Origin of the sequence: Streptacidiphilus rugosus AM-16, from assembly GCF_000744655.1 — a bacterium.
In the GTDB taxonomy this organism is placed as follows: domain Bacteria; phylum Actinomycetota; class Actinomycetes; order Streptomycetales; family Streptomycetaceae; genus Streptacidiphilus; species Streptacidiphilus rugosus.
Genome location: NZ_JQMJ01000001.1, coordinates 113663 through 171333, shown reverse-complemented (window position 1 = coordinate 171333; position 57671 = coordinate 113663). Strand labels below are relative to the sequence as shown.

44 protein-coding genes and 10 pseudogenes (2 of these 54 running past the window's edge) are annotated in these 57671 nt (G+C 68.4%); 32 read left to right on the top strand and 22 right to left on the bottom strand.

All coding sequences use genetic code 11. The annotated features are described in order from the left end of the window. The 4 genes from BS83_RS00805 to BS83_RS00790 form a co-directional block, all read left to right on the top strand. Positions 1 to 189 carry the final stretch of an ABC transporter substrate-binding protein gene (locus BS83_RS00805; RefSeq protein WP_037599661.1) on the top strand. The gene continues 1095 nt to the left of window position 1, outside the view, so the window shows 189 of its 1284 coding nt (coding positions 1096-1284); its start codon lies off the left edge, out of view; the stop codon is at positions 187 to 189. A gap of 166 nt (positions 190 to 355) precedes the next feature. Beyond that, positions 356 to 1546: an ABC transporter substrate-binding protein gene (locus BS83_RS00800; RefSeq protein ID WP_232247981.1), complete on the top strand. Its 1191-nt coding sequence runs from the start codon at positions 356 to 358 to the stop codon at positions 1544 to 1546. A gap of 178 nt (positions 1547 to 1724) precedes the next feature. Further along, positions 1725 to 5234: a hybrid sensor histidine kinase/response regulator gene (locus tag BS83_RS41115; protein ID WP_051942282.1), complete on the top strand. Its 3510-nt coding sequence runs from the start codon at positions 1725 to 1727 to the stop codon at positions 5232 to 5234. A gap of 137 nt (positions 5235 to 5371) precedes the next feature. Beyond that, positions 5372 to 5827: a hypothetical protein gene (locus tag BS83_RS00790; protein WP_232247980.1), complete on the top strand. Its 456-nt coding sequence runs from the start codon at positions 5372 to 5374 to the stop codon at positions 5825 to 5827. A gap of 22 nt (positions 5828 to 5849) precedes the next feature. On the opposite strand, the gene BS83_RS00785 is transcribed toward BS83_RS00790, so the two are convergent. From BS83_RS00785 to BS83_RS00755, 6 genes and pseudogenes are all read right to left on the bottom strand, one after another. Then, positions 5850 to 7154: a transposase gene (locus BS83_RS00785; protein ID WP_084713074.1), complete on the bottom strand. Its 1305-nt coding sequence runs from the start codon at positions 7152 to 7154 to the stop codon at positions 5850 to 5852. Between the two features lie 115 nt (positions 7155 to 7269). Next, positions 7270 to 7968, bottom strand: a pseudogene (locus BS83_RS00780) (IS110 family transposase); the annotation flags it as partial. 15 nt (positions 7969 to 7983) lie between these two features. Continuing rightward, entirely contained in the window at positions 7984 to 9375 is a 1392-nt protein-coding gene (locus BS83_RS00775) for an IS4 family transposase (RefSeq protein ID WP_198035074.1), read from the bottom strand. Positions 9376 to 9546: 171 nt separating this feature from the next. Further along, positions 9547 to 9856, bottom strand: a pseudogene (locus BS83_RS00770) (IS110 family transposase); the annotation flags it as partial. Continuing rightward, positions 9857 to 10540 carry a DedA family protein gene (locus tag BS83_RS00765; protein WP_232247979.1) on the bottom strand — a complete coding sequence of 228 codons (684 nt, stop codon included), beginning with the start codon at positions 10538 to 10540 and terminating at the stop codon, positions 9857 to 9859. A 961-nt stretch (positions 10541 to 11501) separates the two neighbouring features. Then, positions 11502 to 12254 carry a hypothetical protein gene (locus BS83_RS00755; protein WP_037599646.1) on the bottom strand — a complete coding sequence of 251 codons (753 nt, stop codon included), beginning with the start codon at positions 12252 to 12254 and terminating at the stop codon, positions 11502 to 11504. 142 nt (positions 12255 to 12396) lie between these two features. On the opposite strand from BS83_RS00755, the gene BS83_RS44760 reads away from it, so the two are divergent. The 3 genes and pseudogenes from BS83_RS44760 to BS83_RS00745 all read left to right on the top strand — a co-directional run. Then, on the top strand, positions 12397 to 13143 hold the full coding sequence (locus BS83_RS44760; protein ID WP_157596673.1) for a hypothetical protein: 747 nt from the start codon (positions 12397 to 12399) through the stop codon (positions 13141 to 13143). 248 nt (positions 13144 to 13391) lie between these two features. Continuing rightward, a pseudogene (locus tag BS83_RS00750) lies at positions 13392 to 14219 on the top strand (IS701 family transposase); the annotation flags it as partial. Positions 14220 to 14501: 282 nt separating this feature from the next. Then, positions 14502 to 15418: pseudogene (locus BS83_RS00745) on the top strand (ISAzo13 family transposase); the annotation flags it as partial. Positions 15419 to 15443: 25 nt separating this feature from the next. On the opposite strand, the gene BS83_RS00740 reads toward BS83_RS00745, so the two are convergent. Beyond that, positions 15444 to 16793: an IS4 family transposase gene (locus BS83_RS00740; protein ID WP_269664822.1), complete on the bottom strand. Its 1350-nt coding sequence runs from the start codon at positions 16791 to 16793 to the stop codon at positions 15444 to 15446. Between the two features lie 177 nt (positions 16794 to 16970). On the opposite strand from BS83_RS00740, the gene BS83_RS00730 reads away from it, so the two are divergent. Both BS83_RS00730 and BS83_RS00725 read left to right on the top strand, forming a co-directional pair. Further along, positions 16971 to 18151 (top strand): IS3 family transposase gene (locus tag BS83_RS00730; RefSeq protein WP_157596645.1). Its coding sequence is split into 2 segments (ribosomal slippage): positions 16971 to 17241 and positions 17241 to 18151, totalling 1182 coding nucleotides; the frame shifts between segments, so codons are not numbered across the junction. A gap of 27 nt (positions 18152 to 18178) precedes the next feature. Next, positions 18179 to 18898 (top strand): annotated as a pseudogene (locus BS83_RS00725) (ISAzo13-like element transposase-related protein); the annotation flags it as partial. Positions 18899 to 18929: 31 nt separating this feature from the next. On the opposite strand, the gene BS83_RS00720 reads toward BS83_RS00725, so the two are convergent. The 3 genes from BS83_RS00720 to BS83_RS00710 form a co-directional block, all read right to left on the bottom strand. Then, complete coding sequence (locus tag BS83_RS00720; protein ID WP_037599643.1) at positions 18930 to 20618, bottom strand: ISAzo13 family transposase; 1689 nt, start codon at positions 20616 to 20618, stop codon at positions 18930 to 18932. 335 nt (positions 20619 to 20953) lie between these two features. Then, positions 20954 to 21607 carry a TetR/AcrR family transcriptional regulator gene (locus BS83_RS00715; RefSeq protein ID WP_063774062.1) on the bottom strand — a complete coding sequence of 218 codons (654 nt, stop codon included), beginning with the start codon at positions 21605 to 21607 and terminating at the stop codon, positions 20954 to 20956. Between the two features lie 84 nt (positions 21608 to 21691). After that, positions 21692 to 23116 carry an amidase gene (locus BS83_RS00710; protein WP_037599641.1) on the bottom strand — a complete coding sequence of 475 codons (1425 nt, stop codon included), beginning with the start codon at positions 23114 to 23116 and terminating at the stop codon, positions 21692 to 21694. A 72-nt stretch (positions 23117 to 23188) separates the two neighbouring features. Between BS83_RS00710 and BS83_RS00705 the strand changes: the two genes are divergently transcribed. The 3 genes from BS83_RS00705 (at position 23189) to BS83_RS43135 (ending at position 24912) form a co-directional block, all read left to right on the top strand. After that, positions 23189 to 23980, top strand: coding sequence for an SDR family NAD(P)-dependent oxidoreductase (locus tag BS83_RS00705; protein ID WP_037600230.1), 792 nt, complete (start codon positions 23189 to 23191; stop codon positions 23978 to 23980). Positions 23981 to 24165: 185 nt separating this feature from the next. After that, positions 24166 to 24381, top strand: coding sequence for a hypothetical protein (locus tag BS83_RS00700; RefSeq protein ID WP_037599639.1), 216 nt, complete (start codon positions 24166 to 24168; stop codon positions 24379 to 24381). A gap of 60 nt (positions 24382 to 24441) precedes the next feature. Further along, positions 24442 to 24912, top strand: a complete 471-nt coding sequence (locus tag BS83_RS43135) for a cytidine/deoxycytidylate deaminase family protein (protein ID WP_157596671.1) — start codon at positions 24442 to 24444, stop codon at positions 24910 to 24912. 258 nt (positions 24913 to 25170) lie between these two features. Here BS83_RS43135 and BS83_RS46985 read toward each other — a convergent pair. The 5 genes and pseudogenes from BS83_RS46985 to BS83_RS43110 all read right to left on the bottom strand — a co-directional run. Next, positions 25171 to 25467: pseudogene (locus BS83_RS46985) on the bottom strand (transposase); the annotation flags it as partial. Between the two features lie 673 nt (positions 25468 to 26140). Beyond that, positions 26141 to 27229: pseudogene (locus BS83_RS46980) on the bottom strand (recombinase family protein); the annotation flags it as partial. Continuing rightward, the gene (locus BS83_RS00690) at positions 27226 to 27561 is read right to left on the bottom strand and encodes a hypothetical protein (RefSeq protein ID WP_037599637.1); all 336 of its coding nucleotides are present in this window, start codon (positions 27559 to 27561) and stop codon (positions 27226 to 27228) included. The gene BS83_RS00690 and the pseudogene BS83_RS46980, both read right to left, overlap by 4 nt. Further along, on the bottom strand, positions 27558 to 27986 hold the full coding sequence (locus BS83_RS00685) for a helix-turn-helix domain-containing protein (protein ID WP_037599635.1): 429 nt from the start codon (positions 27984 to 27986) through the stop codon (positions 27558 to 27560). Before BS83_RS00685 ends, BS83_RS00690 begins: the two co-directional genes overlap by 4 nt. 286 nt (positions 27987 to 28272) lie before the next feature. Further along, a pseudogene (locus BS83_RS43110) lies at positions 28273 to 28460 on the bottom strand (ATP-binding protein). Positions 28461 to 28619: 159 nt separating this feature from the next. On the opposite strand from BS83_RS43110, the gene BS83_RS00680 reads away from it, so the two are divergent. After that, the gene (locus BS83_RS00680; protein WP_037599633.1) at positions 28620 to 29117 is read left to right on the top strand and encodes a SigE family RNA polymerase sigma factor; all 498 of its coding nucleotides are present in this window, start codon (positions 28620 to 28622) and stop codon (positions 29115 to 29117) included. A gap of 15 nt (positions 29118 to 29132) precedes the next feature. Further along, positions 29133 to 29891 (top strand): hypothetical protein, encoded by a 759-nt coding sequence (locus BS83_RS41105; RefSeq protein ID WP_051942276.1) that lies wholly within the window; start codon positions 29133 to 29135, stop codon positions 29889 to 29891. A gap of 1269 nt (positions 29892 to 31160) precedes the next feature. Here the strand turns inward: BS83_RS41105 and BS83_RS00670 are convergent. Then, entirely contained in the window at positions 31161 to 31361 is a 201-nt protein-coding gene (locus tag BS83_RS00670; RefSeq protein WP_157596667.1) for a hypothetical protein, read from the bottom strand. A gap of 540 nt (positions 31362 to 31901) precedes the next feature. Here BS83_RS00670 and BS83_RS00665 point away from each other — a divergent pair. The 3 genes from BS83_RS00665 to BS83_RS00655 are packed head-to-tail and all read left to right on the top strand — an operon-like array spanning position 31902 to position 33906. Next, on the top strand, positions 31902 to 32771 hold the full coding sequence (locus BS83_RS00665) for a hypothetical protein (RefSeq protein ID WP_063774061.1): 870 nt from the start codon (positions 31902 to 31904) through the stop codon (positions 32769 to 32771). After that, on the top strand, positions 32710 to 33270 hold the full coding sequence (gene cyaB, locus BS83_RS00660; protein ID WP_037599629.1) for a class IV adenylate cyclase: 561 nt from the start codon (positions 32710 to 32712) through the stop codon (positions 33268 to 33270). Before BS83_RS00665 ends, cyaB begins: the two co-directional genes overlap by 62 nt. 18 nt (positions 33271 to 33288) lie before the next feature. Next, the gene (locus BS83_RS00655) at positions 33289 to 33906 is read left to right on the top strand and encodes a class I SAM-dependent methyltransferase (RefSeq protein ID WP_232247978.1); all 618 of its coding nucleotides are present in this window, start codon (positions 33289 to 33291) and stop codon (positions 33904 to 33906) included. A gap of 58 nt (positions 33907 to 33964) precedes the next feature. On the opposite strand, the gene BS83_RS00650 is transcribed toward BS83_RS00655, so the two are convergent. After that, positions 33965 to 35128: a hypothetical protein gene (locus tag BS83_RS00650; RefSeq protein WP_157596665.1), complete on the bottom strand. Its 1164-nt coding sequence runs from the start codon at positions 35126 to 35128 to the stop codon at positions 33965 to 33967. A 372-nt stretch (positions 35129 to 35500) separates the two neighbouring features. Here BS83_RS00650 and BS83_RS00645 point away from each other — a divergent pair, with 372 nt between their 5' ends. Both BS83_RS00645 and BS83_RS41100 read left to right on the top strand, forming a co-directional pair. Continuing rightward, complete coding sequence (locus BS83_RS00645) at positions 35501 to 36700, top strand: ParA family protein (RefSeq protein ID WP_037599626.1); 1200 nt, start codon at positions 35501 to 35503, stop codon at positions 36698 to 36700. Further along, entirely contained in the window at positions 36697 to 37935 is a 1239-nt protein-coding gene (locus BS83_RS41100) for a ParB/RepB/Spo0J family partition protein (protein ID WP_051942274.1), read from the top strand. Before BS83_RS00645 ends, BS83_RS41100 begins: the two co-directional genes overlap by 4 nt. Positions 37936 to 38113: 178 nt before the next feature. Here BS83_RS41100 and BS83_RS00635 read toward each other — a convergent pair whose 3' ends face one another. Next, positions 38114 to 38356, bottom strand: coding sequence for a CHC2 zinc finger domain-containing protein (locus tag BS83_RS00635; protein WP_037599625.1), 243 nt, complete (start codon positions 38354 to 38356; stop codon positions 38114 to 38116). A gap of 873 nt (positions 38357 to 39229) precedes the next feature. Between BS83_RS00635 and BS83_RS00630 the strand changes: the two genes are divergently transcribed. The 4 genes and pseudogenes from BS83_RS00630 (at position 39230) to BS83_RS00615 (ending at position 44444) form a co-directional block, all read left to right on the top strand. After that, a complete protein-coding gene (locus BS83_RS00630) occupies positions 39230 to 40621 on the top strand; it encodes an IS4 family transposase (RefSeq protein WP_198035074.1) in 1392 nt (463 codons plus the stop codon). An 86-nt stretch (positions 40622 to 40707) separates the two neighbouring features. Further along, the gene (locus BS83_RS00625; RefSeq protein ID WP_037599624.1) at positions 40708 to 41937 is read left to right on the top strand and encodes an IS110 family RNA-guided transposase; all 1230 of its coding nucleotides are present in this window, start codon (positions 40708 to 40710) and stop codon (positions 41935 to 41937) included. A 476-nt stretch (positions 41938 to 42413) separates the two neighbouring features. After that, positions 42414 to 43129 (top strand): annotated as a pseudogene (locus BS83_RS00620) (IS6 family transposase). A gap of 301 nt (positions 43130 to 43430) precedes the next feature. Continuing rightward, entirely contained in the window at positions 43431 to 44444 is a 1014-nt protein-coding gene (locus BS83_RS00615; protein WP_084712983.1) for a D-alanine--D-alanine ligase family protein, read from the top strand. 414 nt (positions 44445 to 44858) lie between these two features. Here the strand turns inward: BS83_RS00615 and BS83_RS00610 are convergent, their stop codons facing one another. The 3 genes from BS83_RS00610 to BS83_RS00600 form a co-directional block, all read right to left on the bottom strand. Beyond that, a complete protein-coding gene (locus BS83_RS00610; protein ID WP_037599622.1) occupies positions 44859 to 45164 on the bottom strand; it encodes a helix-turn-helix domain-containing protein in 306 nt (101 codons plus the stop codon). Continuing rightward, entirely contained in the window at positions 45161 to 45598 is a 438-nt protein-coding gene (locus tag BS83_RS00605; protein ID WP_232247977.1) for a MarR family transcriptional regulator, read from the bottom strand. The genes BS83_RS00610 and BS83_RS00605 overlap by 4 nt, the downstream gene beginning before the upstream one ends. A gap of 1150 nt (positions 45599 to 46748) precedes the next feature. Then, positions 46749 to 47468 carry a protein phosphatase 2C domain-containing protein gene (locus BS83_RS00600; protein WP_037599620.1) on the bottom strand — a complete coding sequence of 240 codons (720 nt, stop codon included), beginning with the start codon at positions 47466 to 47468 and terminating at the stop codon, positions 46749 to 46751. A gap of 1884 nt (positions 47469 to 49352) precedes the next feature. Here BS83_RS00600 and BS83_RS00595 point away from each other — a divergent pair. The 9 genes and pseudogenes from BS83_RS00595 to BS83_RS00560 all read left to right on the top strand — a co-directional run bounded on the left by BS83_RS00595 (position 49353) and on the right by BS83_RS00560 (position 57055). Further along, positions 49353 to 50240: a ParA family protein gene (locus BS83_RS00595; RefSeq protein WP_051942267.1), complete on the top strand. Its 888-nt coding sequence runs from the start codon at positions 49353 to 49355 to the stop codon at positions 50238 to 50240. Next, entirely contained in the window at positions 50233 to 51270 is a 1038-nt protein-coding gene (locus BS83_RS46975) for a hypothetical protein (RefSeq protein WP_232247976.1), read from the top strand. The genes BS83_RS00595 and BS83_RS46975 overlap by 8 nt, the downstream gene beginning before the upstream one ends. 360 nt (positions 51271 to 51630) lie before the next feature. Further along, a complete protein-coding gene (locus BS83_RS00585) occupies positions 51631 to 52098 on the top strand; it encodes a hypothetical protein (RefSeq protein WP_037599618.1) in 468 nt (155 codons plus the stop codon). 389 nt (positions 52099 to 52487) lie between these two features. Beyond that, positions 52488 to 53672, top strand: a complete 1185-nt coding sequence (locus BS83_RS41095; protein ID WP_157596663.1) for a helix-turn-helix domain-containing protein — start codon at positions 52488 to 52490, stop codon at positions 53670 to 53672. A gap of 288 nt (positions 53673 to 53960) precedes the next feature. Next, a pseudogene (locus BS83_RS43105) lies at positions 53961 to 54809 on the top strand (maleylpyruvate isomerase family mycothiol-dependent enzyme); the annotation flags it as partial. A 434-nt stretch (positions 54810 to 55243) separates the two neighbouring features. After that, positions 55244 to 55528: a hypothetical protein gene (locus BS83_RS00570; RefSeq protein WP_037599617.1), complete on the top strand. Its 285-nt coding sequence runs from the start codon at positions 55244 to 55246 to the stop codon at positions 55526 to 55528. Further along, complete coding sequence (locus BS83_RS00565) at positions 55525 to 55917, top strand: hypothetical protein (protein ID WP_037599615.1); 393 nt, start codon at positions 55525 to 55527, stop codon at positions 55915 to 55917. Before BS83_RS00570 ends, BS83_RS00565 begins: the two co-directional genes overlap by 4 nt. Positions 55918 to 56003: 86 nt before the next feature. Continuing rightward, positions 56004 to 56168: a hypothetical protein gene (locus BS83_RS44750; protein ID WP_157596661.1), complete on the top strand. Its 165-nt coding sequence runs from the start codon at positions 56004 to 56006 to the stop codon at positions 56166 to 56168. 266 nt (positions 56169 to 56434) lie between these two features. Beyond that, a complete protein-coding gene (locus tag BS83_RS00560; protein ID WP_037599613.1) occupies positions 56435 to 57055 on the top strand; it encodes a short chain dehydrogenase in 621 nt (206 codons plus the stop codon). A gap of 194 nt (positions 57056 to 57249) precedes the next feature. On the opposite strand, the gene BS83_RS00555 is transcribed toward BS83_RS00560, so the two are convergent. Beyond that, positions 57250 to 57671 carry the 3' portion of an IS5/IS1182 family transposase gene (locus tag BS83_RS00555; RefSeq protein WP_037600207.1) on the bottom strand. 331 nt of this gene lie beyond the right edge of the window, so only the last 422 of its 753 coding nucleotides appear in the window; the start codon falls outside the window, past its right edge; it ends in the stop codon at positions 57250 to 57252.

The following is a 57671-nucleotide window of genomic DNA, read 5'->3' as shown; positions in this document are numbered from 1 at the left end:
GGGCTGACTCCGCTCGACTACAGTCACACCTCGCACGGCGGCTACACCGGCGCCCAGATCGGCGTGGTCAAGGGCGACACCGTCGTCTTGCAGGGACAGCCGCTGACCACGGATGACGGCAAGGGCCCCGTCGTCCCTTACACCACCCCGCAGGCGCCGGCCCCCGCGAGCGGCATCCCCGCCCCTTGAAGCGACATGTACGGGCGCGATTCCCCGAGGGTGACCTGAGTGGGCATGTCGTCGCCAAGGAGGTCCTCGTATGCGCAGGCGTCGCAGCGTTCCAGCGGTCCTGGCGGTCCTGGCACTGACGGTCGCAGGCTGCAGCGGATCGTCGGACGGGCCCCAGGTGCCTGGAGTGACATCGACGACGGTGACGATCGGGAGCCATCAGGTGCTCACGGGTCCGGCCGCTTCGGGTCTGAACGAGATCGCGCCGGCTGCGAAGGCCTACTTCGACTACGTCAATGCCCGCGGCGGCGTCAACGGCCGCAAGATCCTTTACGAGTACCTGGACGATGCGTACACCCCCGCCAACACTCCAGCACTCGTACGGAAACTCGTGGAACGGGACCAGGTGTTCGCCGTCTTCAACGGAGAGGGCACCGCAGACCACAGCGCGGTGGTCGGATACCTCACCGCCCACAAGGTTCCCGACCTGTTTCCCGCGTCCGGGTGTGTCTGCTGGAACCAGCCTTCGACGCTCCCCTACACCTTCGGCTGGCAAATGGACTACATCCGTGAGGGCAAGATCCTCGGCGCCTACGTCGAGAAAGCGTTCCCTGGGAAGAGAATCGCCTACTTCTACCAGGACGACGGCTACGGCCAGCAGGGCGTCCAGGGCCTGGAGAGAGTGATCCCGGCGTCCTCCGTGGTCGCCCGTCAGACCTACAAGGCCGGTTACAACGACGTCAGCGCTCAGATGCTCGCCATCAACCGGTCCCGGGCGGATGTGATCATCAGCTTCTCGGTGCCGGCCTACACGGCCCTGCTGCGTCTGGCCCAGCGAAGAACGGGCAACACCGCCAAGCTGGTGGTGTCCTTCGCCGGTGGGGATCCAGTGACGCTGGCACGGCTGCTGCCCTCGCAGCCAGGCGGTGGCGGGGCAGACGCGGGGGTCTTCGACGGCGTCGTCACCGACACCTGGCTGGTTCCGGTGTCCCAGGCAGCCAGCGGCTGGGTCGCTTTGCTGAAGGAGGTCCGCGACCAGTACCTGTCAGGTCAGCCACTGGACGCGTGGACCGAGTACGGGGTGGCCGCCGCCTACACCTTCGTGCAGGCGCTTCAGCGAGCGGGCAGGAACCTGACCCGCCCGTCCCTGTTGACCGCGGTTGCGCAGGGAGGATTCTCCCCAGGGTTCGGGCTCACTCCCTTCGACTACAGCCCCACCTCGCACGGCGGCTACACCGGGACGCAGATCGCCACGATCCGCGACGGCGCCTACGTTCTGCAACGCCGGCCCGTGACCACCGACGACGGTTCGGGACCAGTGGTTCCCTACACCGGGCCTGCCGTCCCACCCGGCCCCGGCGGCGTCCCCAGGCCCTGAGTGCGCAAGCCCGCGTGGCGTTGGGGCTGGCAGGCGCAGGCTCGGACATGCGGTGCAGACTGGATCTGGCGGCAGGCGTTGCCGGCTTGCGGCCGATGCCGAGGACGTCCTGATGAATCACCGTGCTCCAGACCCTCCCGTTCCAGCGGGCCACCCCCCTTCACCGCGCGGGAATCCGGTGCGGCGGCTTCGGCTGCGGATCGGGCACAAGCTGGCCGCGATCGCCTTGGTGTTCCTGGTGCCACTGGTCCTGGCCGGGGTGTACATCAGCGGGCAGCTGACCGGCACCGTCAACTCTGCCTACGGCGAGCTGCACGGCGCCCAGTTCGTCCGCCAGCTCAGTGCTCTCACGTTCGACCTGCTCCGGTTCCGTTCCCTCTCGGTCGAGGCCGAGCACGGCATCCCGGTGCCGGCCGCCCAGATCACCGCCGCTGAAGCGGCAGTGGACCGCGATCTCGCACAAGCCAGCCGGACCGATCCGACCCTTCAGCGGCAGCTGAACTCCGCCGTGCAGATCGCCGGCCAAGATCAGCTGGCGCCTGCCTCCCTGGCCTCCGAATGGCAGGGGGTCAAATCAATCCCCCCAGCGGACGCCATGAGCGCGGGCTTCACACCGCAGCTGATCACCAACCTGCTGGCGCTCTACTCCTACCTGGGCGACACCGCCAGGTTCAACCTGGACCCGCAGCTTGACACCTACTACACCGGCACGGCCATGCTGACCCAGCAGTCCACGTTGGTGAACCAGGTCGCCCAGGTGGGCGACCTGCTCGGCACGGCCCCCCGCAGCGCTGCGGGCGACAGCGGCATCTCCCAGGTGAGCGGCCAGCTCACTCAGCAACTGGACCAACTGCAAAGCTCCCTCGGCCGCGCCTTCGACGAGACCCCCGCCTACAACAACAACAGCGCCCTGCAGCCCACCCTGGCACCGCTGCTGGACCAGTCCGGCAGCGCCGTGGACGCCCTCGTCTCCGCGGCAAGCCGGCAGAGCTCAGGCACCGGCCCGCCTCTGCCACGGGATACCGCGCAGACGCTGACGGCCGCCGCCCTGCAGGCCGACGCGCGGCTGTGGTCCTCCACGATCGACCAGGAGGAGCGCATGTTGCACACCCGGATCGACCACGCGGAGACCCGGGACACGATCTTGCTGGCGGCCATGGGAGCGGCACTGCTGCTGATCATCGCCACGACCACGTTGATATCCCGCCGCATTGCCCGGAACCTGTCCGGCGTCGCCGAGGCCGCCAGCGCCCTGGCAGAAGGCAGCCTCGACCAGCGGGCCCGTGTGACCAGCCACGACGAAATCGCGACCTTGGCCCGTACCTTCAACGCCATGGCCGACCGCCTGCAACGAAGCTACGCCCTGGTCGAGGAGGAGGTGCAGGAACGGACACAGGAACTGCGCACCCGCACCCTCACCCTCAACCTGCTACGAGGCGTGGCCGCGGCCGCGAACAAAGCCGGCACCTGGGACGAAGCGCTGACCGCCGCGCTACCCCTGATCTGCGCCCACATGGGCTGGCCCGCCGCCCGCGCCACCACTCTCCCGGCCGCCGATGAACGGCAGAGCCGCACCGCCACGGTGGCATGGCACACCGGCGAACAGTGCTCCCCCCTCGTGCGCGGGCTCGCACAGGGGGCGCCGGATGCGACACTCTCCCCTCTGGCGCAGCGCGCGCGCACCACCGGTGACCCGCAAGGCCCCCAATCGCCGGACACGCGGACAGATCCGCACGGCGCACTGTTCGCACGGGCCGGGATCACCTACACGCTTGCCTTCCCCGTCCTGGTGGGCCGGGAGAGCGTGGCCGTGGTCGAGTTCTTCACCGCCGACCCGCAACCCCCGCCCCGGACGGCCACCGCCTTGATCACAGACCTGCTGACCCAGCTCGGCCGGGTTCGGGAACGGGAGATCACCGCCGACGCGCTGGAAGCCGCCAGCCGGGCCAAGGGCGCGTTCCTGGCCACGATGAGCCACGAGATCCGCACCCCGATGAACGCCGTCATGGGCATGACCGAACTTCTGCTCGACACCCCGTTGACCGCAGAACAACGCGGCTTCGCCGAGATCGTCCACAACAGCGCCGACGGCCTGCTCGCGATCCTCAACGACATCCTCGACTACTCCAAGTTCGAAACTGGCAAGTTCGAACTCGAACAGACGCCGGTCGACCTGCGCGACTGCATGGAGTCCGCGTTCGACCTCATCGCCCTCAAGGCCCGGGAGAAGCAGGACCTGGACCTGGCCTGCGTGATCGACCCCGAGCTGCCCGACGAAGTGATCGGCGACGGGCTGCGCCTGCGCCAGATCCTGATCAACCTGCTCGGGAACGCGGTCAAGTTCACCGAAACCGGCGAGGTCGTGCTCACCGCCACCCGCCTGCCCGCCGGAAATCCGCACGCACCCCACAGCGGCGCCGGCGGCCATAAGGAGGGCGACACGGCCCGCGACAAGACCGCACCGCTCCCGGAGCCGGGCCCGCCGCCGGACAGCGCGGGCGAGTTCACCGTGCACTTCGCCGTCCGCGACACTGGCGTCGGCATCCCACCTGAAGGGCTCACCCAGCTCTTCCAGCCGTTCGAGCAGGCCGACTCCTCCACCACCCGCCGCTTTGGCGGCACCGGCCTGGGACTGGCCATCAGCCACCGCCTGGTCGACCTCATGGGCGGCACCATCTGGGCGGAATCCCACACCGGCCGGGGATCCACCTTCCACTTCACCATGCCCACCCACCAGGTTCCCCTGTCCCAGCGACACCCGCGCACCGCACCGCCCACGACATTGCACGGCAGGCGCCTGCTCGCAGTGGATGACAACTCCACCAACCGCCAGATCCTCACACGCCAGGCCCACACCCTCGGCATGGACGCCCGCGTCACCGGATCACCGAAGGAAGCACTCGCCTGGATCCGCGACGGCCTCCGGTTCGACGTGGCGGTCCTGGACCTGCGGATGCCCGGCATGGACGGTGTCACCCTCGCCCAACGGATCCGCCGCCACCGCCCCCATCTGCCGATGATCCTGTTGTCCTCCCTCAGCGGACCGGACACCGGCCCCGAGGATCCGCCGCTGTTCAGCGCCTACCTGTCCAAACCGGTCAAGGCCGCCCAACTCCACGCAAGCCTGGCCCGGGCCGTGCTGCCGCAGGCTCCGGCCCAAGACGGCCGGCCCGCCCCCGCAGCCCCCTCGTCGCCGGTCCCGTACCCGACGCCGCTACGGATCCTGCTGGCCGAGGACAACCACGTCAACCAGCAACTCGCCCTGCGCATGCTCGAAAAGATCGGCTACCAGGCCGACGTGGCCGACGACGGCGCCCAGGCACTCGACGCGCTGCGCGCCAAGCCCTACGACGTGGTCCTCATGGACGTCCACATGCCCGTCATGAACGGCCTGGAGGCTTCCCGCGCCATCCACGACCAGTGGCCCGAGGACCAACGCCCCCGCATCATCGCGCTCACCGCCAGCGCCACCCGCGAAGACCACGACGCCTGCACCGCCGCCGGCATGGACGACTACCTCACCAAACCCCTCACCCTGACCGCCCTGCAGACCGCCCTCGCCAGCTGCCCCAGCCCAGCACCCGCCGTACCCGAAACGCGTCACATGACGACAAGCACCAGCAAGGAGGCGGAGCACCACCCGCGCACCAGGACAAGCCTCAGACGACAGAAATCACCACAAGACTGACGTCGTCTCACGGCCAGGACGAGCCCCGGCGCCGTAGAACTCGGTCCGCTGGCCTCGTTACGGCCGCTTAGGTCTGAGCATGTCGCCGGGGTTCGGTGGTGCGGGGGTGCCCCTATGTGTTTGGTCAAGCTGGACGGGTGCTGGTTCGGGTCGTCTGGAACGATGTGCCTGCGCATGTTGATGATCAGGTCGGCGACGGCGTCTCTGCAGAGCTCGCGGGGTTTCTCCGAGACGCTGTCGATGACCGCCCGGTGAGGATCGCTCCTTCCGTGTGTGGCGTGTGTGGCGGGCGCCTGTTCTTCGTGCTCGTTGATGACGTCGAGGGCGGAGCTGAGCGGGAATGCTCTGGCTGTGGCAGTCGTGCGTTCGTCGCGGACAGCGAGGAGTTCTGGGAGGACGTGGACCCTGGCGCGGCCGCCTGCCCGTGTGGGGGCGAGGAGTTCGAGGCAGCTGTTGCGTTCTCGCTCGCCGATGACGGATCGGTCCGCTGGGTGACCGTTGGCCTGCGGTGCCGACGGGACGGAGCTGTAGGTGCCTATGTCGACTGGAAGATCGACTACGGACCCACCGACCACCTGCTGAGCATGGCCTAAGCCCTCTGGGCTGCAGCCGCGGTCAGCGTGACGGTTCGTAGAAGGTGCCGTCGCGAAGCATGGCGAACAGGACGTCGGCCTTCTTGTATTTGAAGTCGATGGTGAAGTTCGCGGCGTCGAAGCCGAGCTGTTCGCGGGCCTGGCGGGACTGGTCGAGCAGGACCGGGGTGATCAGTGCGACGCCGCGCTCGCGGGCGGTGACGATGGCGTCCGCGCTGGCGTAGCCGGAGTCGAGGTAGTGCTCACCGGGCAGCAGGCCGCGCCGGTGCTGGCGCCGGTGGATCGGCTCCAGCGCCTTGACGTCCGGGACGGTGGACGCGGTGGTGGCCACGTCGGTGATCAGGTTCGGGGCGGTGCGCTCGTCCTCGGCCACGGCCGTGCATGTCTCGGAAACGAGCAGCTTGAACCCGTTCCAGAACATGTCCCGCTTGGCCGACCAGCGGGTGTCCAGGTCGTAGGGGGAAGCCAGGCGTAGGTGGCCGGGTGGTAGCCCGTCACCTCCGTCGTCCTGCTTCTCCCGCCGCTTGACCTGTTCCCGTCCCCGGGCGTCCGTGGCGCGCGTGTAGTTCTGCAGCAGCACCGTGCGCAGGGTCTGCACCGCGGGCAGTTCGCGCAGCCAGTGCGGGGAACGCGCGTCATGCACGGCCTCGAGCAGGGCGAAGCCGTCGCGGGCGTAGGTGAGCGCGAGCTGGTCACGCTTGGTGGTCGAGGAGGGCATGCGCCAGGTGTCGATCCGGGTGTCATAGCGGTGGGACCAGCCGGTCACGTCGAGCACGGTGGCGACCCAGTGCGGCGCCGCCACCGTGAGCGCCTCGACGGCGGCCCGCACGCTCTCCCCGGCCAGCTCGAGCCGGTTCAGGTCCCGCACCGCGGAGACCACGTGCGTGGAGTCGGTGCGCTGCTTGCCCCCGGCCGGGAGCATTCCCAGGCCCTTCAGTCGCTCCAGCAGCAGGTCCAGGGCCTTCTCCTCCAGACCGTGCTCGACCACACGGGTGCGGAACTGGGAAAGCACGGAGAAGTCGAAACCGGTGTCCTCCAGCCCCAGACCCAGCGCGTACATCCACGACAGTTTGTCCCGCACCGCCTCCGCGGCCTGTCGATCGGTCAAGTTCTCCGCCATCTGGAACACCGTGATCAACGCCAACCTGCCCGGTGACCAGCCTGCCGGCCCGGTCGGTCCGAACGCCTCGGCGAACTCGGCGTCGGGGAACAGCTCCCCGAACCGGTCACGGACGGCCACCGGCAAGGGCACCCGCCGCCCGTAGTTCTTCGCCCGAACCGCCCGCGCCACCTCGGGCGCCGGCTCCGGCCACGGCTGAGGCTCCATCGACACGAACGCACCCACCCCTGCGGCCGGGGACAGGAAAGGAACCGGCCACACGCCAAGCCTGCCCCGACCATCAAGCCACAACCAGCCCCTTCACCGAATGGGCAACAGGGTCCTTGTTGCCGCGGCGGGAGGGTTGTTCGCCTCGGATCGAGGATCCGGAGCTGCGGGTCGCCGGGGCGAGGCCGGCGTAGGCGGCGAGATGGGCTGCGGTCGGGAAGCTGCTGCCGTTGCCGACATCGATGAGTATTCTGGCTCCGGTCCTGACGCCGATCCCGGGCATGGACGTCAGAACCTGCGAAAGAGGGTCGCTGTCCAGGAGTTCCTCGATCCGGGTGGCAACGACCTTGCGCCGGTCCAGGACAGCGGTGAGCGAGCCGGCCAGGCTCGGGACGATGAGCGCGGCCGCGGCCGTGCCCGGGACGACGACGGTCTGCTCGTCCAGGGCGGTGAAGATGTCCTCGACCAGCCGCTCGGCCATCCGTGGGGCCTTCGGCCGTAGTAAGCCGACCAGGCGACTGCGTCCGGCCTTGCGGATCTGGGCCGGGGAGCCGAACCGCTCCAGCAGCTGCAGGACGGCGGGATGCTGGATGCGCGGGCCCAGGACGCGTTCCAAGTGCGGGTGGATCTGGGTGAGGAGGCCGCGCAGGCGGTTGCTGATGCGGGTGGCCACGCCGGCCAGGTCGTCGTCGAAGCCGACGATCATCTCCAGTTCGGCGATGGTCTCGTTTTCGAGGTCGACCGAGCGCAGTGTGTGCGGCATGACGCGGGCCGCGTCCGCGATGACGAACGCGTCGCGGGCGTCGGTCTTGGCTCAATGCCGGGAAGATTAGGCAGGTCGTCGGGGCAGGTTCACTGGCAGCTCGATGACGATCTTGATCGTGACCTGGTGCATGGGATCGTCCTTGCGGGTGGCGTTGTAGGCGAAGGTCGAGATCGGCCGCTTGACCCGGCGGGGCAGGATACGGAGCCGACGGTGCTCGGGAGCGAGTTCGCGGGGGTCCAGGACGGCCTGGGTGATCCGCGGCATGCTCGGTGAGCCAGGACCGGGCACGGTGGTTCCGGAGGCGTTGACCACGGTGAGCCGTGCCGTGCGCAAAGTGACGGTCAGGGAGATACGGTCGGGGTCGACATCGTTGCTCTGCCCGGCACGGCCGGCGATCTGCCGGGCGGCCTGGTAGACGACAAGCAGGCCGAACAGTTCCTGCCGTACTCCGTCCAGGCTCTGCGAGCGCAGGACGCGGTCGCTGCCCTTGAGTGTGACCTTCAAGCCCAAGAACGCGGTCTCCGCCTGCCAACGCTCGTGGTAGAGCTCGACGAGCTCGGCCGCCGGGTACGTGCGGTGGTCGAGCAACGTGGTGACCAGGCGGATCTCGGAGCTGCGGATGCGCCCGTCATCGGCACGGACGGTGACGGTCGCCTCGATCACCCTCAGTGCCAGGCCCTGGGCCTGCGGCGGGACACCGCGGCGGTGACGTGTCCAACGCGCCAGACGCGCACGCTCGTTCTGGCTGGTGGCCATGGACAGGTAGGTGCCGTCCGGCAGCTGGTGCAACACGGGCGGCAGCCGGTCGACGCTTGTCCTCCACAGCAGATGGGCACCGGTCGCGGCGGCCGCGCAGACGAGCGGAACACCCTTGCTGCCGCGGTCGGCCAGCAGCAGCATCCCCGGCCGCAGCGCGCGGCACAGCACCATGCACTGGTCCTTCTCCGATTGCGTCCACGGGCCGGCGACCACGTCGATCAGGGCACGGGTCCCGCACTCGACCAGGGCGGTCAACCGGAACAGCGGGAAGCCGCCCAGGCCGTACTGCCCGCGGCCGCTTCCGCATTCCGCACGGTTCTCCGGGCTGTCGGGGACCTGCAGTCCGGTGCCGTCCCAGGCCACGGTCCGCAACCCGCGCCACCACGATCCTCGAGCGTGTTCGGATGCCACCGTGCCCTTGACCTCGTCGAACAGGGCCACCAGCGGCGCGGACCCGACGCGGCGACGCGCCTGCCGCAGGGCAGCCGCCGACGGAGCGAGATCCGGAACACCGGGTCCGGCCACCAGGCAGGCCCACACACCGCGATACCCATAGCCCGTGAACAGAGCCATCGCCAGTACGAAGTACACGACCACGCGCGAAGGCAGTTTCCTCACCCGGGACTGCACCCGGCCGGACCCCTCCAGCACGGCGTCGACGAGAGCAGGGGTGATGACCTGCGTCAACTCACCCAAGTGCCCCGCGCCAAAAGCACATCCACCACCACGGGCACGCACAGGCATGCCAGACTGAACCATCGGGGCTCCCCTGCAGACGGTGTCTTGGTCGACTCCCGTCCTACGCGGAGCCCCGTCCCGTCACACGGGCTTCGCCGAACAGCTTGACAACCAGCCCCGACCTCAAACTTCCCGGCATTGGGTCTTGGCTTCGCCCGGGTAGAGGTCGGCGATGCGTCGCATCGTCAGTCCGGGCAGGTGGGCGACCGGGCAGCCCATGTCGCGGGCTACTGCGAGCGGGAGGGCGCCGATGGAGGCGGGCTGGTCGACCACGACGAGCACGGTGCCGTGCTTGGCCTGGAGCTTGCCGAAGACCTGGCGGAGCCTGGGTTCGCTGTTGGGCAGGCCGCTTGTCGAAGGTCTTCTTCCCGGCTGGTGTGACGGCGGTGGGTCCGGCACTGCTTGTCCCCGTGCGGCATCGGGCCTCGGGCGGTGCCAGTCAGGATTGCGGGTCGCGGGGCGAGGTGGCGCTGCCTTCAGACCTCTCCAGTGGGTGCTTGCGCCTGTGGCGCAAACGGTGGACGACCACCGCAGCGACGAGGATCGCGGCAACGGCCAGGAAAGAGAGCTCGTAGCGGGTGATCTCGGGATAAAGCGTGCCGATGTGCCGCCCTGCCAGGTCACCCACCGTGACCCAGACACCGACCCAGAGCGCGGCGCCGAGCGTGTTGAAGGCGAGGAAGCGCGCCCAGGGCATCCCGGTCAGTCCGGCGATGATTCCGTTGGCCTGTCGTAGGCCCTCGATGAACCGGGCGACGGCGACGACCTTGCCACCATGACGTGCGAAGAACCCCTCCACCTTGGCCACCCGAGGCGGGGTCAGCAGCACATATCGGCCCCAACGGGCGATCAGGCGGTGGCCGCCGAACCTTCCAACGGCGTAGCCGAGATTGTCTCCGACGACCGCAGCAACAAAAGCAAGTACGGCGACTGCGGCGAGGTTGAGGCGACCCGCTCCGGCATAGACGGCGGCGGCCAACATCACCGTCTCGCCGGGCACCGGGACGCCGACATCCTCGACGAAGACCAGGAGCGCGACCGCCAGGTAGCCCCAGTGGTCGAGCACCGGAGCCAGGTCGGCGAGTACTCCGGGCAGTTGTGGGGGTCGAGCCATCGCGAGCATCCCTCGGAGTGAGGCGGCGGGGTCAGCGGGTGGTGTGCGGCGCTGTCCCCACGTGGAAACGACGCGTAGCCGCCCAACGCGGGACAGGCATCGACGAAGCAGTCGTGCGGCAGCGAGGAGGAGCGAAGCATCCCTCCGCCTGAACCACCGCCATCACCCCCGCCCGCCTCGAACCGACACCGACGAGGCTCATGATCCGCACAATGACAAGGCCGGAGCAGACCGGTAGCGCAGCAGAACGGGCAGCCATCGGCTTCCTGGAAAGGGCACTGTGCTCGGATCCGGTCGACGACGTGTCAGCCGGCCACCGAGTGGCGTCGATGTCCAGGACCAGGCACGCAGAAGCGAGTTGGTCGATGGGGGAAGCTGGCCCAGGTGCCGTTGATGTTGCGGAGCCCACGCCCCCAGCACGCCAATCCCCCAGCTCAATCGACACGAATCAAAACAACCAGGCTAGGACAAGGATGAACTCACCGTGTGCTGGCAACAGCGTGAGCGGTGGACGATGATGCTGAAGTTGTCCACGTAGGGGCCGTCGCCGGGACTGTGCCACCACTGGTAGCTCACATCGAAGCGGTAGGTCGGAGCGACTGCGTCAGACTCGTCCGGCGGATAGGCCGCGATCTGCAATAGCTCCTCTCCAGGGGCGAGGGTCTCTCGCAGGATCCGGAAGAAGTCGCCGGCCGCCCACATCGGCACTTGTGCCAGATCCCAGCCGCAGGGACGGTCCGAGTGCAGGACCGCGTGCACAGCGGGGGGACAGCCCGCCTCAGCCGCGGTCACGCGGCTCGCCGGCGGGCGTACCTCCACCTGGCTGGTCTTGTTGTTATCCGTGCAACCGGTCACCATGGGGCCCACCGAGCGTAGGTCGAAGACATCCGTCGGGTGCACCGTAGGAGTGGGGTCACACAAGGAGTACGCGTCCAGGGGCAGACGATCGGGCAGTGCGAACCCGGAGCGCTCAGGAGCGCGGGCTGGGCGGAGCCGCGGCGACCACCTTCCGGGGCGGCTGCTCCTGCCGACCAGGAGCGCCCAGCGCCCGGCGGCAACCAAGCAGCAGGGCTACGGCACTGCCTGCCACCACGGGATCGGAACGCCGCACCGACCGGTTCTGGCTCGCGACGTCCCCGATCGGCGCGGTCGCCGGTGAGGCCCCTTGAGCTGCTCCCGCCCCGGCACTGCCGTGCGGCGTCCCGCCGGTCGAGGGTTGCGATCCCAGGATGGTGCCGCCGCCGTCGGTGTAGGCAATCGGCGGGGGCGCGGGCAGGTGGGCAGGCACCGCGCCAAGCTCCAGCAGCGGCGAGTAGAAGCTGGTACCGGAGGGGTTGACCGGCGGACCAGCCGTCTGCGGGCCCGCCCCGCGCCCGATGTTCGTTCCCTGGGTGACGGCACCAGTCGTGCCACCAAGCGCGCCACTGGACGAGGAGCCCGCTCCGCCGTCCTGGATGAGGTTGTAACGCATCGGTGTGAAGCCACCGCTGGCGTAGGAGGCGTAGTCGGCGTCGGTCACGATGTGCGCAGGGACACCTGGGTGCGACTCCTCGTACATGTCGAATTTGGTGTGCCCGGTGTCGCTCCAGCCCGCGAAGAGCACTGTGTGCGAGGAGGACAGCAGGATGTCTCCGGGCATCAGATCGGCCTGGGTGATTTGGTGCGAGACCGTGCCCAGGTTCCCGGTCCAGAAGTCGACGCTCTGATCCAGATGCCAGGCCATCGAGACATATCCCGAGCAGTCCTGCCGATAAGTCCCGAGTGCGTCGGTCCACCAGTCAGTCTGACTGTACGGGACCGACTCGTCGACCCACTGCTGGGCCCGCTTCAGCGTCTCGTCGCGGGTGATCGGCTGGAGGTTCGCGGTGGCGGAGCTGTACGGGGCATTGGGTGACGAACTGCCGCCGATCGGCCCGGCCGTGGTGGTCGGCAGCGCCGCCGTGATTCCCGTCGGCGGCGGCGTGCTGCCCGGGGCGGACGCCGCTCGCGGCGGTTGTGCCGCCGGCGGTTGTGCCGCCGGTGGTTGCGGCGCAGGCGGTTGCGCCGCAGGCGGAGCGGCAGCTGGCGGGGACGAGGGCGGCCGCGACACCGGCGGCGGAGGGGCGGGCGTGGTCCGCGTGGCGGACGGTGCCGGCGCGGGCTGCGTCGAGACGGGCGGTGACGCAGGTGGGGCGGTGGAGGGCACCGAACTGGCCGAAGGTGCGGGTGAGGCCGTCGACGGTACGGGAGCGGCTGAGGTGGGCACAGGCTGGGACGGCGTGGCGGTGACACAGCCCGAGGCAGGCGTCGAGGAGGCGGAGGGGCTCGGGGTCGGGGAGGCTGAACCGGTGTCGGTCGGTGTCGGACACACCGAGGCGGACGCCTGCGGAGTGACGTCCTGCAGCACTGCGGCCGCGGCGGGCGCCAGCCCAGCGATCCCGAGGAGAACTGCAACCGCGCCAACCCCGGCAGCGCCCCGCGCGACGCTACGGGCCGACGGCCGTGCCGATATGGCGGTGTCTTTGCGCAACGAACTCCTCCAGACCGGCGACAAGCCACGCCACGCAAGGCCTGGTGGCATCGATGGACGTGCCGGCCTTCCAGCCGCGAGGCGGACTGGCTGGCCACGTTAGGGCCAGCCCTCCGGCCACGGAACGGTCTGCCGCCGGAACTGCCGCTTCGGGCAGCGCCATGTGCCCGCTCCGCCGCGGACAGCGTCACCGAGCGGGCAGGACATGCCGGTCCGGCGGGCACGTACCGGCTGTGACTCCTCCCCCGGCTGGGCCAGGGGCTTCTCGCTAGCGGTGGTTTGTTGACGGCGGGTCAGGGCCGTAGTAGGCCGATAGCAGAGGAACCTCGCTTCGCTGCCGGGGGAGCTGTGATGACCCGTCGTGTGCCGTGTCCGCCTGCCCCGGGCCCGCTGGAAGCCTACGCCGCTCGCTTCGATGACCTCTTCTCCACGTTGGCACAGCGGCGCGGGTTCCGCGAGTATCTTGCGGGGCTGCTGCTGCCGCGGGACCGCAACAAGACGCTGACCTGCCTGGTCGGCACCGAACCCGTCGTCGGCGCCCAGCACGCGGCGGTGCAGCGGCTCCAGTTCTTCCTGTCCGAGTCGACCTGGGACCACGAAAAGATCAATGCCCGCCGGGTGGCACTGCTGCTCGGCGACCCCGCGACCAGGCCGCACCCGGACGGGGTGCTGGTGATCGACGACTCGGGCGACCGCAAGGACGGGAAGAAAACCGCGCACGTCGGCCGACAGTGGCTGGGCCGGCTGGGCAAGACCGACAACGGCATCGTCACCGTGACCACGTGCTGGGCCGACGAGAACCTCTACTACCCGCTGCACGCCGTGCCCTACAGCCCCGCCCACCACTTCCCCAAGGGCAAGAGCGACCCCGGCTTCCGCACGAAGCTGAAGATCGCCGCGGAACTGGCCCGCACCGCCAGGACCGCCGGAGTGACCTTCCGGGCCGTGGCCGCCGACTGCGCGTACGGCGACCAGGACGGCTTCCGCCGAGACCTCACCGTGGCCAGGCTGCCGTTCGTCCTGGCGCTGAAGCCGAGCCACGGCGCCTGGGCCTACGGCAAGGACGCCTACACCCCCGTCGACGCCGCCCGCGCCCTGACCTGGACCGACGCGGAGGATCCAGGGGACTGGACCCCGGTCGAGCGGACCTTCCGCGACGGGCACACCGAGACCTGGTGGCCACGACCAGGCGGACGTTTCCGTCCGGGCCCCGGTCATCCCGAGCGGCACCCCGGGACTTACCACCGCACCCACAAGGTCCGCTACTTCCACGGCTGCTACTCGATCGGCGACGACGAGCTGTGGGGCGTCAATCGGCGGGAGAAGGGCGCTGGCTACACGCTATCCGCGCCTTGCCACCAGCGGAAATCCGTTAAGGGCTTGCAGGACAACAACCCGTAGCTTCCGGTGTCTCGGCTCGTTGAATGTGGTACGAGCAGGTCACCCGAGCAACAGGCGTTACTGGCAGCGAAGTTCGAGGCGATCCTGCCGCATCTGGACGAGCGGCAGCGGCGCTTGCTGCTCGCAGCTGAGGCCAGGTCCCTCGGCCATGGTGGGATCCGACTGGTCGCGCGGGCCGCGGGCGTGCGCGAGGCGACGGTGTCGGCGGGGGTCGACGAGCTCGAGTCCGGCGACCCACCGCTGGGACGGGTGCGGCGGCCGGGCGGCGGCCGTAAGCGGATGGCGGACCTGGATCCCGGCCTGAGGCCGGCCCTGCTGGGCCTGGTGGAGCCGGACGAGCGCGGGACCCGATGTCGCCGCTGGGGTGGACCACGAAGTCGACCCGGCGCCTGGCCGCGGAACTGACCAGGCTGGGCCACCGGGTCTCGGCGGACACCGTGGCGAGCCTGATGCGTGAGGAGGGGTTCAGCCTCCAGGGCAATGCCAAGACCGTCGAGGGCAGGCAGCACCCGGACCGCGATGCCCAGTTCCGGTATGTCAACGAGCAGGCCAAGGGGTACCAGGCGGCCGGGGATCCGGTGGTCAGCGTCGACACCAAGAAGAAGGAGCTGGTCAACTATAAGAACGCAGGCCGCGAATGGCGCCCCGCCGGCGAGCCGACCGCGGTGCACACCCACGACTTCCCCGACACCGACCTGGGCAAGGCCGTCCCGTACGGAATCTAGGACCTGGCCGCCGATGCCGGGTGGGTCAGCGTCGGGACCGACCACGACACCGCCGCGTTCGCGGTGGAGTCGATCCGCCGCTGGTGGAACGGTTGCGGACGGGACTCCTACCCCACCGCCGGACGGCTGTTGATCACCGCGGACGCCGGCGGCTCCAACGGCTACCGCAGCCGCACCTGGAAGTTCGAGCTGGCCGCGCTGGCCCTGGAGACCGGACTGGAGATCACCGTGTGCCACATGCCGCCGGGGACTCAATGCCGTTGCTTGAGCCAGTGAACTATCTCGGGTGAAGCGTGATGACCTTGGGTCCGACGCGCCTGGTCGGCTGCCGGTCGCGGGTTTTGATCCGGTAGGAGAGCTTGGAGGAGTACTTGGAGTCCGGCCGTTTGAGGTGTCGGTCCGCCTCGCGCAGTCTCCTGGCGCCGTTGTCGAGCTTCCGGCGCGCCTTCGCCGCCAAGGCGGCCAGGAAGGTCTTGATCTTCTTGGGTGTGTCCGCGCACTGGCGGACCACGCTGCGCCGCGCGTGCTTGAGGACTCGCACGAACGAGACCCGGTCCGGATCGATGCCGTTGTCGCCGGCCAGCGACATGATGATCCGCGTGAGGCAGTGGTGCACGACCAAGTGCGCCCACACTTCCTGCCGCACCAGATCCGGGTCCCCCGAACGCAGGACCTCGGCCGGACCACGCTGGAAGGTCTTGATCTGCCGGAATGCCGACTCCGCCTCCCACCTGGCGTGATACAGCAGGGCCAGCTCCGCGGCCGGATACGCCTCCGGGTCCAGCAGGTCGGTCAGCAGCCTGACCACCTCGCCGCCGTCCACGCGGTACTCGATGACGCGCACCAGCACCCCGCCGGGATGCGCGCCCTTCTGCCCGCCGAGGTTCATCCGCGCCGGGTACGTGCCATCCGGCAGACGCTCGACCGGACGGGCCGCGACGCACGAACGGGCCCGGATCAGCAGGTGCGCCCCGGCTCCGGTGTAGGCCTTCCACAGCGCTACCCCGGGAAAGCCGCGGTCCATGATGACCAGTATCCCGGCCGCCGAGCCGGCCGCGGTGAGCGCCAACTCGGGCTCACCGCCGTTGAAGCCGCCCACCGCGGCGTCGATCTGCGCGTGCGTGCCGCACTCGGTCAGCGTCACCACCCGCACCTGCGGGAAGCCCGCCGCCTGGCCGTTCTTGGTCGGACCGCCGAACGCGACGCGGTTCGCCCTCGTGTCCGGCGCGTCCAGCACGAACCCGTCCACCGCGGCCAGACGCATCCCACGGTAGAACGAGCCCTCCAAGTCGACTGGGGCCAGCGGGCCGGCCAACTCGCGGAACAAGGTCTCCAGCACCAGCGGACCCAGACGCCTGCGAGCCCGGGTGATGGAGGACTTGTTCGGGATGCTGGCGCTCAACTGCGGATTGCTGCCGACAAGTTGCTCGGCTACATCGTCATAGGAGTCCTGCTGAAACAACGCCAGCGCAAGCGTGTAGTAGACCATGAACCCGGCCGGCAGCGCGCCAGGCTTCTTGTCCCGCACCCCGCACCTACCCAGCACCTCGGCGACCAGCTCCGGAGTCACCCACCGGGTCACCACCCCCAGACGCACCTGATCAGACAACCCCACCCACGGATGCATGCCAGGCCCAACGACCATGCGGCCCCGATGTCACGGACTACTTGATGGCCTCAAGCAACGGCATTGGCCGGGGACATCGAAGTGGAACAAGATCGAGCACCGGCTGTTGGGCGCTTCCCCCAGGTCGTGGACACCCTGATCATTGGATCGCGAGGATCCGTAGAACAGGAGTTCCCGTTGGGGACGTCGAAGTACAGCCCTGAGTTCAGGGCCGATGCCGTCGCGCTGTACCACGCCACGCCGGGCGGTACGTACGCGTCGGTGGCCCAGGACGTGGGCGTCAACCACGAGACGCTGCGGATCTGGGTGCGTGATGCGGAGGCGGCTGCCCGGCCGGGGGCCGGTGAGGCGAGCGCGATGGAGAAGGAGAACCGGCAGCTGCGGGCGCGGGTGAAGGAGCTCGAGCTCGAGCGGGAGATCCTGCGCAGGGCCGCGAAGTATTTCGCCCGGGAGACCAGCTGGTGAGCAGCCGCTTTCAGTTCGTCGAGGATCACCGGGACGCCTACGGCGTGAAGCGGCTGTGCCGGATGATGCAGGTCTCGCGGTCCGGGTTCTACCGGTGGCTGGCCGGCGCGGACGCGCGCATGGAACGGGCGAGGGCGGACGCGGAGCTTGCCGAGCGGATCGCCCGGATCCACACCGACTCGGACGGGACCTACGGGGTTCCGCGCGTCACCGCCGAGCTGCGGGATGCCGGGGACCGGATTAACCACAAGCGCGTGGAACGCGTGATGCGCACGTTCGGCATCGTCGGGCTGCACCTGCGCAAGAAGGTCCGCACCACGATCCCCGAGCCGTCGGCGACACCGGTGCCGGACCTGCTGGACCGTGACTTCACCGCGGCCAGGCCGAACACCAGGTACGTGGGCGACATAACCTACCTGCCCATCGGTGGCGGCCAGTTCCTTTACCTGGCCACGGTGTTGGACCTGTGCTCGAAACGGCTGGCGGGCTGGTCGATCGCCGACCACATGCGCACGTCCCTGGTGACCGACGCCCTGCGGGCCGCCGCGGCCGCCCGCGGCGCAGCCGGACTGCGCGGGGCGATTTTCCACAGCGACAACGGGGCCCAGTACGGGTCCAGGGACTTCGCGCACGTCTGCGCGGAGCTCGGCGTGACCAGATCGCGCGGCGCAGTGGGCACCAGCGCGGACAACGCCGCCGCGGAGAGCTTCAACGCGACCATGAAACGCGAGACGCTCCAGGGACGGAAACGGTGGAACGGGGCCCGCGAAGCCCGACTCGCCGTCTTCCGGTGGGTGACCCGCTACAACACCCGGCGGCGGCACTCCAGCCTCGGCCAGATCAGCCCGGTCACCTACGAACAACGATCAACTACGCTGGTCGTTGCCGCATGACAACCGGTGTCCACGAACCCGGGGAAACGCCCGTTCTCCCACATCACGATGAACTGGCGGGGCAGGCCGCTGACCAGTCACGACGTCATCGTGAACAGCATCGCGTCCACGACCACCGGCACTGGCTTACGGGTCCGTGCCGAGCTCGACCGGGCTGCTTACGAGACCGGCGTCCGCGTGAGCGACGGGCAGATGGCCGCCCTGCCCCTGGACCGGCATGCCTGGCACGGTGACTGGAACTACACCCTCCGCCCCGAGGAGCACCGCCGTGACGGCGTCCCACCGATCCCGGCCCAGGACTTTCCCGGGCCCGGCCGTGCGTGGATGGTCCACCCGGCCCTGACCGGCATGTCGCAGGCGCGGTGGAGCCGCCTGGTCGCCACCTTGAGCGCGGCACGTGAAGTCCAGCGGGAGGCAGACCTCCACCAACGACGTGGCGGCGACCGGCAGAAGGTCCCCGCTACCGGCCTCTACACCGGCCGACGCCCCGGCCTCACCCTCGTCGACCGGCTCCTGGCCACCCTCCTCTACGAGCGGCACGGGCTCCCGCAGGTGTTGATCGCCCCGCTCTTCGGAGTCGTTCCCCAGAGCCTGAACCGGGCCATCAGCCAGACCCGGCGCCTCCTCGACGAAGCACGCCACACCATCGAACCCACCGACACCCGACTGGCAACCCTGAACGACCTCACCGACCTCGCCATCCGCCACGGCATGACACCACCATCAGAGATCAAGACGGCGAGTTGATTTCCTGCAAGCCCTAAGGGCTTGCAGAGGATTAACTCGCTGTCTTGATCTCTGGTGCGATGGTGATCTCTTCTCGGGCGGCGAGGTTGTGGAGGGCGGCCAGGTCGGCGAGTTGGGGGCCGGCGGGCTCGATGGTGTGTCCGGCGGCTTGCAGGAGTTGGCGGACGTCGCGGATGCGTCGGTTGACGGTGAAGGGTGTGACGCCGTAGAGCTGGGCGATGGCGACCTGCGGGAGGCCGTGGCGCTGGTGGAGCAGGACGGCGATGAGGCGGTCGGCGAGGGTGAGGACGGGGCGGCGTCCGGTGGTGCCGTCGCCCGTGATGCGGGGCCGGTGGCCGCGTCGCTTGTCGAGCTGGTTTTCGCGCTGGGTGTCGTGCAGGGCCAGGAGCTGGGCGATCAGGGTGTCCCACTCAGGCGTGGTGAGCCCGGTGAAGACCGGGTGCCGCAGCCAGGCGAGGTCGGGGCTGGGCTGGTCGAACGGGTCGGGAGCGTCGTTGATCTCGGCGTCGTAGGGTTCGGGCCGGAGCGTGTAGTTCCAGTCGCCGTGCCAGGTGTGCCGCTCCAGCGGCAGTGCGTCCATCTGCCGGTCGCCCACGGTCACTCCGGTGGGGTAGGTGCCGGTGTCGAGTTCGGCGCGGACAGTCAGCCCGGTGCGGGTGGTGGTCGCGGCGATGCTGTTGAGGACCACGTCGTGGCTGGTGAGCGGCCTGCCGCGCCAGTTCATCGTGATGTGGGAGAACAGCCGGTGTTCGACCTTGTTCCATTTCGAAGTCCCCGGAGGAAAGTGACACACAGTCACTTTCAGGCCGGTTTCCAGGGCGAGGGCGGCGAGTTCGGTCTTCCAGGCGCGGGTGCGGTAGCTGTTGGAGCCGCCGGCGTCGGCGGTGATCAGCAGCCGGGACGCGGCCGGGTAGTCGAGGCTGCCGCGGTCCTTCCACCAGCGGCGGATCGACTCGACCGCGAACGCGGCGGTGTCGTGGTCGGTGCCGACGCTGACCCAGCCGGTGTTCGCGGCCAGGTCGTAGATGCCGTACGGGATCGCCTTGCCCAGCTCTTTGTCGGGGAAGTCGTGGGTGGAGACCTCGACCGGCGAGCCTGCCGGCAGCCACTGCTGTCCGGCGTTCTTGTAGTTCCCGACGAGCTCTTTCTTCTTGGTGTCGACGCTGACCACCGGCTGTCCGGCGGCGATGTGCTCCTTGGCCCGCTCGTTGATGTAGCGGAACTGCCCGTCCCGGTCCGGATGCCGATTGCCTTCGACGGTCTTGGCGTTGCCCTGCAGGCTGAAGCCCTCCTCGCGCAGCAGGTCCCCAACCGTGTCGGCGGAGATCCGGTGGCCCTGCCGGGTCAATTCGGCCGCCAGGGTCCGGGTCGACTTCGTCGTCCACCGCAGCGGCGACATCGGATCCCCGCGCTCATCCGGTTCCACCAGCGCCAGCAGCGCTTCCCGCAGGCCGGGGTCCAGGTCGGCCACCCGCTTACGGCCGCCGCCCGGCCGGCGCACCCGCCCCAGCGGCGGCTGGCCGGACTCGAGCTCGTCCACCCCCGCCGACACCGTCGCCTCGCGCACCCCCGCAGCCCGCGCGACCAGCCTGATCCCGCCATGACCCAGCGACCGCGCCTCAGCCGCGAACAGCAGACGCCGCTGCCGCTCGTCCAGATGCGGCAGGATCGCCTCGAACTTCGCTGCCAGTAAAGCCTGTTGCTCCGGTGACCTGCCCATACCACAACAACGAGCCGCAAAGCCGGAAGCTACGGCTTGTTGCTCTGCAAGCCCAAACGCAGCGGCGTTGGGCGAAGACCCCATCCGCTCTCCCCCCGGACGGAGGCACCTGCCCGACAAGTGGGGGCTGGCGTGCTCTCCCCCCGCGGGGCCGTCCTCGACCGCGACATCAACGCGGCGGTCAACGTCGCCAAGGCCGCCGAACTGGCGGTGCCGGCCAGTGGAACGCAGGTAGGACCGGTACACGGACCGGCGCAGCGCGGCGAAGGAGAAACCCACCGAGACGGTCACACGCCCGTGGAAGGAACCCCACGCACTAGCGCGCGGAGCGGAAGTCAAGCCGAGGCCGCAGCCGACGAGCCGTCGGCGACCGAGAATTCAGCCGCCTGCCCATGCCGCATCTGGGCGAGGAGAGGCAGCGCCGCCGGTACAGAACCGCACGTGAGCGCGAGGAGGGCCTCGACGAGATCATCCGCGTCTGCCCCGGTCGCCAGGCGGCGCAACTGGAGGCCCATCACTAGATCGACGGCGGGACCGGCCGTGCGCTCCGGGTCCGGCGCGCCAAGGGCGGTCAGAATCGAGGTGGCGAGTTGGTCATAGGCCGCGAAACACGCCGCCGCGGCGTCGCGCAGCAGTGGATCACGGCTGGCCTGGATGTACAGCTCGAGCGGGGCGATGTGCTCGTTGTCGAAGATAGTCGACCACGCCGCGTTGCACCGGACCGCCTCCGCCGCTTCGGTACCCGTCATGGGGGCTTGCTGCAACTGGGCCGCCAGGTCGGTGAATCGGCGCGTCTCCGTCTCGACGAACAGCCGCAGGCTCTCCTGGAGCAGTTCGTGCTGGGTCGCGAAGTGATAGGTGACCGACCCTAGGGAGACGCCGGCCTCGCTGGCGATGCGCCGGTTCGTGACGGCGGCAGCGCCGTCCTGACCGATGATCCTCAGGACGGCTTGGACAATCCGATCCCGAACTGAAGGCACCGTAGACATGGAACCCATCTTTGCACCATTGCACACGTCGCTGCAGTTTCCGCCCGAATACTGATCCCCCTGCGTTCCGTCAGCTTCCCGTCGTCATTCCACGCGTGGTCGCCGGGCCTCAAAACGGGGCACGGACTGCTCGAACCAACGTTCGCTGTCCTCCAGTTGCGCGGCCAGCGAGATAAGCCGAGCTTCGCTGGACGCCGGACCGAGAAGCTGAGCCCCCAGTGGGAGCCCTTGTGCGGTGAAGCCCGCCGGGACCGCGATTGCAGGCCAGCCCAGGACGTTCCACGGCCAGGCATACGGGCAGGTGGTGATGGCCGCACGGCGCATGCGCGTGGGCGACATGCCGTCTGTCGAACCGATCCGCGGCGGCGGGGTCGCGGTCGCGGGGGTGAGGATCACGTCGTAGCGGGAGAAGATCTCTCCGACCCGGTGGCGCAGCATCGGTTCGACGGCTCGTGCCGCGTGCAGTACGGGGCCGCGCAGCACGGTGCCGAGTTGGATGTTGGCTCGGGTACGCGGGTCGATGAGGGCGGGGTCGGGCAGGCGGTCGGCCCAGTCGCGCATGCCTGCCATGGCGCGGGGTGCTTGGGTGAGGCCGATCAGCCCGTAACGGGGGCCTTCCTCGGCGACGTCGTGGCCCAGCGCGACCAGCCTGTGCGCCAGGTGGGTAACGGCGGAACGGACCACGGTGTCAAGGGTGGTCCGGGTCGCTGCGAAGGCACGTCCGAAGGAGAGGGCGATGCGTAGCTTGCCGGGCTCACGGAACGCTGCGGGAAGCAGCGTCGCTTGCGGGGGCTTGTGCATGTCGCGGGGGTGGTTGCCCGAGGCCGCGTCGAGGAGCAGCGCCGCATCAGCGACCGTGCGGGCGAGTGTTCCGGGTACGGTCAGACCGTAGAAGGACTCTGCATCGGGCCAGGTGGAGATGCGACCACGCTGGGGCTTGATGCCGACCAGGTGCGTCCAGGCAGCCGGAATGCGAATCGAGCCGGCCCCGTCGGAGCCCATGGCCGCGGGGACGAGCCCGGCGGCGACTGCGGCGGCGGAGCCGCCGGAGGAGCCGCCGGGGGTGTGCTGCAGATTCCACGGATTGCGGGTGGCGCCGAAGGCGGGTCCCTCGGTGATGTGCCACTGACCGAGTTCGGGTGTGTTGGTCTTCCCCACGATGACGGCGCCCGCCTGACGTAGCTGGCGCACGAGGTGGGCGTCCTCGGTCTTGGCGGGGAAGGCTCCGCTGCAACCGAATGCGGTCGGCTCACCGGCCAGGTCCGTATCGTCCTTGATCGCGATCGGCACTCCGAGGAGGGGCCGGCGGTCCCCTGAGGCCAGACTGCGGTCCGCTTCATCCGCCTCGGCGAGGGCCGCCTCCGCACGCACGACCCTGAAGGCGTTCAACGCCTGGTCGCTGGCGGCGATGCGGGACAGCGACTGTTCCACCAGGGCCCGTGAGGTGGTGTCTCCGTCGGCGAGCGCGGTCTGCTGTGCGAGCAGGCTCCGCAAGCCCGGAACTGTCATCTGCCGGTGCCTGCCTTTCATCGATTACTGTTCGTTCGAACGAACAGTAATCGATGAAAGGCAGGCACGATGATGCATCTGACCGGAAAAACGGTGCTGTTGACAGGAGCGAGCGGCGGGATCGGCCGCGCGATCGCGCGGGAGCTCCACCGGCATCATGTTCGTCTGGTCCTGACCGGGCGCCGCATCGAAGCCCTCACCGAACTGGCGGAGCAACTCGACGCCCAGGTCCTGGCCGCCGACCTCAGCTCGGCAGCGGCAGTGGAAGGTCTGGCCGAGGTCGCAGGCCCGGTCGACGTCTTCATCGCCAACGCCGCCCTGCCCTCCAGCGGGGACCTTCTCGGCTACACGCCGGAACAGATCGACCGCGCCCTCGACGTCAACCTGCGCGCACCGATCATGCTGACCCGGCTGCTGGTCCCTGGCATGCTTTCCAGGGGAAGCGGGCACGTCGTGATGATCGGCTCGATCTCCGGCAAAGTAGCCTCTCCCTCCGTACCTCTCTACAACGCGACCAAGTACGGACTTCGAGGCTTTACGCACGGCCTGCGCCAGGACCTCCACGGCACGGGTATCGGCGTCTCCCTGGTCCAGCCCGGCTTCGTCCGCGACGCCGGCATGTTCGCCGACACCGGCGCCACTCCCCCAGCCGGTACCCGTACGGTCGCTCCGCAGCAGGTCGCGACGGCCGTGATCGAAGCCATCCAACGCAACCGCGCCGAGGTCAATGTCGCGCCGCTCGAGATTCGGCTCGCCAGCGCTCTTGGCGGGGTCTTCCCCACACTCGCGGAGAACGTCCAGCGCAAGGCGAAGGCCAAACAGCTGGCTGAACAGATCTCGAACGCCCAGCAGCACAAGCGCTGAGTCTCTCCGAGACACGAGACAGCGGGAGGCCAATCTTTACGGCTGTAAAGATTGACCTCCCCATGGGGAGCCCCTGCCCCGACGGTCCCACCCTCCCCTCCCGCGCGGATGCCCGATCGGGCAGACATGACCGTTTTCTCTCGCCCACTCTTGGTTCGAACGAATCGCCGAGGTGGAGGTTGGTCATGTCCGAAGTCACGAATCAGAAGATGAGTGTGCAATTCCGCCGCGACGGAGAGGGCGTGCACATGCACCTCGCTATCGAGCCCCGCCTCCTGCAGCTGGTCATGGACCGCGGGCGGGTCACCGTCGTGGCCGAGGACATCGGCATCGACACGCTTGGCCTGACCAACGCTCCAGCTGACCAACCCCGCTACCTCGTGATCGCACTCAACAGCTGAGACGGGCCCCCTCGTGGCTCGCCTCAAGCAGAACTCCCGAACCGGCGGCCCCTTGCCGTGATGGGAATCGATCTGGCCATCCGCCAGGCTCTGCGCTCCGAGTGTCGATTCCGGGTGGGCGCGGTCGTAGCCTCCCGTGGGCGTGTCTTCGCCGCAGCTCCCAACAAGCGGCGCAACTCCCCCACAATCGACTTCCGCCACAGCACCTTTCATGCTGAGGAGGCGGCTCTTCGACGCGTCGCCGACGCCTCCGGCCGAGAGATCTATGTGGCCCGCGTCGGCGCATCCGGCACACCGATGCTGGCGCGACCGTGTCCCCGGTGCCTGAAGCTGCTCGCCTCTGCGGGGATCGCAAGGGCCTACTACACGATCGGCCTCGGCCTGATCGGCATGACCGTGCCGGGCACAACGTCATCCCCTCCCGATGACGCCATCATCGAAATCAGTGCTGCGGCACGTTCCGGCAACCCAGGCAGCCGCCACCCACTACCCGCCAAAGACCACCACCCGTACGCATCGGTCGCCGGTTGACCAGCTTCTCCCTCGAGGGCCGCGGCTGGATCTTTACGGCTGCAAAGATCCAACGCCCTACTCCTGCACCCTCCGGGCACACCCGCTGTGCGGACCCGCCCGCCCCCCGCGAACAGCGGCACCGCCTTCCCCTCGCGCGCCGTCACGAGGCCGGCACCGGCCAGCCGCTGATCGACGCCCGGACACAGACGGTTCCAGCCAGCCCGCGCTCGCCTGCCCCGCAGATACTCACGGTGGCCTCGTAGCGGACGGCGAGCTGTCGTATCTCGTGGCCACCGCACGGTGGCGTTTGAGGCGATTGATCCCGCACTCAACTGCGTGGCGCGCCTTGTAGCCCTCCTTGTCGAATTTCGGTGGTCGGCCACCGTGCGAGCCGCGCTTCTTGCGGTTCGCGATCTGGTCGAGCTTCTCCGGGATCGTGCAGCGGATGCCGCGTTGGCGCAGGTAGGCGCGGTTGGCTCGGGAGCCGTATGTCTTGTCGGCGCGGACCTTGTCCGGCCGGGTGCGCGGGCGGCCCGGGCCGATCCGGGGCACCCGGATGAAGTCCAGGACGGTCTGGATGTCGGCGGCGCGTGAACAGTGACCCAGTTTGGCCGGATGAAAACGGTCCCGGTGCTGGTGGTCGGTGTCGTTGGGGTCGGTGGGGACGCGTCCGAGTTCGCGGCCGCGCATGCGGTAGGACTCTCCCTTGAACGTCACCAACGGAACGCAAACGGTCTTCGCTGGACGGCGTGGGACGGCGTGGGCGGGGGTCGGATCGCGTGGGCTCGGCTGGTGGGTCGTCCAGGGGGATCCGTAGGCGGATCTTCACTCGCCAGTCGCTTACCTCGATCTCCTCGACCACCAGGCGGAGGAGCGTCTGCTGCTGGTCGAAGTCGAGGGCGTCGAGTCCGGTGAGCACGCGCTGGGCGAAGCCGTCCAGCCTGCGCCGCAGCTGACCCGTCTGCGCGAGCTCGTGCCGTCGGGCGGTGAGTGCGTCTCGGCGGCGGGTCAGGTCGCCGCGCCGGTGCTCGAGGCCATTGGCGCGTCGCTGCAGCTCGGGCAGGTCGATCAGAGCGGCCTGGTAGAGATCGGCCAGGCGACCCCGCTCGGCCTGGGCGGCGGCGAGCTTGCGGTCAAGACCGGCCAGCTCACGGTCCAGCAACTCAGCGTCACCGGCCCGCGCGGCGGTGGCCTGCTCGCCGGCCAGGAGGACATCGGGACGCAATAGGGCCTGGCGCACTTCGGCGAAGACGAACGCGTCCAGTGCGTCGGCCCGAATGTTGCGTTCCGGGCAGCGGCGGTCGCTGCCGCCGGCGCGGATCGGATCGTGGTTGCGGCAGTAGTAGTAGCGATGCCAGGTGCCGTTGCGCCCACGCATCTTGTGGCAGTTGGTGCCCACGTGACAGGACCCGCACTTGACCAGGCCCCTCAGCAGCCACTGGCCAGACTCGGCCCGCCGTGGGCTCCACTGGCTGTTGTCGTAACTGACCCGGTCGACGGCGGCGAACGCCTCCTCGGTGATGATGGCGGGCACCGCGATCGCGATCCACTCCTCACGCGGCCGGGGGATCTGCCGGTAACGATGGCCGGGCCCTGGGTTGGGCACCGCCTCGGTGCGGTTGAAGTAGACCCGGCCGACGTAGGCCTCGTTGTGCAGGAGACGTCCCAGCGTGGACGTGCCCCAGGTTCCCTTGCCGCTCCGGGGAGTGGGGATCCGGTCCGCGGCCAGCCCCCGGGCGATCTGCCGCATCGACAGGCCCCGCTCGGTGTAGTCGGCGAAGATCCGCCGCACCACCGCGGCCTCCGGCTCGAAAACCTCCAGATGCGCGGGCAGCTCGTGGTCACGCGGGACCCGCCGGTAACCGTAGGGCGCCCGCCAGGACAGCACCTCGCCGGCCCGGGAACGGAAGAGCTTGCCGCGCCGGTACCGCTCGGCGATCTTCGCGCGCTCGTACTCGGCGATCATCCCCTGGACCTGGGTCAGCAGCGTGACCTGCGGATCGTCCGCGACCGGCGGCGCGTCGGTAAAGCACACCTTCACCCCAAGACGGGCCAGCTCGTCCAGGACGACGACCTGATAGGCGTAGACGCGCGCCAAACGGTCCGGGGACAGGCACCATACCCGGGCGAACAGCCCCGCCTCCGCTGCGTCTCGCAACGCATCCAGTCCCGGCCGGTCCAACCGGGCCCCCGAACAGCCGTCATCGGTGAACTCCGCGACCAGCTCGTCGCCCTCCGCCGCCACCCGCGCGCGCAAGACCTCCACTTGGGAGCCGATCGTGCCCCGGGCCTGCTGCCCCTCGGTCGACACCCGCGCATACAACGCCGCCCTCATCGCGCCCACCGCCCCCACCACTCGCTTCGGGCATCGAGCCGCCCCGCCGCCTCCAGCAGCACCGCGAACACCGCGGCCAGAGCATCCACGCGCGCGTCGTGATGCGGACTCCACCCGGGACGACGGGCGCCCAGCAACTCGGCCCGCCACGCGCGCTCACCTTGCGGCCACTCGATCAACCCCGCCAGCCCGCGGCGCGCGAACCGGGCCGCAGCCAGCGACGACGGCAGCCGCCCATGCTCGATCACGTGTGCTCGCAGCACCTCGTACTCGGACTGCGCGGGCTCGCCGGGCCGGTCGAACCAGCCATACTGCGCGTGTCCGGAGCTCATCCGCGTCGGATCCGCTCCACCGTGCGGCGGTGCAGCAAGACCCCGAACTGCCGCTCCACCTCGTCGGCCAGTACGGCGCCGGAGGTTCCCGGCGGGGCGGCACGCAGGAACGCGGCGATGTCCTCGGTGACCTTCAGTGGGCCGCGTCGTCCGGGCTGACCGTCCAGCAGCCCGGCCATGCCCGTCTCCTCGAAAGCCGTCTTGACCAGGTAGAACCCGGACCGCGAGTAGCCATGGGCCGTCGCGGCGGCACCCGCGGTCCGGCCCTCGACCGCGTGTGCGCGCAGCATCTCGTACTTGACCTGGACCTTGTCCTGGGCCAGGAAGAACCCGCCGTCGCCGAACAACGGTGCGCTGACCGCGTCGGCCCGCGGATGAACCAGTCCCGCGGCCTCCAGCGACTTCAACCTCGACACCTCGCCCATCACATCCGCCTCCTACTGCGGACGCTAGGACGGCGATCCCGACGTGTCGACGGTTTCCCGCCGCATGCCCCCAATGCGCCCCTTCTACCAACAGCGCACGCCCCGCAGTTGGGACGAAACGGTCCATCGCAGGGCTTTCGGGCGGCACAGCCCGCTGGACAGCGCGGTGAGGATCACTGGACATCGTGGACTCCCTCCACGACAGGTCGACGCAGGCGTCGACGGTGGTCAGGGTGCAGATACAGCCCCTCCACCGGCCCACCGGAGTCCAACGTGACCGACAAACTCAGCTTTGCGTTCCGTTGGTGGAGTGGACCTCGGCGTGGTGGACGAGGCGGTCGATCATGGCGGCGGCGACGGTCTCGTCTCCGAAGACCTCTCCCCATCGAAGGGCTTGTTGCTGGTCACGATCACGGACGCGCGTTCGCATCTGTTCGAGATCAGCTGGAAGAACAGGTTCGCGCCTGCTGTCACGGTCCTGGTGGCCCCGGACTCTGCGCCACTGCACTGGGTTGGGCACCCCGTTCTGTCCGGCTCTGTGGCGCAGGTCACGACCGCCGTGTGGATAGTGACGGGCTGTCCAAGGCCTTTCTACCTGTGCAAGGCACTGGACAAGGGGAAGAGGTGGGGCGCATGGGCGCTGACAGGGACGGCTTCGACGCGTTCGTGCAGGCCCGGTGGACCGCTCTGCTGCACCTTGCCTGCCTGCTCACCGCGGGAGACGCCCACCGGGCCGAGGACCTGCTGCAGGACGCACTGGTAAAGCTCTGGTTCGCCTGGGGCCGTGTCGGCCGGGAGAGCCCGGAGGCCTACGTGCGCCAGGTCCTGGTCCGCGCGGCCGCCAGGTCCCGGCGGCGGCGCTGGTGGGGCGAACACCCCACCAACGACCTGCCCGACCCCCCGGCGTCAGCCGACACGGCCGAACTGGTGTCGGACCGGCACCGGCTCACCGCGGCGCTTGCGCTGCTCCCACCGAAACAGCGCGCGGCCGTGGTCCTGCGCTACTACCAGGACCTGCCCGAGGCGGCCGTCGCCGAGGCCATGGGCTGCCCGGTGGGTACCGTGCGCTCGCTCACCTCGCGCGGCATCACGAGGCTGCGGACCGCACTGACTCTCTCCCCGGTGACCTGAAGGAGGAACGGATTCATGGACGATTTCGAGAGGGAACTGACAAGACTCATGCACAGCACCCAGGACACCAACCCGATCAGCCCCGACCAGAGCGCCCGCCTCCGGGCCGGCGTCCGCACCCGGCGGCGCACCCGCACCGCGATGGTGGCCGGCAGCTCGCTGGCCATCGCGGCCGGCATCGCCGCCGTTCTGCCCTCGGCGTTCGCCGCCCCCGTCAACACGACCGCCGCCCACACGGCGCTCACCGCGAGCACAGCCCCCGCCCCGGCCGGTACTGCCTGGATGAAGGGCTACGTGGCGGGGACGTTCAAGTCCCTGCTCCCCGCCCACTCCAGCACCGCGCCCTTCTCCCAGGACGGCGGGGTGCCGTTCCAGGTCTCCGCCCCCGAGCGGGCCATGTCGGGGCAGTGGTACGCCTCGGTGAGCACCGACCTCACGACCCCTGGCGGCCGGTCCACCACCGGGCTGACGATCGTGGCCTCGGCCAAGAAGCCGATGCACTGCGTCACGCTGGCCGGGGTTCCCTTCGAGACCTGCACGACCCTCCACCTCGACGGCGGCACTGTCGTCGTGGACAAGTCGTTCAAGGACCCCGTGAAGGGCACCGGCGCCGCCTTCTTGGACGTGTTTTGGAACGGCCCTCACGGTCAGCAGATTCACTTCGGCGAGGCGACCGACAAGCCCAACCACCCGGCACTGACCGTCCAGCAGGCCATCACGATGGTCACCTCACCCGCCTGGAACAAGGTTCTCGTAGCACTCGCCGGCAAGTAACGGGCCCCAGGGAGGGCCCGGCAGTGCACGCCGGGCCCTCCCTGGGCTGGAACCAAATAAGGAGGCCGACAAGCACGTCATCCGCGGCTGGCAATGACCTACTCTTACCCCCACCGGACGCGAAGTGGCCGCCCCGCGACCAGACCTGCGACGGCACGGCAGCAGGCCCCGCCTGACCAAGCGCCACAAACCCGCAACCGCGGCCACAGCCACCTGCGTCATCTCGGCAGACGCGTAGTAGAGCTGCGCCATCGCGAACCTGTGCCGTTCCTCCCTCAGCAGCAGTCCGGCGGCCTGCGACGGCGCTCCCGGAGGGCGGACAGAGGCCCTGCCGAGCTCTACCATCTGCGTCATCATCGTCAGCGCATGGTCGGTGCCCAGGTGTTCCACCAGTTCCGACCGCACTTCGGCGACCTGATCAGGCGTCGGCGGCGACCAGGCAATGACACGGGGCTGCGGTGCCCCCTTCCCTGCGCGGTTCCGGAATGTTCGGGCCGTCAGGCATGCGACAAGCAGTACCACGCACCCCTGACGGTGTGTGCCCCAACAGAGGCAACAGCCTGCCGGGGCACTCACGGCGGCGCTACGCTGCGGCCGTGATACCGCAGGGCGAAGACACAGACCTGATCCAGCCCCCTCACCGAGACCGGCCGCGGATCGCTGCTGGGCACCTGTTCGACCAGCCGCGCAGGGAGAAGCGCCGCGACGTCATACATGTACTCGCCGCAACGGTGCCGACGGCGGCCATGGAGAAGCGGCGTCGCCACAATGGGCCCCACTGCTGATCACCCGGGCAGCTAAGCTCCACTCAGCTCACCGTCGCTGAACGCTTCATCACGCTCGCACGGGATCGCCCGGCACTCTGACCGGTGCCGGGCTTCTTCATGCCCGCCGCCGGGCCACCCGTTCGCCCGCCCTCCGCATGCCAGTCCGACCCGCGTGGTGCAGCCTGGTGAAAGGCGCTTCGCCACGGGCGCCGCCGCGTCCGCGCTTCCTGACGGTTCCGGCGCCGGGGCTCACACTCCCCAAGTGGTGCCCACAGGGCTGCGGACAGGCTCCCCTGCGGGCAATCCGGCGGGCGCGGTGAACCCCCGAGCACCGCACCCGCCGGGCCATCCTCAGCCGATCACCAGACGGTCCCACTCCCAGCTGACGGTGGCATAGCCGTCGTTGGCCTCGGAGAACCCCTCGGGATTCATCCACGGTCGCACTGTGGCGGTCATAGGCCAAGCTCCTCGGAGGTCCTCCCGAAGTGCAGGTAAGGCCCGGCTACCGCACCCCCGCGGCAGCGAGCATGTTGCGGACAGCCCCGGCGTCCAGGCCGGTCCGCGCGGCGATCCGGGCCACAGACACGCCGCTACGGCGCGCCGCCTGCACGGCCGTAGCCAAGACGCGCCGCGCCGCGTACAGGTCCCGCTTCGCGGCCTCGACCGCCGCGGCAGCCTGCTCAAGAGCATCATCGTCGTTCACCGGCTCAGCCTTCCTCTCTGGCATGCCGCCGGTCACCGGCAGTCCCGGATTCGTCGGGCTGATTCTTCCTCAGCCCAGGGCTCCCGGGCGCACCGGTAGACGCTGCGCGCAAGCACGGCACGGCCGCTGATCTCCCGCTGCTCGGCCGGGCTGTATATGGGACGGTTCGGCATGGGATGCAACCTATGCCATCGACAGGGCGGCATGAGAACGGCCCCGTCAGCCGCTGCGACGCATCGGGGCCGACGTCAGCGCGTGTCCATGGCGAGGGTGCCCGGCTGGGTGGGCTTGGAGGGAAAGACTCGCCGGGGGTGCCACGGGCCGGCCGGGCGGCGGCAACCGCGTCGGCTGTCGCGCATCCGCTCGTCATTCCTCCGGGCTCGCGCACGGATCGGTCGCCTGCCCGGACCGCCAGGCGTGTCCTGCGCGCCGCCTCACCGAGCTGATACCGACCGCTCACGGATCCGGCCCCACTCCGGGCCGACTACCCGGAGCCGTGCCCCACGGTCCGCGGCCAGCTGCCCGGGGGCACAGCGGCGGGTGCGGCGAATCCACGTTCAGCCGATCGCCAGACAGTCCCACTCCCAGCAGGCCGCCAACTACGGCGTCTCCCAGGGCCGCCTCGCTGCCGCGACCGGCATGGCCCAGGGCCGGATCAGCGAGATCGCCAACAAGCGGCGCCGGGTGGAGCGGCTGGACCTCTTCGAGCGGATCGCCGGCGGGCTCACCATGCCCGACGACGCCCGCCGGCTGCTCGGCCTCGCCCCCGCGCGCGACAGCACCGGCGCCGCGTTCGACCTCGGCACCTGGCCCGAGGTCGTCCGCGTCTACGACACCCAGGCCGCGGCCGCCGCCGAGATCGGCCAGGAGGCGGCCACCGCCCGCGAGGTCGACATCCTCGCGGTGCGCGGTTTCGGCCTGCTCGCCCTCAACGACTCACTGCTGCACGCCCACCTGACTCGGCCTACTCCCCCACGGCTGCACGTCCTGCTGCTCGCCGGCGACTCCCCCGCCCTCGCCCGCCGCGCCGCCGAGATCGGCGAGTCACCGCTCGCGCTCGCCTCCGGCATCGACCTCGCCCAGGAGCGCTTGCACGACCTCGCCGCCGAGGGCGACGTCCAGGTCCACCGCTACCAGGCGCTACCGGTGTGGAGGCTGATCCGCTGCGACACCGTCTGGTACGTCGCCTGCTTCGCCGCGGGTTGGGAAGGCCACGCGTCCGCGGTGTACAAGATGGTGGAGGCACTCGCCGGACCGCTCGTCGCGGGCTTCCGCCGGATGTTCGAGGCGATGCTGGACGAGAGCGAGCGCACCGTCGGAGACGGGCGCAGCACATGGGGAGGCCCACGTGATCGAGGCAGAGGTCAAGGCGAAGGTCCACGACCCGAAAGGCGTCCTCGACGCCCTTGAGCAACGCGCCGAAGCCAGGAGCGAGGTCTACGCCGACACCTACTTCGACCAGGACGGCCGCCTGGACGCCACGGACCGGGAGTTGCGGATCCGCACCGTCCACGGTGCGACGTCGACCCGCTCCGTGCTGACGTACAAGGAACCGCGCGTCGACGCCGTCTCCGGGTCCAAGCCCGAGTGGGAGACTGTTGTCGCCGACCCGGCCGCGCTGCACACCATCCTCGGACACCTCGGCTACTCCCCCGCGCTCGCATTCGAGAAGCGCTGCCGCAGCTACGACCTGGCCATCGATGGCCGTTCCTTCGCCGTCACCTTCGTCCAGGTCCCCGAACTCGGGGGCCACTTCTTCGAGGTGGAGACCAGCGCCGACACCGAGCAGGAACTGCCCGGGGCACTCGACGCCGTGCGCACACTGCTGCGTGAGCTCGGCATCGGCGCCGAGGACGAGACGAACGAGCTCTACACCGACGCCGTCGCCGCCCGCCGACGGACAGGCTGACCGATGGCGGGGCCGGTCGTGGACCTGTATTGGAACACCAACGTCGCCAGGCACCCCGGCATCCTTCGCGCCGTCCCGGCGGGGTGCCGCGACGCACTGGACGTCGGCTGCGGAGACGGCCTGCTCGTCCGGAAGCTCAGCGGGCTGACGCAGCGTGTTACCGGCATCGACCTGTCGCCGGACATGGCCGCCCGGGCACGCGAACTCAACACTGAGCACCCAGACGTGACGGTGATCGAGGGCGACTTCCTCACCGCCGACCTCCCCGCCGGGGGCTTCGACTTCATCTGCTCAGTAACCACGATCCACCACATGGACTTCGAGGCCGCTCTCACGCGCATGCGCGACCTGCTCCGGCCAGACGGCACGCTGGTGGTCGTCGGCTTGGCCCGCGATGCGACCGCGACGGGTTGGGCCGTCAGGATCGCGGCCGCCCCGGTCGTACGTGTCGCCAAGCTGGTCCGCCACGCGCACGGACCGGAAGGGATGCCGCTGGCCGACCCATGCATGAGCTACGGCGAGGTCCGTGCGGTCGCTCGGCGCCTGCTCCCGGGCATGCGATACCGCCGGCACATGTTGCGCCGTTACTCACTGACGTGGGAGAAAGGCCCTGCAGCTGCTTCGGGTGGCGCCTGACATGACTGCTGTGTGCGATCTGGGCATGGGGTTCAGGCGCCGGGTGATTACGCCGTAATCACTCCGCGGTCGCGTCAGGGTGAGCCGTAGGGTCGAGCAATGCGCGCCAGCAGCCGTCCGCGAGTGCCTGCCTCAGCTCTCGGACCAGCGGCCCGCGTGTACGGCCAGGCAGCGCGCCTCGGCGTATCCGGGTCGTCTCCGCCTCGCAGTAGGGAGCGAAGGCAACAACCAGGGCATGCATCTGTTCGGCGTGGCGCTGCCCTAGCTCCTCTCGGGCGGCCCAGCTTGCCTCATACCAGGGCCGCCGCAGATCCTCGCTAACCTGCGCGACCGTCCGTCCCAGCTGTCGGATGAGCATCTGGCACTCGCGCCAGCGTTGGGCCAGGGCCCGAATGAAGCGGCGCCGATTGATGACATCCCAGGCGTCTTCGCTGCTCTCCGCGCGCAGTTCCCGCATGTTGAGCGTGGAGAGCGAGATCGTGAACTGCGCGGGGATGCCGGCCAGCTCGCAGTGGCGGTCCCGTAGATGCTCGAGAGCCGAGGCCCAGGGGCGCAGAAGCAGCGGGTGGCGCAGGTCGGCGACTCGCTCCTGCTGGTCTGTCACATCCCCCGCCGCGAGATGGGTGATCTTGTGTGGTGGTGCTGCCAGCAGGGCGTGGATGCCAGGGCTCGCAGGTGTGTCGATCAGTCCGCGCTTCGTTGCGTCCTCGATGGCGTCCATGACGTTGCGGTAGCCGGTCCCGTAGAGCGGTGGATGGGTGGGCAAGCCCTGGCGGCCGAGTTCCTCAGTGAACAGTTGATCGGCTTCCTCGCGGTAGTGCTTCGCGAGGATAGCCAGCGCCATGAGCCGCGCGTCCTTGAGATGCTCTGGGAGCATCTCCCAGCCCTGGTCCTGTTGCCGTGCTTTGAGGAGGGCGTTTACCTCGCCCATGCGCTCTTGCACGGCACCGGATTGACGTCTGACTTTGGCCAGGCGTGTGTCGCAGGTGTAGGTCATGCGCTCGACGCTGGATGCGAGCTCACCAGCGCCGGCGTAGAGGGCGTCTGCCCAACGTTCAGTCCAGGCGTCACTGTGCAGGGCTTCAGATGCCGAGGGGTGGATCGGGCCGGTGGCCTCTGCGATGGCCGTGGTGACCAGGACGTCGAAGTCGACTTCCCACCAGCGCGCCAGCTCGCTGTAGGTGAGGGCCCGTACGTCGCCCATCTTCATGTAGCTCGGCACGATGCCCACTCCCCGATGTGTCGTGTACGAGTAAAGGCATTCTGCCCCGGTCAACCGACAACCAAGCGAGGGCGAGATCGGGTTGAGTGCAGTACCGATCTCCCACCTCCTGCTGAACCGGGGGTCGACTGAATCCTCGTCCAACTGCGAGAGCAGAGAAGACCTCGTTGCACGAGCTCACCGAGAGGCTGCTCTGCGACATCGGCGGGCCGAAGGCCCTCGACTACGGCACCGTCAGCGCGCGGATGGTCACGCTCGACTGAGCCAGCTCCGGCGGGAAACGGCCAGGCATTGCGGCAGGCGCACCGGCACCAGGTAGACACGCGCGCATCCAATGCACCCAAGTGGCCGCGATGCCACTATGGTGACGTCATGGCGACTCCATACTCTGACGGTGCTCGGGAAAAGGTTGCGTCGAAGCTGCCAGCTGCCCTGCGCCAGGAACTCAAGACCAGAGCAGCCCAACTCGGCATCGATATGCAGGACGCAGTCACTGACGCCGTCGAGCAATGGCTTGCCCGCCCTGCCGAGGGCACCTCCACGGTGGACACCGCCGGCGCGGAGAGCTGGAACACCTGGCTTCCTGCTGGCCTGTACGACCGGTTCAAGACCGAGTGCGGCGCCCGGGTCATCTCATACGCCCAGGGGCTCGCTCAAGCCATCCGCGTCTGGGTCGACTCCCACACCGTGCCGCTGACTGAGCTGACGATCCCCCAGTACTCGCGCCGCATCGTGGTATGCAACCAGAAGGGCGGCGTCGGCAAGACCACGATCGCCGCGGGCATCGGCCAGGCCATAGCGCTGGGCCTGCCGGCCACCACCGGTAAGCAGCGACTGGCCGCCCTTCCGGGCCGCCGCACGCTTCTGGTCGACTACGACCCTCAGGGCCACCTCACTTCCCAGCTCGGCGTCAAGCAGGTGCCGCCCGGCGAGGAAAGCCTGGTAACGCACATGGTCGACCGGGAGCGGACCACGGGGACGCTACTCGACCAGGTCGTGCCGATCACGCCGGAGCACTTCGACAACCGCCTGTTCCTGCTGCCGTCCAGCTTCGACGCCTTCCTGCTCGACTCCCGCCTCGGCTCGATCCGCGGCCCGCGCGAGACCTCCCTGCAGCGAGCCCTAGCCCCGCTCGAGGAGCACTTCGACACCATCGTCATCGACGCTCCCCCGAACCTGGGACTGGCCATGGACGCGGGCCTGTTCTACGGGCACCGCCGCAAGAACGAGGCGGTCGGCGCGTCCGGCGTGCTGATCCCCGTGGAGGCCGAGGACTCCTCCGCCGACGCCTACGCCATGCTCGACAGCCAGATCCGCGCCGTCAGCCTGGACTACGACGTCGACATCGACCGCCTCGGACTGGTCGTCAACAAGTTCGACAAGCGCAAGGGCTACGTCGCCACGCACTCCCTCGATAACTGGCACTCTCTCGGCACCCCTCCCGTAGTCGCGGTCGTCCCCGACCTCAAGGAGCAGCGCGAGGCAGTCCACCTGAAGCAGCCCTTGCTGATGTACGCCCCCACGTCCACGCAGGCGCAGCGCATGCGCGAGATCCGCCGGAGGCTCGGATGAGCATCGCGAAGAAGCTCCAGGGCGGAGGCGGCTCCTTCGGTGCCCTCGCCCATCCTGATGAGCGGGGACAGGCCGAGGCAGCTGCCCGAAGCGAGGCACTCGACGCGACAGGGCGGGTCCGGCGGTCTTCCCGTGCCCCGCTCTCGTCGATCGTGTTCAACCCGCTCAACCCGCGTAAGACGATCGTGGACGAGTCGATCGAGGAGCTCGCGGAGAGCCTTCGCCGGCAGCAGATCGTCCCGATCACGGTGGTGAGCCGGGAAGCTTTCCTGGACGCGCACCCCGAGCAAGCTGCGGCGATCGGCGCCGCCGACTTCATTGCGCTGGACGGCAACAGGCGTCTGCTTGCTGCCAACCGCGCGGGCCTTGAAGTTCTGCGCGTCGACCTCAATGACGACCTGGTCGCCACGGCGTCGGACATGATGGAGGCTGCGCTCGTCGCCAACGCCCACCGCGAGGATCTCCTGCCATTCGAAGAGGCGCAGGCGATCGAGCAACTCCTCGACACCGTGTACGGCGGCAACCAGGCTGAGGTGGCACGAAAGCTCGGCAAGTCCAGGGCCTGGGTCGGCCAGAGGCTTTCCCTCTTGCACTTGACGCCAGAGTTGCAGGAGCAGGCTGGGACCGGTGAGCTGCCGATCAAGGAGGCTCGCAAGATCGGGGCCGAGGCGCGGGCCGGGAAGCTCTCCCCCGCGCAGCAGAAGGAGCGGGCACAGGCGGCGAGGGAAGCGGCCCAGACCAAGGCTTCGGCCAGAGCAGCGTCGGGCGTGCAGGGAGCGACTCAGGACCAGGCGGATGTAAACCGGGTTTACACGGGGGGCCCGGCCACCGAGCCCGAGGTCGGCAGCAGGCCCAACGAAGCCGCCGATGTAAACCCGGTTTACACGGGCCTCTCGATCAGTGAGCCGGCTGGTTCTGACGGACCTCGTGAGGGCGGGGATGTAAACCCGGTTTACACGCAGGGGGTGCCGGAACAACGTCCGGCTGCACCGGAAGGATCAGCAGGCACGGTCACGTTGCTGCTCAACCCGCTCGACGCGGTCGAGACCGCGAAGGCTATCCGTGCTGAGATGGACTCACGGCAGGTGAGTCACCTCGTTTCCGCGCTGCTGACTGACGGGGTGTCGCCCGAGGAGGTCGCTGGTGCCCTGGCTTGGCACCTTGCCCCCCTCGACCTTGAGCGGGTGACCCAGTCTCTCCAGGAGCGCCGCCAGGAACGTTCCATGAGTGGCTGACGATCCGTCCACGTGCTGCACAAAGAAGGCCCTCACATCCCTACCGGGAGCGTGAGGGCCTTCGTGATTCGTCAGAGTCAGACTTTGCAGGAAGGCCTGCCCACCCATCTGAAGTCCGCTTCAACGATAGAAGGGGGTGCCTCCCCAGGTGGGAGGCACCCCCTTCGTCGTGCACGCCTCAGGCTGCACGGCGCAGGGCTTCGTCGCGGGACAGGCCTTCGGCGCGCATGAGGAACCCGGTGAGGTCGCCGGTGGAGCCGCAGCCGAAGCAGTTGTAGACGCCTTGGTGTTCGCTGACGTAGAACGTGCCAGCGCTGCTGGTGTCCTCGTGGAACTGGCACCGCCCTTGGAGGGTGCGGCTGTCGACGCGGACGAGGTCGGTGTGCCTGGCGGCAGCGGCGGCGAGGGTCAGTGCGGGCATGAGTGGATGAACACCTAATTCCCCTGTAGCCACTTCACGGGCCCCGCGGTTCGCCGGGGTGGTTCGAACGGGTTGTGATGCCTTCCTCACTACCTGGCTACGGATGTCTCAGGCCAGAGCGGCAGGCAACTCGATCACTTGCGGCAGGTCGATCTTGTGGACCTCGGGCGATCACTGTAATTGACCTGGGTGCTCAGTCCTATTGGCAGAGCGTGGCCCCGAGTTCCTCACGATCGACCTGGCGCAGGCCGAAGCGGCGGCCTCGCAAGCACCGGACGTACGCCAGATCGCTACCCGGCACCGATGCCCATCAGGAGAGCGGCGGCGTGCGGTGCTTGCGAGGCCACCACCGCCCGCTACATCTCTCTGGCGGCCCGCGTGGGTACCGAGCGTCAGACCTAATGAACACCTGGCCTGCAGGCCTCCGCGGAGACGGGCGGTGCTCGGTGCTCTCGCGACCGCCAGAGGCGTCAATGCCATCCACTCGATCACTCGTTGGTGTTGGCCGCGCGGGCAGAGGGCTGTTCGTGGACATGTTGTTAGTGGTGCGAGCCCGTCGCACGGTGACCTCTCGATACCCCAGAGCCCTTCGGAGCTCCTGAGTAGACCGGGGCCCGTGCGGTGAGCTGGTGCCACGAACGGCTTGTGTGGTGTCGGTCCGACCCTCGTGGTCGAGGCCTGGAATTAGGTCAATGCCGGGAAGTTTGAGGTCGGGGCTGGTTGTCAAGCTGTTCGGCGAAGCCCGTGTGACGGGACGGGGCTCCGCGTAGGACGGGAGTCGACCAAGACACCGTCTGCAGGGGAGCCCCGATGGTTCAGTCTGGCATGCCTGTGCGTGCCCGTGGTGGTGGATGTGCTTTTGGCGCGGGGCACTTGGGTGAGTTGACGCAGGTCATCACCCCTGCTCTCGTCGACGCCGTGCTGGAGGGGTCCGGCCGGGTGCAGTCCCGGGTGAGGAAACTGCCTTCGCGCGTGGTCGTGTACTTCGTACTGGCGATGGCTCTGTTCACGGGCTATGGGTATCGCGGTGTGTGGGCCTGCCTGGTGGCCGGACCCGGTGTTCCGGATCTCGCTCCGTCGGCGGCTGCCCTGCGGCAGGCGCGTCGCCGCGTCGGGTCCGCGCCGCTGGTGGCCCTGTTCGACGAGGTCAAGGGCACGGTGGCATCCGAACACGCTCGAGGATCGTGGTGGCGCGGGTTGCGGACCGTGGCCTGGGACGGCACCGGACTGCAGGTCCCCGACAGCCCGGAGAACCGTGCGGAATGCGGAAGCGGCCGCGGGCAGTACGGCCTGGGCGGCTTCCCGCTGTTCCGGTTGACCGCCCTGGTCGAGTGCGGGACCCGTGCCCTGATCGACGTGGTCGCCGGCCCGTGGACGCAATCGGAGAAGGACCAGTGCATGGTGCTGTGCCGCGCGCTGCGGCCGGGGATGCTGCTGCTGGCCGACCGCGGCAGCAAGGGTGTTCCGCTCGTCTGCGCGGCCGCCGCGACCGGTGCCCATCTGCTGTGGAGGACAAGCGTCGACCGGCTGCCGCCCGTGTTGCACCAGCTGCCGGACGGCACCTACCTGTCCATGGCCACCAGCCAGAACGAGCGTGCGCGTCTGGCGCGTTGGACACGTCACCGCCGCGGTGTCCCGCCGCAGGCCCAGGGCCTGGCACTGAGGGTGATCGAGGCGACCGTCACCGTCCGTGCCGATGACGGGCGCATCCGCAGCTCCGAGATCCGCCTGGTCACCACGTTGCTCGACCACCGCACGTACCCGGCGGCCGAGCTCGTCGAGCTCTACCACGAGCGTTGGCAGGCGGAGACCGCGTTCTTGGGCTTGAAGGTCACACTCAAGGGCAGCGACCGCGTCCTGCGCTCGCAGAGCCTGGACGGAGTACGGCAGGAACTGTTCGGCCTGCTTGTCGTCTACCAGGCCGCCCGGCAGATCGCCGGCCGTGCCGGGCAGAGCAACGATGTCGACCCCGACCGTATCTCCCTGACCGTCACTTTGCGCACGGCACGGCTCACCGTGGTCAACGCCTCCGGAACCACCGTGCCCGGTCCTGGCTCACCGAGCATGCCGCGGATCACCCAGGCCGTCCTGGACCCCCGCGAACTCGCTCCCGAGCACCGTCGGCTCCGTATCCTGCCCCGCCGGGTCAAGCGGCCGATCTCGACCTTCGCCTACAACGCCACCCGCAAGGACGATCCCATGCACCAGGTCACGATCAAGATCGTCATCGAGCTGCCAGTGAACCTGCCCCGACGACCTGCCTAATCTTCCCGGCATTGGGAATTAGGTCGTCTGCGTGGCTCCGCATGCGCTCTCACCAGCGCGAACGTCCCGAACAATGAGAGGGGAAAATGATCTACTGCGGCATCGACTGGGGCGAGAAGACCCACGCGGTCGCCCTGGTCGACGACGACGGCCAGTTGCTTGCCAAGCGCCAGGTCACCGACGACGCGGCCGGCTATCAGATCCTGATCGACCTGCTCGCTGAACACGGCGACACCGAGGCTGAGCCGATTCCGGTAGCCATCGAGACCTCCCGAGGCCTGCTGGTCGCAGCTATGCGGACCGGGATGCGACAGGTCTACGCCGTCAACCCGATGGCCGCCGCCCGCTATCGCGACCGCCACGCGGTCACCCGCAAGAAGTCCGACCCCGGCGATGCGCTCGTGCTGGCGAACATCCTTCGGACCGACCGGCACGCGCACCGCCCGCTCCCGGCGGACAGCGAGCTGGCGCGGGCCATAGCCGTTCTCGCCCGCGCCCAGCAGGACGCAGTCTGGAACCGGCAGCAGCTGTCCAACCAGCTACGCTCGCTGCTGCGCGAGTACTACCCGGCAGCCCTGGCCGCTTACCTGGAGCGCTGGCAGAACGGGCTCTGCCGCCCCGAGGCCCGGATCCTGTTGGAACTCGCACCAACCCCGGCGAAGGCCTCCCGGCTGTCACTCGCCCAGATCCGCTCCGCGCTCAAACGGGCCGGCCGCCAGCGCCGCATCGACACGGAGGCCGAGAGCATCCGCGAAGTCCTCCGCAGCGACTACGCGCATCAGCCGGTGCTCATCGAAGAGGCCATGGGGAAGCAGATGCTCGCACTACTCCAGCAGTTGGACGCCGCCTGCACGGCGGCCGACCAGCTGGCCGAGGCGGTGGATGAGGCTTTCCCTCACCACCCGGACGCTGAGATCATCCTGAGCTTCCCCGGACTCGGGACACAGCTCGGCGCCCGGGTCCTGGCCGAGATCGGTGACGACAAGAACCGGTTCTCCACTGCCCGCGGCTTGAAGGCCTATGCCGGAGCCTCCCCGGTGACCAGGGCCTCGGGGAAGAAGTCCAGCATCACCAGACGGTGGGTGAAAAACGACCGGCTCAACCATGCCGGCTACCTGTGGGCCTTCGCCGCCCTGACTGCCTCACCAGGGGCGAAAGCCCACTACAAGCGCCGCCGCGAAGCCGGCGACTGGCACGCCGCCGCCCAGAGGAACCTCTTCAACAAGATGATCGGCCAGCTCTACCACTGCCTCACCAAGCACATCCTGTTCGACGAATCCCAAGCCTTCCCGGCCGAACTTCCCGCCGCCGCTTGACCCGTTAGCGCCGTGTGGTGTCTCCGCGTTCGTCTGCGTGACGTCGAAGGGCTTGCCGGTGGCGTCGGCGCCAGTCGCGTTGTAGCGCAGCCTCCAGTCTCCCACGCGGCAGTCGGCGAGCACGCGGATCTCGCTGGACTTGTCGGCGTTCTCGAGTTGCCATCGGGTGCCGGCGGCGGAGTGGTACTCCAGGTAGAGGCCGGCGTGGTGGGAGAGGGGCGGTTCCACGCAGGTGATCTGCGCCCCGCCGGTGATCGCGCCGGAGTCGGAGAGCTTGGGGCCGATCATCGCGAGGACGCACTCGTAGCGGTCGGCGGAGTCGTTGTGGTCGCCGCTGCCGCTGTCGGATGCACCTCCGCAGGATGCGGCGAGGGTGGTCCAGACGAGAGCGGTGGCGAGCGCGCTGATGGCACTGTCACATTGACGGGTGACCGTGAGACGATCTTGATTTGAAGCTGCGGGGGAGGGGATCGCTGGTGTCGTCGACGTTGCCGTCGTACAAGGGCCACCGGTACCCGGCGGAGGTCATCGCGCACTGCGTGTGGCTGTACTTCCGGTTCCCGCTGTCGTTCCGTGAGGTGGAGGAGCTGATGCTGCAGCGCGGCGTGATCGTCTCCAACGAGACCGTCCGGCGGTGGTGCGCCAAGTTCGGGCAGGCCTACGCCGACCAGTTGCTCCGGCGCCGCCCACGGCCGGGCGATAAATGGCATCTGGACGAGGTCTTCGTGAAGATCAACGGGGAGCGCCACTACCTGTGGCGGGCCGTCGACCAGCACGGCGACGTGCTGGACATCCTGGTCCAGACCCGCCGGGACAAGGCCGCGGCCAGTCGCTTCTTCCGGAAGCTGCTGAAGAAGCAGGGCCGGGTGCCCCGGGTGCTGGTGACCGACAAGCTCCGCTCCTACGGCGCCGCCCACCGCGAGATGATGCCCTCGGTCGAGCACCGGCAGTCGAAGTACCTGAACAACCGCGCCGAGAACTCCCACCAGCCGACGAGACAGCGGGAGCGGCCATGAAGGGCTTCCGCTCTGCCGGCTCGGCACAAAGGTTCCTGTCCGCGTTCAGCGGCATCAGCCCCCACTTCCGACCCCGCCGCCACCTCCTCGGTGCCGCCCGGAACCGCTTCGAAATGATCATCCGCTTCACCGTCTGGGACCACATCACCAGCACGCCCGGGGCACCCACGGCCTGATCCCAGGGTAGCCACCCGGTTCCCTCATGCCCCGATGCAGCGCCAGACGATCAAGCAACCGACAACGTGACAGTGCTCGGGCAGCCCATGGTGACGGGGCTGCCCGTCACGGATGAGCCTGTCGGCGAGCCAGGGCGAGGACGGCCTGGTGTGGCGTTTGCCCTCGGCTCGCTGACGCTCGGAGAGCCGGCGGATCGGAACTCATTGCCCTGGAAGGCTGTACCTTCGGGCAGCACAGGCGACCCGAAGCACCCTGGGGCCCGCCCTCAGGGGCGGTCTCCCAGGGGAGTCGAGCGGGACGATGAAGAAGGATCTATCAGGACTCGTCTTCACAAGGACATCAATGCTCGACACCCTCTATGCCCGCGGTCCGATTCCAATCACGCCGCGCAGCAAGACGATCACCATACCCGCGGGGGGCCGGAGTTGGGAGAGCGAGCGCTCCCTGCGCTCGGCCTATGACGCCGCCGCGGTGCTTACCTCCTTCGGGCACCGTGCCAGGGTCATTGACACCGCCAACCTGGCCTTTCCCCAGCAAATGCGGGGAGCTGATGTCGCCCTCCTGGCTTTTGTGAACTGCCACGCGGAGGACGGCTCGTTGCAGGGATATCTCGAGACGTGTGGCGTCCCCTACACAGGGTCGGGGGTGCTGGCGAGCGCCCTGGCCAGGCACAAGCCGACGGCCAAGACCGTCGCGAAGGCCGCCGGAGTGCCAGTCCTGCCAGACGTCCGTGTGGCTCCCACCGTGAACAGCGACACAGCCGCTCACGAGGTTCTCACAGCCCTGGGCATCCCTGTCATCGTCAAGCCGGAGACAGGCACGGAGTCGGTGGGTATCACGGTGGCACGGTGCCAGGCCGACCTCGCGGCGTGTCTCGCAACCTGCAGCGGCAGCGAAGAGCAGCTCTTCGCCGAGCCCTTCATCGCAGGACGAGCGGTGGCTGTCGGTGTGCTCGAAATCGATGGTACGCCGGTCCCCTTCCCTGTGGTCGAGACCGCCTTCCAGGGTGAGTTCTACGACCACGACGCGAAGTGGAACCCCGCTCTTCGGACCTACAGCTGCCCGGCGGAACTCCCCGCGACGGTTTCATCCAAGCTGGCCGACGCGGCCCTGAGAGCCCACGTCGCCCTCGGGTGCACCGGCTATTCGCGCAGCGACTTCGTCGTCTCGGACGACGGCAGCATCCACTGGCTGGAGATCAACGTTGTGCCAGGCCTTCGCCGTCAGGCCACCTTTGTGGTCGGCGCTGAAACCGCAGGGATCCGGTTCGAGGACATCTTCGACAACCTGATCCAGGCAGCAGCCAGGCGATAACTACCCGCGAAGCCATTGCAGTTGACGTGGATGGCAGCGGTTCACCAGCGCGTCCCCGCGAGAACACCGGGGGCGGCCTCGCGCAGGATGTCGCTCTTCTGCCCCACCTCCAATCCTCTTGCAGGGGCGGCCGGCTCAGCTTGCACCGGTCCTTGGGCATCGCCGTCGCCGCCGTCCTGGACGCCCAGTGTCACCACGAACCGGCCCTCACCCCGCTGGAACCCTGACCGGCAGGATTCGTGGGCACCCACCGTGATCACCCGCAGCCCTTGGCCCGCGACGTGTACCTGGGAACAAGGAGTGGCGCGCACAAGGACGGATCAGATGTACTTCCGGTACATGAGTGCCGTCCGTAGGAACGGTTGAGTTCGCCCTCCGGCTCAGGGGGCGAACTCAACCTCGTCGTGAGAGCCATCAGATTGCGCGGCGCATCGGAACCACCGTCTGCTCGCCGAGTGCCTGGGGCGAAAGGCGGAAGTAGGTGATGTGCGCGAACTTCTCGGACTCCTCAAGCCAGCCGGCCTGCACCAGTTGCTTGCGGATACGACTGAACACGGTGGGGGTCATGCCGAGCTGCTCAGCCAGGGCCTGGCCCGTCTCCCGTACGACACCGCCGCGGTCGGAGTGGGACAGGGCGTAGAGCATGATGACGAGCCGCTGAGCGGGGGTGAGGTCGCTAGTGCGGCACAGCAGTGCCCGGTATTCGTTCTTTTCGGTCATGGCTGCGGGTCCTCCCAACGCTCATGGGCCGGAGTATCGGTCCATCCGGGGATCTCTGGTGGGTTCCAGGATTTCACGGCCTGGCGCTGTTCGATGCCAGGTCCGTGGAAGGCGATGTACGGGCTGATGCTGTACATGCTGATGCGACCGATCTGGCCGGTTTTGACGATGATGCGGTGCTTTGCGAGCTTGCGGAGCATGCGGCTCACTGAGTCGGCGGTCATGCCTACTTCTTCGGCGATCGCGGTGGCGGTCATATTGACCGGCATCATGCCCGGCGGGGTGCTGCCGACGAACCACAGGACAAGGAACTTCTCGGCCGGCGTGAACGCCCTCGAGGCGCAAATCGCTCGGACGCGCAGCTTGTCGGCGGTGGTGTGCCAGCCACTGTAGAGGTAGGGCGCAGTGGGGACGGAGTTGCCGTGCTCGTCCACTACGCGCCTGAGGGGGCGTGCCGCTGACACCGTTCCTCCACTCGGTGATGAGGAGTACATCTGACCCGATCGAAAGCCGGGATTGATGAACGGATCGTACATGAGCAGAGCGGCGATGAGGTGGAGCTCGCGTGCCTATTTGCCCGGTTTCAGGGATCGTCAGCTCTCTGGCGATCCCGGCAGATCGTTGGATCCGTTCTGAGGAACGCTTCAGATGTACTTTTGGTGCATCTGATACGGGTCCAGGATCGTGTTGAGACGTTCTCAGGATCGGGTCAACCCCGTCCTAGGAACGGGTTTCACGTCCGACGGAACGGGTTTGCCGTTTCCTCAGCCGTCCCCCCGGAACCGTTCTGGCAGGTCAGGCTCTGCTTCCTCGTTCCCACCTCTTCTGTAGCGAAGCGGCTGGATCTCACCTTCGGTCATGCCTCCAACCCCGTGCCCGGCATGGTCGCCGTCCGCAAGGCCGCCATGCCTGCACGCCTTCTCCTGGAAGCCGGGCTGCCCCAACACGTCATCAGCCCCCGGTTCAGGGGCAACTGTCCAGTAAGGGCCGCCAGGCCCGAGCGGTGCGGGATGCGAGCTTGCGAGTGTCCCGCAGGGCAGGCGGCAGGGGCGGTCCAGCGCGCCCTAGGCGCTGGCGGGGGTCCGGGGGCAGCGCCCCCGGGTCGGAAGGCGCACCGACCGCCTGCAGCTACCCGCTTGTCTTCTGGGGAGACTGAGGGGTCGGTCCCGTTCAGTCTTGAGGACCGGTCCACTGTTCCAGGCTGCCAACACGAGCGGCACCAGAACCAGACCGTGAACCACGCCCAGGAAGCCAAGCTGATCGTGTTGGTCGCAAAGGTATTGAGGTCCAGGCTGGGGCAACGTGGTGGCCTGGGCCGGGCTTGTGGACGTGCATGCTGTGGGCCTCGCGGGAAGGCTGCCGGCACATGGTCTGCAGGGTGATGTCGCCCGAAAGGAGCGGCGATCTTCGCGGGTCTTCACAGGCAGGTTGGGTCGTCCTCCAGCAAAGGGCGAGGAGGCGTCGTCGTCGACACCAAGCCCAGATGGTGTGGGGGTCGTCGCGGAGGACTGGGCGCAGAGGGGCCCGCGCGGTCCGAGGGTGCCCGGCTCGTTCGAGGGACGGTCCATTGTCGATACCGGTGGATCAGTTGGGTGAGGGCTTCCTGGCTGCGGTCATGGGCTGGCAGTAGACGATGGTGGCGTCGTCATGGCGTTTGCCCTGAAGGAAGCCTGTCGGCATCGCGCGTTCCGCTGCGCGGACGGCCTGGATGACTGAGGTGGGGCCGTTGTGCTGGAGGCTGTCGAGGAGCCGGTGCCAGGTCCAGTCGAACTTGTCGACAAGGCGGGAGGTTCCGTCCGTCATGACGGCGAGGCGGCGTACGTCGGCGCAGGAGATGGTGCCTGTGACGGCGTGGTGGGCGGCTTCGGGACGGGTTCCGGCCACCCAGTAGCCCTTGGGCCGATGGTCCAGGACGTTGATGAGCTGGCCGTCGTGTTTTTCGATGACGACGGGTGAGTCGGCCAGGGCAAGGTAGTCCAGGTGGCGGTCGCGGCGGCGGACGATGGAGACGGTGGTTGCGGGACTGTCCGGGTTGTCTAGGTCGCACGTGTCCTGGTGCAGCTCACGCAGTGCGGTGACGGCTTGGTGCAAAGCGGCGTCCAACGGAAGGTCGGGCACGGTGATGAGCCTCGGAGCGAGCTGGCCGGCCAGGTTCCGGGTCAGCCAGGGGACGTCGTGAATGCAGCCGGACGGCCCGAGACTCGGGGTCACCCCGTCCATCACAACCACGAGGTCGTCGGTGGTGAGCAGGTAGTCCTCATTGACGGCACCGGGTGCGGCCTTGGACAGGTGGGCCATCTCCATGTGCGGCTCTCCTCGGGCTTGTGGCGGTCGGCGCTGCAGCGTATTTGCGGTTGATTGTCGGCCCGGGACCGCTTCAGGCCGCGCATTCGGATGCCTGGCATTCACCGTGGCGGGGTGCTGTCGTGGGCTCGGAAGCGTGGTTCAGGTCGCCGGAGGCCCGGGGCAGCCGATCAGGCCGTATACGAAGCGGTCGCCAAGGCTCACGTGCGCGATGAAGGTGGGCCCCGTTGAGCGAGCGTCAGCGGGTCTGGGCGGACTCGGTGGCCCTGGCCGGACCGCCGGGTGACCTTGTTGCGGAGCATGTCGTGTTGCAACGGATCTCGACCAGCGTCGCCACCGCCAGCGTGGGACAACCGGGATTCGCTGCACGCTCGAGCCGGCCTCGTTGCGCGGCGAGTCGAGTGCTCGTAGTGAACGGCAGCAGTCGGCTGTGTCACGACAGGGGGTCGCTTGCCGCGCCGCTGATCCGAGACCGGGGCCTCCGGCGAAGACCCGTGCACAAGTGGCGTCCACGTGCAAGTATAGGGATAGATATGTGGATAGATAGTTCGAAGGCCTGAGGAGTCGTCGAGGCACGGAAGGCCAGATATAACGATGGATATGCGCATAGGAACATCCACGGCAATCGTTGTAAATATCAGTGCTAGAGCATCGACAGATGCATTGATAGATAATCTGTTGCACCTATAGATACCTGTGTCGACCGCTAGATTGATCCAAAGTGGTATCACTGCAACGATCTATGCAGTGCTATAACTTTCGATGTAACTTACGCAAAGACGTTCCCCATGACTTACGTAGTGACTAGCTGTCTGCTCAGCGATGTGCCTGACCCCCTACGTACCTGCCGTTCCAGCGCGCCAACTGTCGATCGGTCTGGCGTACGTCCTTACTGACGAACTGCTCACTTCGGCACCTTGCTGACCCGCTAGGGTACTGCTGCCATAGCTGCCTGACTGACGCCTGGACTACCCGCCCCCCTTCCGATCGAGCTGTTCCCGTCGCTATCTGCCTGCCCACCAACCTGTCGCGCTCGCGCTCGATCCATCTGCCCATTGAGCGGCTTTCCTGCCGGACTTGTGCCGTAGGCGCCTTGCGAGCGATCTGCTCTACTTACCGACGAGCCGACGCACTCTGGCGCAGTCTGACGTTCGCCCTGACGGTCCGACTCGCTTCCTGGCCGCCTGCCTGGCGGCTCGCTCGACGCCCCTGCCGCCGAGCGATCCGACGTGCAGTCGGTGTTGCTGCCGGACCCTTTCGCTGTCGGTCTGACGGGTGATCTGACAGCCCCACGCCCCCGCCCCGCAGCGGCCTATCCATGCCCCCGGCTTTCGGCTCATCTGCCTGACGCTCGCCCCCACCGCCATGCTGTCGCGCGATCCCACAGCTCTCCCGACGCCCCCAGCAGCCGCCTGCTCAGCCGCCCGCCGACCCGTCGCACCAGCGACCCACCAACCCTCCCGACTTCCTGGCGGTCGAGCCGCCTCCTTACACGTGCGCGCCAAAGTGCGAAGGACGAACTTCTCTGAACGACCACCCGCAGCGTGCGCCACGCTCCAGTTCGGCTTCAGGGGATCAATGGGTCTTCGCCACAACGGCGTTGGGAGGGGGCCCGTCCCGTACGTCGGCGCTGGGACCTGCTCCCTGCGCACATCCTTGCGATCTGCCGCATGAAATGGGCGGGGCTTCCCACGCATCTGCTGGCTCAGCTGTTATCTTCATGCCTGAATAATCGACCGACAAGAGAACAACGATCTCGGCGGGCTGGTCAACTGGGGCCCGTCCGGGCGGGACAAAACCGGATAAGAGGCAACCACGGCTGATCGTCGGAGCCTGGATTGTTCTTGCGTCGGCGGAGCCAGGGCGTGGGAGGAGTAGCAGGTCATGATGAGAGTCATCACGGTGGCGAACCAGAAGGGTGGGGTCGGCAAGACCACGACCACCGTGAACATGGCCGCCGGACTGGCGCTGATGGGGAAGAGGGTCCTGATCGTGGATCTGGACCCGCAGGCTCAGGCTGGCACCGCAGTGGGGGTGAACCTGCCGATCTCGGAGACGAACCGTTCACTCGGCTGGGCCTTGCAGGCCCAGCTGCAGGGCATCTCGCTCGACCTCAGTGAACTGATCTTCGATCGTAGTCAGCTCATGGGGGAGTTCCAGGAGTACGGCGGAGCGCTGCACTTGCTGGCGTGCAACGAGGGTTCCATGAGTACGGCGCAAAACCTCGTCGCGGCCGAGGGGTACAAGGCAACGCCGATACTTCGGCGCATGCTGGCGACCGTGGCGGACAAATACGACTACGCGATCGTGGATGTGCCACCCGCGATCAATGCGTTGGCTGCGGTGGGATGGGCTGCGGGCGACTGGATCGTGACGCTCTGTTACCCCGAGTACGCCACCGTGAAGGGGGCGGTGACGCTGGCCGGTTCGGTGAAGTTCGTCAGCAAGAACACCGAGGGGGAGTGCAATCCGCAGTACCTCGGGGTGATCTTGAACAAGACCAGTGCTCCGTCAGCGTGGAAGGAGCAGGAGATCGAGGTCCGTTCCGGTGTCGTCGAGGCCGGCCTTCTGCCGTTCATCTCGGACGTGCGGGCGAGCGAGTTCATCTCCAAGGCGTACGGCATGGGCGTGCCGGCGGTCTTGACGCACACCAACCACGCGCCGGGAAAGCAGTACGCCGCACTCCTGCAGGAGATGCTCGTGCGGATGGACAGCCCGGTGGAGCAGTGGCGGATCGCGCCAGCGCCGGAGACGGAGGAAATCGGTGTCTGAGCGCCGTCCTAAGAAGCGGCCCAACGTCTTCGCGCAAGTCGTCGCCAACGCCGATGAGGTCGTGCACGCGTCGTTCATCGCTTCCGGGCCCGCTTCGGCGTCCGGGAACGCGGCGACTGCCGGAGCGGCCCTGATCCCCGCGGAGGGTGGGGCTCCGGACACTCTGGCTGCCCAGACCGGCGGCCCGGTCCTCGAATCCCTCGCTGGGGCGGTTCCCGATGCGCCGGCGCCGGAACGGCGTCCGGCGCATCGGGAACCCACCTTGGTCGAACCCTCCTTCCTTCCAGCTCCCACGCCGGCGCCGCAGACGGAGGTCCCCGGACCGGCCACTGGGGCTCAGGTCACCGCAGAACCGAAGATCGTCTCCTCCGCCGCACCAGCGGCGCCGGATCCTGTCATGCCCGAAGCCGCTGCCGCAGACCAGCCCGCCCCCCCGGCGGCCGAGCCGTCCGCCGATTCGCCGCCACGACTGGGCCACGCCGACGCGCCGGAGGGAGAGCGCGCTGCCGCCACACCGCTGAAGGTATCGCCTCGTCCGCGTCAGGCGGCTGCTGCCCGGCGCAGCGGCGGGGTGCACTGGTCCCATCAGGCCGTGATGGAGAGCTTTGCCAGCGCGACTATCGAGTCAAAGAACTGGAAGCTGCATGGCTTTCGCATCGTGCCGGAGATAATCGCCCAGTTGAAGAACCGTATCAACGCGGACCGCCGTAGCACCGGCATCTCGAAGCTGGCCATCAGCCACTACCTGGATGCCGCGCTTCGCCACACGCCGACTGACGTGGAGGAGCAGATTGCCCTCGCGCAGGAGTTCCTGACGGTTCGGATGGGCATGGTGGAGTCCGGTAAGCAGTCGACCTACCGGGTGGGACCGCAGGTATCGGCCTTGGTGTCGGACCTGAACGTGGGTCTGCAGGAGGCGGACTACGGGCGCAAGGGCATCTACGTGGTATCCGCGACCATCGAGTCGTTCCTGGGGGCGTTGGACGCGGGCGGCACGTTGCACCGGCCGGAACTACCCAGCATGCGCTGAATCTTGCCGTGCCAGGTTCCGCCTGGCGATATACCCATGGGTGCAGTCATCGATCAACTGATGGCTGCACCCATTGTTGTTTGCCTTGATGCAGCGATGGGTGCAGCGCCATACCTTGCGCGCTAACTAGCTGACTGACTGTCGACCGGACGGGCGGATCAGCGAACCGTCTCCCCATCTGCCTCCTCGACGATAGAACAAGATAAAGCGTCAACAGAGCAAAGCCCCTGGCCAAATCGAGACATCTAGGCCCTCGACACCTTCAATCGGCCGAGTGAACCTCTCGCGTCAAGAGAAGAAATGCGTGTGTATTGCGGTACTGTGACGCTGCAACACCCATGACCCGAGGGAAGGAGCGCGATGGCCGCAACGCTGTCCGCCTACGCCGTGGCCAATGCCGCCCACGTCAGCCAGTCCTGGGCCTGGAAGGCCCGCGACGCCGGCATCATCCACGCCCCGTACACCGAGGAGGACGTCATCGCCCTGCAGGTCTACGCCTGCGTGGCACCCCTCGTATGGCCCGGGGAACGACGCGTGCGCAGCGAGAAGCACGGACTGGAATTGTGGCAGTCGCTGGCGGTCAACGCCGCCCGCGAAGCCATGAGCGATCCGCACATGTGCCCCGAGACAGTCCTGTGGGTGCTGCAGGACGCAGCGCTCCTAGCCAATACGGCGGGGGAGCGGGCCGCCCTGGAGCTCGACCAGCTGGCCGGGCGCACCGCATTCAGGCTCCCACTGGGGGAGTGGATTGCCCAGGTTCCCAAGACCCTCGCTCAGCTGCCCACCTCGCGGCCGCGCAAACCGCGGCCGCCGATGTCCGCCGCGTAACACCACGCCCGCTCGGCCACTGAACCGCTAGCGCCGAACACCCGCCACAGACCCCAAGGAGCCGCACACCCCACAACCGCATAACCCGGCGACCACTGACCAGCCGCACACAGCAGGTCAGGTGGTTTGTCGTTGCCATTTTCCCTCTGCCGCGCCCGGAGTCCGCGTTGAGCGCCAGCCGCAGGGCCAGTTCAGTGCTGCCCACACCCAGGAACAACGTACACACCCCGTCCAACCAGTCCCCGTTCACGCTCATCTCGGACCCAGCCCTGCACGAGCTCGCCACCACCGAGTCCCGCCAGATCCGCCACCCGGCCGACTTCCTGCACGCGGTCCGGTGGGCCGTCGCCCAGGGCCTCCACCCACGCGCCACCGCTACCACAGTGGCAGTGGCTGAGAAGCTCGCCGCGAAGGCCAACCGCGAAGGGCACTTGGCCTATGCGCGCGAGCGGCTCGCGGCCGAGCTCACGGTCAGCCTCAGCACCGTCCGCAACCACACCCGGATCCTGCGCGAGCTGGGCCTGCTCGTCTGGGTCGAGCACGGCACTCGCCGCAACGTTCTGCGCACCAAGAATCCTGGCAGCCGCCCCACCTCCTACACAGCCACCGCGACAATCTTCGCGACCGTCGCGCCCCCCTACTGGGACCATGCTATGGGTCGCACCACCGCCGGCCACGGCTACACCGCCCGCCTGGTCTCCGTCGACGACCTCGGCCGCGCCTACGAAACCGCCCTTGCCCAGCTCGCCCGGAACCCCGTACCCGGCGCCACTCGACGTTGCCCCCCTTCTGTCACTGGTTTTTCTCGTACTCAGAACTTTGGGCAAAAGGGTGGAGATAACTACACGCGCACGCGCGGGGCCAACTCCTTCTCCCGCCACCACCAGCACACGAACACACCGCACGTGACACCCACCCAGCTCGCCGGACTCATCGCCGCCGCTGAGCAGATCAAAACCTCCGTCCACTGGCTTGCCGCGGTGTGCGCAAGGCGCCTCGCCTTCCAGCTACGCGAGCGACTGCTGCAGGCCACCACCCTCGCGCCGCTGATCAGCGAGCTTCGCAGCATGGCGGTGAATCAGCTGATCCGCCGTCCGCTTGCCTTCCTTGCGACCTGTCTCAGCCATCCCGCAGCACCCGAGCAACGCTTCGACACCCCCGTTGCCTGGGCCCCCGTCCTGCCCGCACGACCGGCCCCGGTCGAGCTGCCCGTTTTCGATGGCCAGCCCGAGTTCACCGGTCCGAATTTCGATGGCGAGATTGAACTGCTCGAACGGTGGGACGCGTACTGCGCGCAGCGGGCCTTCGCCGAAGCTCTCGAGCGCTGGCGGGACCTAGAGCACCAGCGCGAGATCTACCACGACCTGGTGCCGGTGTATCCGGTGGTTGAGATCGCCGTTGATGACACAGGTGAGCGCTGGGCCGCGATGGTCGAACACAGACGCCGGACGCACGCTGCTGCCTTCTCCCGCAGCGCTGCGCTGCGCGCCCAGTTGCGAGCACAGTGGGTTGCTCCCCAATCCGGCGGCGGCATCACCGAACGGCCACTCACCACAGTGGCTCTGCCGCAGTGAGCCCGGGGTCTGGTCCCTTTCAGCCGCGGAATCGGCGCGCCGGCACCGGGGGGAGGTCGGGCTCGCACTGTGCAACAGCCCGGGGCGCGGCGGATCGGGATCCGGGCCAGCGCAGGCCGACGACCGGTGATCTGGACCTCGGCGCGAACTACTTCCAGCTGCTGACACCGGCAGCGGGAGTTCGTGGCGGCTCTGAGCCCATAAAATAAGCCAGCGTCATTGATTTTTTTCTTGGGCGGCCTGCCATCCTCGACGCAGGCGCAGGCGCAGGCGCAGGCGGAATCAACCATGGCGGATCCCGGACCGGTGCTGGCGGACTTGGAGGCGGAGTCGGCGGACCTGGACGCCGCTGTTACCGGGCTTAGGGTGGACTAGAGCGCCGTCACCCCCGCGCCCGGGTAGACCATCGCCCACCGGATCGCGCACCTGACCTGGACCGATGCCAAGGCGCTGCTCGCCGTCATCGCGCCCGAAGCCTTCGATGAGGAGCTGCGCCGGGCCCTGGCGGCGGGACCCTACTACGCCGACGCCGCCCCCGCGCCGAGGCCGCCACGCCGCGCGAGCAGTTGCTCGGCGCTCGCCGCCGCCCTGCGCCAGCCGCGCCCGAAGCCCGATTTCCCTGGATATGGGCCACCGATGAGCGCCGCGTCGATGGCCACCGCGCGGCTGATGGAAACCTGGGCTCATGCCCAGGACGTCCAGCAGGCCGTCGGTCTACGCCCTGCCCCGACCGCACGCCTGCGCCACGTCGCCAGGCTGGGCGTCCGCACGCAGGACTTCGCCTACGCCGTGCACGGGCTCACCCCGCCCGCCGAGGAGTTCCGCGTCGAGCTGACCGGTCCCGGCGGCGTGGCCTGGGTCTTCGGCCCGGCCGAGGCGGGGCAGCGGGTCACCTGCCCAGCCCTGGACACCTGCCTGGTCGTCACTCAGCCCTTCGACTGTCAATGGACGTGTAGTTCTCCCCGGTTGGGGCCGTAAGTGGCCGCCTACGGGAGCTTACGAAGTCCGCCATCATTCGACCCCACCGATAGCACGTTGCGTGTTCAGGGGGAGCAAGCCGCGGCCTGGCTGAGCATCGCCCAGGCCTTCGCCGGACCGCCCGGCGCGGGCCGTGCGTCCGGGAAGCCGCGGAACGGCGATGACCGCTCTGCCGGTCGCCGATGTGGGCCGTGGCTATATCAGCGCCGCTGGCCCCATCAGAACAGTCTGACCTGGACTCACGTGAGTGTTCGATTCAGGCGTGAAGTGGCCCCACTCGGAACCGCTTCCAGCGCGCGGGGGTTCACGCGGGCGTCGGCGGCCTTCGGGATCCGCTGCTGGAACAGGTGGCTGAGTTGGCGATCCGGCCGTTCAGGTCGGCGGGGTCGTTTCGGTCTGGTTTTGGTGGGTGAGACAAGCGCGATCCGCCCCGCCCCAGCCCGCCCTTCATGGTGAATTTTTTGTTGCGAGCGCGGGTTTGGCTGCTCGGCTGCGTGCCCCTTGTCCGTTGGTGCTTGCGACCCTGGGGCTGGCGGGCGGGTTACTGTGCGGATACCAGAGAAGCTGCCATAGTTTGACTGTAGGATGTGTGTATGGGGAACACCACGATTCAGGTGACGACCGAGGTCCGCGATCACCTTGCTGTGCTCGCCGCCGAGCGAGGCACTACCATCGGCGCGTTGGTGGCGTCTTTTTCGGCGTCCCAGTTGACTGATCAGGAACGGGCCGAACGCCAGCGGGCCGGCCGTGAGGCGATGCGTCGGCACCTGCCCAATCCGCCGAGCGACGAGGTCCTTGCGGGTAGCGAAGGCGCGTTGGAGCGCTTCTATGCCGTTGCGGCCGAGCAGCTCCTCCGCGGTGGGGACGCTGCCGCGTGATCCTGCTCGACACGGGGGCGATCCGTGCCTTCTGGAACAGCCACCCGGTTGTCTCTCGGCTTGTCGACGACGCGAACCGCACCTCCGGCCGGCCTCTGATCGTGCCCACATTTTGCCTGCTGGAGGTGGAGCAGCAGATCCCCGGTGCCGGGATCACTGTGACCGCGCAGCCGGGTGTCATGCCAGAGCCGCTGACCACGCCTGCCGCCCTTGCGGCTGCGCAGATCTTGCACCGCTACCGGGACCTCACCCAGGGCATGGCGGTTGCGATCGCCACCGCGACCGCCCCAGTAGAGCGCGGTGAACCGGCCCATTTCATCCTCACTGACCATCCCGACGCCTATCCCCGCGGCATTGTCGCGGTGAGCATTGATCACCTCGGACTGTAGAGCGGTCTAGTCCAGGTCTCGCCTGTGGTGGCCTGTACGAGTAGGGTGCACGCGGCGAGGCCGTGCGGGCCTCCGGTACGTGGTTCATGGTAGCCCGGCAGGACAAGGTGATCCCGCCGGACGTCGAACGCTTCATGGCCAACCGCGCCCACTCGCACACCATCGAAGTCAAGGCCTCCCACGCGGTCGCCGTCTCCCACCCCGACGACGTGACCGGCCTCATCCTGAGCGCCGCACACACCGTGGGCTGACGGGCCGCCGGAACGGTACGGACCGGGGTGTGGCCGGCCGGTCACCCATACTGGTCGGCCGAGGCCAATGGGGAGGGAGTCGGCCGTAGCCGTTCTACCGAAGACCTGGTCTTGCCTCCTGCCAGCGGCAGAGGGCCCGACAGGTGCCGGAGGCCAGGACCGCCGTCCTGACCTGGGGCGTCACCCATGTATGGGTGATGTCGAGTCGGGCGCTGACCTCGTACAGCCCCGCGCACCTCCTGCCGGACTCTCCTAGCCTGGACGCTATGACGAAGCGGCAGCAAAAGATCCTTCTCGTCGGCGCGGGCGGCACGCTCGGTACGGCCGTCGGCCGGGCTCTGAGGGCACGAGGCCACGAGGTCCGCACGGTCGGCCGAAGCTCGGGAGAACTGCGTTTCGATGTCTCCGACCCGACGCAGATCACCGCTCTGTACCAGAAAGCCGCAGCAGACGGTCCCCTGGACGCCGTGGTCTGCGCGGCCGGATCGGTTCCCTACAAGCCGCTCGCCGAATTCTCCCCGGACGATTGGCACTCCGCGTTCGCGGGCAAGATCCTGTGCCAGGTCGAGCTGGTGCGTCAGGGACTCCCGCACCTGGCAGATCGCGGCTCGTTCGCCCTGACCACGGGGATCCTCGGTGAGCAGCCGATCCCCACCGGGGCCGCTGCCTCCCTGGCCAACGGGGCCGTCGAGGCGTTCGTCCGTGCTGCAGCGATTGAAATCTCCCCGCAGCGCGTCAACGCCATTTCGCCCAACGTCTTCACCGAGTCGCTCGGCGTCTACGGCGACTTCTTCCCCGGCATGGGCTCGGTGCCACTGGAGCGCGTCGCCGAAGCGTTCGTCCGATCCCTCGAGGGAGCACAGACGGGACAGATCTACCGGCTCTGATCTCCGGACCGTTGCCCGCAGACCGCAGACCCCAAGTGCACAGCCGTGCCGGCGAGCAGGACACCGGCCCGGTAGCCCTCACCGGAGATCAACTCGCTCCGGGTGTGTCAAATTAACCCCGGACTTCGCACATGGGTTTTAGGTCTCCAGCCAGCGCGGGCGGGTTTCGTCGATGCCGAGATCAGGGAGCGTTTTCAGCGTTGCCTCTCGAGAGTGAGGACGGCCTTGGCCGCTGACTGGAGCCAGCCTGGGCTGCAGCGTGCATGGCGGAAGATTCGCCGGCGTTTGACGGTGCCGACGCCGCGTTCGACCGGGCGGCGCAGCCGGGCGTGGGCCTTGTTCAGCGACTTCTGCTTCGCGGTGAGCTCCTGCTTGGGTCGGCGGCGGACCACCGGGACGGCGGTGCCTGGGCCGGCTCCGGTGTACGCCAGGTCGGCGAGCACGGGGACCCGCAGACGCGCGCAGGTGGCTGGGATACGGTGCTGGCGGGCCGCGGTGAGATCATGGGTGCGACCGGGCAGCGGCCTGGAGATCCACAGCAGATTGCCTGCGGCACCGGTAATGACCTGCAGGTTCACGCCGTGGCGGCGGTGTTTGCCGCTGTAGTCGGCGCGGC

Excerpts from the sequence above, each read along its gene's own strand:
- BS83_RS00785 (WP_084713074.1), bottom strand. The coding sequence starts at position 7,154 with ATGGAGCCTCAGCCGTGGCCGGAGCCGGCGCCCGAGGTGGCGCGGGCG.
- BS83_RS00765 (WP_232247979.1), bottom strand. The coding sequence starts at position 10,540 with ATGCTCGCGATGGCTCGACCCCCACAACTGCCCGGAGTACTCGCCGAC.
- BS83_RS00755 (WP_037599646.1), bottom strand. The coding sequence starts at position 12,254 with ATGGCCTGGCATCTGGATCAGAGCGTCGACTTCTGGACCGGGAACCTG.
- BS83_RS00740 (WP_269664822.1), bottom strand. The coding sequence starts at position 16,793 with ATGCATCCGTGGGTGGGGTTGTCTGATCAGGTGCGTCTGGGGGTGGTG.
- BS83_RS00720 (WP_037599643.1), bottom strand. The coding sequence starts at position 20,618 with ATGGGCAGGTCACCGGAGCAACAGGCTTTACTGGCAGCGAAGTTCGAG.
- BS83_RS00715 (WP_063774062.1), bottom strand. The coding sequence starts at position 21,607 with ATGTCTACGGTGCCTTCAGTTCGGGATCGGATTGTCCAAGCCGTCCTG.
- BS83_RS00710 (WP_037599641.1), bottom strand. The coding sequence starts at position 23,116 with ATGACAGTTCCGGGCTTGCGGAGCCTGCTCGCACAGCAGACCGCGCTC.
- BS83_RS00705 (WP_037600230.1), top strand. The coding sequence starts at position 23,189 with ATGCATCTGACCGGAAAAACGGTGCTGTTGACAGGAGCGAGCGGCGGG.
- BS83_RS00700 (WP_037599639.1), top strand. The coding sequence starts at position 24,166 with ATGTCCGAAGTCACGAATCAGAAGATGAGTGTGCAATTCCGCCGCGAC.
- BS83_RS43135 (WP_157596671.1), top strand. The coding sequence starts at position 24,442 with ATGGGAATCGATCTGGCCATCCGCCAGGCTCTGCGCTCCGAGTGTCGA.
- BS83_RS00690 (WP_037599637.1), bottom strand. The coding sequence starts at position 27,561 with ATGAGCTCCGGACACGCGCAGTATGGCTGGTTCGACCGGCCCGGCGAG.
- BS83_RS00685 (WP_037599635.1), bottom strand. The coding sequence starts at position 27,986 with ATGGGCGAGGTGTCGAGGTTGAAGTCGCTGGAGGCCGCGGGACTGGTT.
- BS83_RS00680 (WP_037599633.1), top strand. The coding sequence starts at position 28,620 with ATGGGCGCTGACAGGGACGGCTTCGACGCGTTCGTGCAGGCCCGGTGG.
- BS83_RS41105 (WP_051942276.1), top strand. The coding sequence starts at position 29,133 with ATGGACGATTTCGAGAGGGAACTGACAAGACTCATGCACAGCACCCAG.
- BS83_RS00645 (WP_037599626.1), top strand. The coding sequence starts at position 35,501 with ATGGCGACTCCATACTCTGACGGTGCTCGGGAAAAGGTTGCGTCGAAG.
- BS83_RS41100 (WP_051942274.1), top strand. The coding sequence starts at position 36,697 with ATGAGCATCGCGAAGAAGCTCCAGGGCGGAGGCGGCTCCTTCGGTGCC.
- BS83_RS00635 (WP_037599625.1), bottom strand. The coding sequence starts at position 38,356 with ATGCCCGCACTGACCCTCGCCGCCGCTGCCGCCAGGCACACCGACCTC.
- BS83_RS00625 (WP_037599624.1), top strand. The coding sequence starts at position 40,708 with ATGATCTACTGCGGCATCGACTGGGGCGAGAAGACCCACGCGGTCGCC.
- BS83_RS00615 (WP_084712983.1), top strand. The coding sequence starts at position 43,431 with ATGAAGAAGGATCTATCAGGACTCGTCTTCACAAGGACATCAATGCTC.
- BS83_RS00610 (WP_037599622.1), bottom strand. The coding sequence starts at position 45,164 with ATGACCGAAAAGAACGAATACCGGGCACTGCTGTGCCGCACTAGCGAC.
- BS83_RS00600 (WP_037599620.1), bottom strand. The coding sequence starts at position 47,468 with ATGGAGATGGCCCACCTGTCCAAGGCCGCACCCGGTGCCGTCAATGAG.
- BS83_RS00595 (WP_051942267.1), top strand. The coding sequence starts at position 49,353 with ATGATGAGAGTCATCACGGTGGCGAACCAGAAGGGTGGGGTCGGCAAG.
- BS83_RS00585 (WP_037599618.1), top strand. The coding sequence starts at position 51,631 with ATGGCCGCAACGCTGTCCGCCTACGCCGTGGCCAATGCCGCCCACGTC.
- BS83_RS00570 (WP_037599617.1), top strand. The coding sequence starts at position 55,244 with ATGGGGAACACCACGATTCAGGTGACGACCGAGGTCCGCGATCACCTT.
- BS83_RS44750 (WP_157596661.1), top strand. The coding sequence starts at position 56,004 with ATGGTAGCCCGGCAGGACAAGGTGATCCCGCCGGACGTCGAACGCTTC.
- BS83_RS00560 (WP_037599613.1), top strand. The coding sequence starts at position 56,435 with ATGACGAAGCGGCAGCAAAAGATCCTTCTCGTCGGCGCGGGCGGCACG.